Below are 57,298 nucleotides of genomic sequence, written 5' to 3' on the forward strand. Positions count from 1 at the left end.
AAACGGTCCTGCGTCCTGCGTCCTGCGTCCTGCGTCCTGCGTCCTGCGTCCTGCGTCCTGCGTCCTGCGTCCTGCGTCCTGCGTCCTGCGTCCTGCGATCAACGGATCACACGGTCAGTGGTTCCGTGGCCAACCGTTTCCGTAGCCATCGGGTCCCGCGTCTGCGCGGTACGAGCGCTCCGTGCCGCGCACTACGCGGCGAGCGCCATCTCCCGGCGGGCGGCTCCGACGCGGACCGCCGCGGCGAGCGTTGCGCTGCGGACGCTTTCGTCCACTCCGTAAGCGGACTCGGATCCGGAGCCGGCGGCCAGGGCGGTGGTGGAGCGGCGGACGGACGGGGTCTTGCCGTGGGCCTCGGCGCGGATGCGCTGCTTGATGGTGGGCGGGAGCGAACCACCGCGCATCATCGCCCTCCAGGTCCGCCGGGCCATGAAGGCCGGCCGGTTCACCGCGACGGCCGCGGGGGCGGCGGCGGGGGAGGAGGAGAGCGGGGTGGCGGCGGCCTGGGCGACCTTGGCGCCGAAGCCGAAGGAGGCGAGGACGGCCATGAGGGCCGCGAGGACGGTGGTCCAGATCGACGTGATGGTGCTGCGGTGAGCCATGACGGGTCCCTCTTTTCGCGATGTTCCGACGGGCGGATCTGAATACATTCGTGATGATGCGGGCGCAACCGGAACACCTCCACGACGCGCGCCGATCTTCCGACAAACACCACTCAAAGGGGCTAATCGCATAATCCCCGCCCCTTGGATCCACCCACGGATCCCCCGCAGATCCCGCGTGGACCCACCCCTGGAAGCTCCAGCGGACCCGGGCCGGACTCCTACCGGAAGTACGCCATCTCCCCGTCCACGGACGGATGTTGACATCTACTCAGCCCGCCCAGCATGCTCCATCGACGGCGCGGCGGATCTTCTTCTCATGGTCGGGGGACCAGGTTTCCATGCAGAACCGAGACGTACTGATTTCCGGTGCAGGCATCGCGGGCACCGCCTTGGCCCACTGGCTGCGCCACCACGGCTTCCGGCCCACCGTGGTCGAGCGCGCCTCCGCCCTCCGGGAGGGCGGCTACAAGATCGACATCCGGGGTGCCGCGCTCGACGTGGTCTCCCGTGCCGGGGTCCTCGACACGGTTCGCGCCCAGCGGACCGACGTCCAGGGCGGCTCCATCGTCAACGCGGCGGGCAAGCGGGTGGCGACGCTCGACGGGGACACCTTCGGTGGCCGCGCGGGCCACGACGCGGAGATCCTGCGCGGTGACCTCAACCGGATCCTCTACGACCTCACCGTCGACGGAGCCGACGGCGTCGAGTACCTCTTCGGCGACTCCATCGCCTCCGCCACGGAGACCGCCGAGGGCATCGAGGTGGCGTTCGACAGCGGCGCGCGCCGCGTCTTCGACCTGGTCATCGGCGCCGACGGGCTGCACTCCCACACCCGATCCCTGGTCTTCGGCCCGGAGGAACGGTTCATCCGGGACCTCGGCTACTACGTCTCGATCTACAGCGTCCCCAACCACCTCGACCTCGACCGCTGGGAGCTGACCTACGTCTCCCCCCTGCGCACGGCCCTGACATACAGCACGGCCAAGGACACGGGCGCGAAGGCGATGTTCTTCTTCGCCTCGGAGCCGCTGGAGTACGACCACCACGACGTCACCCAGCAGAAGAAGCTGCTCGCGGAGGCGTACGCGGGGGAGTCCTGGGAGGTGCCCCGGCTCCTCGCGGCGCTGGACGGGGCTCAGGACTTCTACTTCGACTCCCTCAGCCAGGCCCACCTGGACCACTGGTCGAAGGGCCGCACCGCCCTGATCGGCGACGCCGCGTACTGCGCCTCGCCCGCTTCCGGGCAGGGCGCGAGCCTGGCCCTGGTCGGCGCCTACGTCCTGGCGGGCGAGCTCGCCGCGGCCGACGGCGACCACACGACCGGCTTCGCGGCGTACGAGCGCGAGATGCGCGGCTTCGCGGAGGAGAACCAGAAGCTCGGCCCCTCGAACATCAAGCACATGGTGATGCGGACCAAGCGCCAGATCTCCGTCCAGCTGACCCTCCTCTCCCTCCTGGGCCGCCTGCCGGGCAAGGAGCGGATGATGAACAAGGTCATGGAGCCCATCCAGAAGGCCGCGAACTCCATCACCCTCAAGGACTACTGACCGGGCCGTCCGGTGGGTGCCCGGCCGGGCACCCACCCTTGCCGGCGGCCGGGACGCCGCAAATCCGCTCGCTCGTCCCTGCCCCGCCGCGCAGAATGCCGGGCATGGGAACCGACATCTACGGCTTCATCGAATGCCGCTGGGATCGCTGGCTGGACGAGGACGACCGCAGCTGGAGCAAGGCCGCCGACATAGCGGACCTCTACAACGGTCGTTCCTACGTCGCCTTCGGGTCGCTGTTCGGCGTGCGCGAGCCCACCGTGTTCCGTCCCCTCGCCGACCAGCGCGGCCTCCCCGAGGACGCGTCCCAGGAGACCCGCACCGCCTTCGAGTCGTGGGGAGCGGACTCGAGGGGCTCGTCCTGGATCACCTGGGCGGAGCTGGCAGCCGCGGACTGGGACGGGCTCTCGAACGAGGTCGACGACTGCGTCCACGAGTACCGGCGCGACCCCGGTGGAGCCTGGGAGCTTTACGGCAGGAACACCGGCCTCACCCGCTTCGCCGAGCTGTCCGGCATCACCGATCCCCAAGCCCTCCACCACGCCGGCCGCACCCATCCGGAGGGCACGGAGTGGCCCGACGGCGACCGCCTCTTCCGCGTCGGCCGGCTGCGCCGCCGGGACGCCGTGCCCGACAGCGACTGGGGCGCCGTCTGGTCCGTCATGCGCACCCTGGCGGGCCTACACGGGGACGTGGGCGTCCGCCTGGTCGTCTGGTTCGGCTGACTCCGCGGCTCACCGGTGAGGCGGAACCATTACGCTCGTGCTCCACATCGACTTGGGGGAGTTCGGGATGCAAAGTGCCGTTGTCACAGCGGACGGTGACCGGATCCGCTGGGTGGAACTGCCCGGGGCCGGACCGGCTCGGATCTACCTGCACGGGCTGGGATCCACCTCGCCCGCGTACTTCGCGGCGAGCGCCGTGCATCCGCTGCTCGCGGGGCGGCGCTCCCTGCTGATCGACCTGCTGGGGCACGGGCACAGTGACCGGCCCGAGGACTTCTCGTACACGCTGGAGGCCCACGCCGACGCTCTCGCCGCCGCGCTGGAGCAGGCCGGCACCGGCGCCGCCGAGCTGATCGCGCACAGCATGGGCGGCGCGGTCGCCATCGTGCTGGCCGACCGGCACCCCCACCTCGTGTCCCGGCTGGTGCTGGTCGACGCCAACTTGGACCCCACCCCGCCCAACCCCGCCGTCGCGGGCAGCAGCGGGCTCGCCACCTACACCGAGAAGGAGTTCCTGGCCGGCGGCTGGGCCGAGGTGCGCGACCGGGTCGGCGCCCACTGGTGGTCCACGATGCGACTGGCGGGCCGCGTCGCCCTGCACCGCAGCGCCGTGCACCTGGCGGCGGGCACCACGCCGACGATGCGGGAGCTGCTGTTGGAGCTGAAGATCCCGCGCAGCTACCTCCTCCCGGCCAAGGACGGCGCCCTCCCCGGGACCGAGGCCCTGGAGGCGGCCGGAGTGGCCGTCGTCCCCATCCCGGACTGCGGGCACAACATCATGCTCGACAACCCCGAGGGCTTCGCCCTGGCCACCGCGAACGCCCTGGCCGAGGACTGAGACCCAAACGCAGAGGGCGGGCACCAGATTCGGGTACCCGCCCTCTGAGCTGCTACTTCTCTGACCTGGCGGTGGGTGTGGGATTTGAACCCACGGTGACTCGCGCCACGACGGTTTTCAAGACCGTTCCCTTAGGCCGCTCGGGCAACCCACCTGGCGGGTACAGAGTACCGGGCGGTGGGGGTGGGCGGCGCTGGGGATGAGGGGGCGGGCGATCTTCGTGAGGGTGCGCTGACGTCAGATGGTGAGGAGGACGCCCGCGTACGAGGCTCCGGCCACGACCACCCAGGCCGCGAGGCCCAGGAGGGCCGCCCGGCCGCCGGTACGGGACAGGGTGGGCAAGTGGACCGCGCTGCCCAGGCCGAACAGGGCGGCGGCCAGCAGGAGTTCCTGGGCGGTGTGCGCCCCTTCCAGCGCCGCCTCCGGCAGGATGCCGGTGGCGCGCAGCGCGGCCGCCGCGAGGAACCCGGCCACGAACAGGGGCACCGGAGCCGGTCGGCGTCCCGAGGACGTGCGTGCTCCGCGCCGGCGGGCCCGTACCGAGAAGGCCACCGCCGCGACCAGCGGAGCCAGCAGCGCCACGCGCATCAGCTTGATCAGCACCGCTTCCCCGAGGGCGCCCGGGCCGGCCGTCTGGGCGGTCGCCACCACCTGGCCGACGTCGTGGACGCTCGCGCCCACCCAGCGGCCGAAGTCCGGGTCGGACAGGCCGAGGGGGGACTGGAGGAGCGGGAGGACGGCGATGGCGAGGGTCCCGCACAGGGTGACCAGGGCCACCGAGGAGGCCACGTCCTCCTCGTCGCTGCCCGACACCTGGCTGACCGCCCCGATGGCCGAGGCTCCGCAGATCGAGTACCCGGTGGCGATCAGCAACGGCTGGTCCCCGGGGAGTCCGAGTCGCCGGCCGAGCCAGAGGGTGCCGAGGAAGGTCGCCGCCACCACCCCGGCGACCATCGCCACGGTGGCCCAGCCCAGCCCGAGCACCTCGTCCAGCCCCAGCGCCAGGCCCAGCAGGACGATGCCGATCCGCATCAGGCGACGCCCGGCCAGGGAGAGTCCCGGGCGCGCGGGGCCCCGTACGAAGCCCCGTAGGCCGGGCAGATGAGCCGCGGTGATGCCGAGCACCACCGACACCGTCAGCATCGGAGCCCAGGGCACCAGCCGGTGCACCGACCAGGCGATCAGGACTCCGGCCGCCGCGAGGGCCAACCCGGGCCACGGTGACGTTGTTTCACGTGAAACAACGACCGGAACCGGGGATCCCGCCCCGCGCACCGGGCGGTTGAGGATGGCCATCAGTCGGTCGGCAGCGTGTAGACGCGGCGGACACTGCTGCCGAGGCGTATGACGTCCGCCCCGTAGACGTGCAGGGATATCGCCTTCGTGCGACAGGAGTTGCGGACCTTGTGGATGTCGCCGGGCGGGGCGAACCCGCAGACGTCGCCGGGGCCGTTGACCACGTGCTCGGTCGCCACCAGCCGGGCTCCGGCGGTGGCCGTGGCGGGGGCGAGGCGGTAGCGGAGCTCACTCTCCTCGCCCTCGTGCACCCCGGCCACGCACCACGAGACGTGGTCGTGGATGGCGGTCTCCTGACCCGGCAGCCAGACCAGGGCCACCACGGAGAAGCTCCCGTCCGGCTCCGCGTGCAGGACGTGCTGCCGGTAGCGGTCGGGGTGCCCCTCGCGCTGCCCGGCGGTGAGCAGACCGGGCGTTCCCAGATGCGGGGCGAGGCGTTCGCCGACCAGGTAGGCGGTCAGGTCGGGGGCCAGCCCCCGCTCCACGACCGTACGGATCTCACTGACGAGGGCGGCCGTCCTCGCGGTCGTGCGGGCCGGCGTGGTGGTGGTCATAGGGGGAGCGTCGAGGAACCCACCCATCACGTCCAACGACAGTTATGAGCTGAAATCCCAAGCCCGGCTTATGGATTGGGGGAGGAGGGGGAGCCTCCGGCGGACCGGTTCAGCAGCCGACGCGGTTCGAGGCCGCCTGCCTCAGGGCCTCCAGCACCACCGCAGTCGCCGGGACCCGCAGATGGTCGCGGTACACGTGGGCGGCGATGTGACGGCGGGCGGCCGGCAGCAGGGCCCGCCCGCACACCTTGCTCAGCGAGAGCGAGGGCAGCACCAGCGCGGGCATCATGGCCACGCCCAGGCCCTGTGCGACCAGGCTCTGGACCACCAGGTTGTCATCGGTGGCGAAGCGGATGTCGGGGACGAAGCCGAGCCCCGCGCATTCGTGCAGAAGGTTCGCCCGGCAGCGCGGGCAGCCGGCGATCCACCGCTCCTCGGAGAGGTCCGCGAGGTGCACGGCCCGCCGCCGGGCCAGCGGGTGCCCGGTCGGCAGCAGCACCGTCAGCTGGTCCTCCATGAGCCTGACCTCGGCGACCTCCTCCGGGACCTCCTCGTGCAGGCCGGGATAGGTGAAGGCCAGGGTGATGTCGCACTCGCCCCGCTCCAGCCTGCGCAAGGAGTCCGGGGGCTCCCCCTCCAGCAGCTCGACCTGGATGCCCGGATGCTCTTTGGCCAGGCTGCTCAGGGCTTCGGGGACCAGCGTGACGTTGGCGCTGGGGAAGCCGCACAGCCGAACGCGGCCGGTGCGCAGCCGGGCGTACGCCTTCAGCTGGGCCTCGGCGGCGGAGAGGCTGCCGAGGATGGCCTCCGCGTGCCGGGCCATCGATTCCCCGGCCTCGGTGAGCTGCATGCGGCGTCCCACGCGGGTGAACAGCGGGGTGCCGACGGCGCGTTCGAGGGCCTTCATCTGCTGGGTGATCGCGGGCTGGGTGTACCCGAGGACCCGGGCGGCGGCCGAGTAGGACCCCGAGGCGACCACCTGGTGGAACGTCCGTATGTGCCGCGAATCGAACACGGTCGAAGCATAAGCGGACGTTGGGAGGGGCCGCAGGCACAATCGCGCCTACGGCCCCTCGCCATCAAGCCAGTTGGTCCCGCTGCTACTTGTCGCCGACCCGCGAGCCGAGCGTGATGTCCACGGTGGTCGGCTTGCCGCCGCGCAGGTAGGTCAGCTTCACCGTGTCGCCCGGCTTGTACGTCCAGATCTCGCTGATCAGGGTCGGGCCGCTGTCGATCGGCTTGCCGCCGAACTCGGTGATGACGTCGCCGGGCTTGAGACCCGCCTTGCCCGCCGGGCCGCTCGGGTCGACGAGCTCGCCGGCCGAGGCGCCCGTCTCGGAGATCTTCGCGCCGTCGGTCTTGGCGGCGAGGTCCACGGAGACCGAGATCACCGGGTAGACGGGCTTGCCCGTCTTGATCAGCGATTCGGCGACGTTCTTCGCCTGGTTGACCGGGATGGCGAAACCGAGGCCGATGGAACCGGCCTGACCGCCGCCGAAGCCGCCGTTGCCGGCGGACTGGATCGCGGAGTTGATGCCGATGACCGCGCCGCGGCTGTCGAGCAGCGGACCGCCGGAGTTGCCCGGGTTGATCGAGGCGTCCGTCTGGAGGGCGCTCATGTACGAGTTCTTCCCGCCGGAGCCGTCACCGGAGGCGACCGGGCGGTTCTTGGCGCTGACGATTCCGGTGGTGACCGTGTTGGACAGGCCGAACGGAGCACCGATCGCGATGGTCGAGTCGCCGACGGCGACCTTGTCCGAGTCGCCGAGGGGCAGCGGCTTGAGCCCGGACGGCGGGTTCTTCAGCTTGATGACGGCGACGTCGTACCCCTGGGCCCGGCCGACGACCTCGGCCTCGTACTTCTTGCCGTCGGAGAAGGTCGCGCTGAGCTTGCCGCCGTTGGCCGCGGAGGCGACCACGTGGTTGTTCGTGAGGATGTGGCCCTGCTGGTCGTAGACGAACCCGGTGCCGGTGCCACCCTCGCCGTCGCCGGCCGAGGCCTCGATGGTGACGACGCTGGGCAGCGCGCCGGCGGCCAGGCCCGCGACGGAGCCGGCATCGCGCTTGAGGTCCTTGGGGGTGTTGCCGGCGCTGACCGTGGTCGAGCCGGAGCCGTTGGCACTGCGGTCGGCGGCCCAGTAGCCGACTCCGCCGCCGACGCCGCCCGCGATGAGGGCCGCCGCGAGCACGCCCGCGACCAGGCCGCCCTTGCCCTTCCGCTTGGGCTGCGGGGCGCCGTCGGTGGCCAGGGGCACGCCCCAGCCGCCACCGCCCTGGCCGTCACCGGCCCCGTACGCGGGAGCCGCGGGGGGCGGGGGCGGCCAGCCCTCGGCGCCCATCGCCTGCGGCGCGGGAGCGGGGGCCTCGGCGTAGGCCGGGGTGACCGGCGGGACCGGGTTCTCGGCGTACGCGGGAGCCGGGTACGGCGCCTGCGCGGGAGCCGGGTACGACGCGGGAGCCGGGGGCTGGACGGCCGCGGCGGGCTGGACCGGCGCGGGCTGGGCCGCCGGAGTCCGGGGGAGCTGCTGGGTCGGTTCGGCTCCGGGCGCGGCCGTCGGCGGCAGCTGCTGCGTCACCGGCTCCGCGGACGTCGGCGCGGGGGGCGCGGCCGGCGCGGCGTCGACGGGCGCGGCCACCGGGCGTACGGGCGGAGCCGCGGGGGGCGTCGGGGCCGCGGTGCCCTCGTTCTCGGTGCTCACAGCGCTCTCTCCTCGTCACACACGGCTTCAGAAATACGGGCGATATCGGTCCGACTGAACGTTCGACGTGCCGTACAAGTTCCTGGGCAAAGCCTTTCCCATGCCCCGTCAGAGCACTGTAAGCCGGACCTGTGAGTCTCCCCCATCCTTTATCTCCGACATTTCTGGCGCATCCCCAGAAGCACCCGCCGAGCCCTCCGCGACACCCGGGCCCCTCTCGGTGGCACCATTGAGCCGGTGACCCACGCAACGCCGCGCCCCATCCAGGTCGTCGCCCACCGCGGCGCCTCGGAGGATGCCCCCGAACACACGCTGGCCGCCTACCGCAAGGCGATCGAGGACGGGGCCGACGCCCTCGAATGCGATGTCCGGCTCACGGCCGACGGCCACCTGGTCCTGGTCCACGACCGGCGGGTGAACCGCACCTCCAACGGCCGCGGCGCCGTCTCGGCCCTGGAGCTGGCCGATCTGGCCGCCCTCGATTTCGGCTCGTGGAAGGACCGGGAGGAGTCTCCCGACTGGGACGCGGACCCCGAGCGGACCTCCGTGCTCACCCTGGAGCGCCTGCTGGAGCTGGTCGCGGACGCCGGGCGGCCGGTACAGCTGGCGATCGAGACGAAGCACCCGACCCGCTGGGCCGGACAGGTGGAGGAGCGCCTGCTCTTCCTCCTCAAGCGCTTCGCGCTGGACGCCCCGCCCGCCGAGGGGCCGCATCCGGTCCGGGTGATGAGCTTCTCCGCGCGCTCCCTGCACCGGATGCGGGCGGCCGCGCCGACGGTCCCGACCGTGTACCTGATGCAGTTCATCTCGCCCCGGATGCGGGACGGGCGGCTGCCCGCCGGAGTACGGATCGCCGGGCCCGGGATGCGGATCGTGCGCAACCACCCGGGCTTCATCCGCAAACTTCAGGCCGCGGGGCACTCCGTTCACGTATGGACCGTGAACGATCCGGAAGACGTTCAGCTCTGCGCTGATCTGGGCGTGGAAGCGATCATCACGAACCGACCTCGACAGGTTTTGTCACAGCTGGGCCGCTGACATCCCGTTTTGCGCTTCCGTCCCACGCGAACCACCCGTTACAGGGTGTGCACCGGCGCATCCACTCCGCGTTCGGTCGCCGTGAATGCGTCAGAGGGCGCCGGTCCGTCGGTTTCCGGTCCAGGCCATTGGGGCATCCAGACCATGCGTGGGGCTAAGGAGGTTCCGGGGGTGGCGTTGATGGTGGCACAAGAAGTGCCCACGTCGTCGTGCATGGACGTGTCCCATGGTCCTGCGGGCGTGGGCGAGGCGAGGCACCGGATGCGCGAGCAGCTGCGCATCGGCGGGGTGTCCGAATCGATCGTGGATGACGCCGTACTGATCCTTTCCGAACTGCTCAGCAACGCCTGCCGGCACGGCAGACCACTGGGCACACGGGAGATTGGTGACGGCGGGATACGCGCGTCGTGGCACGTCGACAAGGCGGGGCGGCTGACGGTCGAGGTCACGGACGGAGGCGGGCCCACCCGCCCCATCCCGGCCAAGCCTTCGGTCACCGCACGGGGCGGGCGGGGGCTGAACATCATCAGCGCCCTGGCCCAGGACTGGGGTGTCCGGGACGGAGCGGCGGGCGAGGTCACCGTATGGGCGACCGTTGCCTGTGGGACCCGGCACGAGGATTTCGCTACGCGCGTTGCGTCCCCGGCGATCGATTTCAGTACGGCCTTCGGCGATCTGGATCCCTGATCCGACCGATCCCCGACCGCGGGTGGACCGATGGCGGCCGTCCGGGAGCGCACGCCGACCGTGCTCCCGGCCGCACACCACCGGTTGTGGCGGTACGAACGGCTAGGCTCGCGCCCAGACCGACGCCGTACCGCCGCAACCGGGAGACACCCACGATGGCCAAGAAGCGCCCCGCCGCGAAGTCCGCAAAGCCGCAGCTCAACAACGGGGAGATCCCGGTGGTGGGCGCTCGCGAGCCCTGCCCCTGCGGATCCGGGCGCCGTTACAAGGCCTGCCACGGCGCGGCCGCCGCGCACGCCGTCACCGAGCACGTGGCCCGCCCGTTCGAGGGCCTGCCCGGCGAGTGCGACTGGGTGGCGCTGCGCGAGCTCGTCCCCGCCGCCACCGTGCCGCTCACCCTCAAGGACGGGCTGCCCGAGGGCGTCCCCTCCGTCACGCTGGTGACCGTGCTCCCGCTGGCCTCGCCGGCGCTGCGCCGCGAGGACGGCTCCGTCCTGCTCGGCCTGCAGAACGACTCGACCAGCGGCGACCTCGCCCGGGACATGGCCGACACCCTGGAGCGCGCCCTCGTGGCCGAGCCCGGCACCGTCGTCGCCGCCCGCCGGGTTCCGGCCGAGGGTCCGCGACTTCAGGATCTCCTGTCCGTGGACGGCGGTTTCGAGCCGGTTGTCCACAGCGGGTTCGAATTCTGGATTCCGGAAGCGGAGGACGTCCAGAACGCCTCCCCGGAGGTCGCCGCCTCCCTGGAGCGCGCCAACGCGGCCGCCATCCCGACCGTCAAGCTGACCGGCGTGGATGCCGCCTACTGGTGCGAGACCCCGGACAAGAACCACCTGCGCTGGGTCATGCCGCACCCCGAGGAGAAGCTGCTCGACGCGCTCGCGCGCCTGTCCGCCGCGGGAACGTCCTCGCTCGGCGAGGGCACCAAGCTGGTCGGCTCCTTCCGCGCCCACGGCCTGATGGTCCCCGTCTGGGACCTCCCGACCGGAGTCTCGGCCGAGGACGTGGAGAAGCCCGCGGCCGAGCTCGCGGAGCGGCTCGCCGCGGCTCTCGCCACGGACGCGCCGCTGACCACGGAGGAGCGCCGGGCGCGCGGCGGACTCACCAACCGCCAGGTCACGCTCAGCTGACCGGACGGCCGGCCCGTTCGCGGGCCGGCCACCGGTGATCGGAGTCACAACTCCCGCTAATCGCCTGCAAATCGGTGTCCGAATATTAGAGATCGAATTTGCGAACAGGCGATCTCTTGTTACCGTTCTTGTAGCCCGGTCGCTGGTGCATCCCCCGTCGCCAGCGACCGGGCCCTTGATTTTCCGGTGACGCTCAACCGTCGCCCCGGACCGGTGAGTTGCTCCCGGACCGCAGGAGCAGGGCTCCTTCATCATCCGGAACTGCAAACTCCGCTACGGCCGAGTAGTCCGCCGGAACCCCGGCCGACTCCTCCCCCGGCGTCTCGCACAGCCCCGGTTCGTCAGCCGCGCCGACCGCACAGCGGATCTGCACCGTGCGCCCCGCCGGACCCATCACCGTGAGCACCGCGTCGAGCGCACGGCCGCTGGTGTTCCGGTAGTAGCTGCGCCCCCACGTCCGGCCCTCGCCCGACAGGACGCAGGTCTGCGCCTCCACCCCTTGCGGGGAGGACAGTTCGGGTCCGCAGCGGGCGTCCGTACGCGGCTGCTCGGCCGGGCCCGGGCCGGCCGGCGCCGCGGCGGGGGCCTGCGTACGGGACCGGCCGGGGGCGGAACTCGCGCCCGAGCCCGCCGAATCGGCGAGATCCCCGGAACCGGATCTTCCCGGAGCGTCCTCGGACGCGCGCCCGAGGCCGAAGGTGGAGAGCAACCCGCCACCCTTTCCATCGCTCTGACCGGCGAAATCCGGCCCGGCGATCGCTCCCGCCAACGGGAGCGACAAGATGATCAACACACCGGCGCCGATACCGATCAGGCGGAGATTCATTCGCCGAAGATAGCGATGCGGGAATGGGGCGGAGAGATCCCCGCGCCCAATTCCCTTGGAAACTCGTCTCGCTGGCACCCGTACGAGTGATCCGCCAGCCCACGAGCTCAGTACGCGAGTCGGCTCCCGCCGCCCGGCGCCCCGCTGCTCGCCTCCACCAGCGCGTCCACGACCGCCTCCACTTCCGGCAGCCAGATCTCCCCGGACCCCGCGGGCTCGCGTTCCCACCGCACCTGACCGCCGCCCACCGCGGGGGAGGGCGGGAGCAGCAAGTAGCCGCCCTCGCCGTGGAAACGCAGCGAGGAGGGCACGTGGTCCTTGGCGTAGAGGATCTCGCCGAGCCGCTCCAGCGAGTACGGCGCCACGAGCAGCGACCACCGCGTGGGCGTGGCCACGATCGGCCCGAGCCGCATCCCCTCGGCGTCCAGTCGTACGACGGCACGCGCGGCCGCCGCCGCGGGCAGGCTCACCGCGCAGGGCGCGCTCCCGCCGGTGGCCAGCAGGATCGGGGCGGCCGCCCGGTTGGCCCACCACCAGGCCACCATTCGGGGGTCGGTGGTGGCCGCGAGCAGCCCGGGATCGAAGGGGTGCGCGCCGGGTACGACGCAGTCGGGGTCGGGGCAGGCGCACCGCGCGCTGTCGGCGCCGGAGCGTCCGACGCCCGGCAGCACGGGCCAGTGCCAGGTGACGGCGCAGGTCAGCGCCGCGTCGAGGAGGGCCGGCGCATCACCCTGCGGCGGGGCTGGGCGCAGGGATTGCAAGCGATTGCGGAGCCGCTGGAGACGCCTTCCGAGGATCTCGCGCATGAGCGCTCGTTCCTTTCCGTTGAACGCCGAGGGCCACATCACACCATGTAAGCGGTGGTTCACCACACGTACACGTTTCGCGTCACTGTCCGCCTGAAGCAGGTTCACACGGTTCGTGCAGTTTTCTTACGGGTCCATGAAACGTCCGTCGGGGGCGGTGCGCGACCCGGGACCGTGCGGGGGACGGCTGTCGTCGATGGGGACGACGGGCCGCGCCCGTCGGTTCCCGGCGGGCGCCGGGATGCGCCAACTCTCCCCGGGTGCAACGGATTACGTACCCGGACCGGCCGACGGACTCGCCCAGTCGACCGCAAAAACCGTCCGCGTCCCGCTTTTTCCGGCCAAGTTCTAGCCCTGACCGGACAGTGAGTTGCCGTCTCACGGACACCAGGATTCCCACCTGGGCAATGCTGGACATCGCTCCTTGTGTGCGTGTAGATGTGGATTCATTGATAGCGGCGCAGCATGATCTGGGGGTTTGCGATGCTATATGGCGAATCGCACCAGCTGGAAAGGCGGACGCCATGAGCGCCCCGCATCTGCCGAAAGTGGCTGGAATCGATCCAGCTGTCACAGCGTCCCCGCACACTGTGGCGCCCACACCGGCGCCCACGGCCGTGTCCACCTCGACGAGCCCGCGATCGGCCCACACGCCGGCGCAGAACCCCGCCGCGAGCTCGGTCATTCAGGACCGTCTCGCCGGGATGGTCTCCGACCTCACCACCCTCCACGAGCTCACCGAACGGCTCGCCCGCGCCGGTGACCTCACCTCTTCCCTCCAGGAGTTCCTACGGGCGGGCGCGGCCCTCGTCGGCGCCCGGCGCGGCCTGATCGTCCTGGAGCCCTCCGACGGACTCGGCCCCACCAGCACCATCGGCCTCGGCCTCGGCCACGCCGACCTCGGGCACATCGAGACCGTGCCGCGCAGCGCCACCTCCTACGGCCGCATCCTCGACGGCCTGCCCGACGCCCACGGCGGCTCGGAGTTCCTGCCCGAGCCCGGCACGGTCCCCGGACCCAGTGCCGGCGGCTACGCCACCCCCGTCGACCCGCGCCACCGCGAGGTCGCCGCCCGCCTCGGCTACGCCGCCAGCTACGCGCTGCCGCTGACCGCCGAAGCCACCGGCCGGCTCGGAGCGGCCGTCTGGCTCTACGACGAACAGGCCGAGCCCAACGACCGCCAGCGCGACCTGGCCGGGCTGTACGTCCGGCACGCCGCCGAGCACCTGGCCCGGATGCTGGAGGTGGAGCGCGCCCGCTCCAGCCTGGCCACCGTCGCCGAGGAACTGCTGCCCAGCCGGCTCCCCCGGATCTCCGGGGTCCAGCTCGCCGCCCGGCACCACACCGGCCCGCACGGCGGAGGCGACTGGTACGACGCGCTGCCGCTGCCGGAGGGCGCCCTCGGCCTGGCCGTGGGCTCCGTCACCGGCTCGGGACCGAGCGCCGTCGCCGCGATGGGCCGGCTGCGCGCCTCGCTGCGGGCGTACGCCGTCATGGAGGGCGAGGACCCCGTCGCCGTCCTCTCCGACCTGGAACTGCTGCTGCGCCTGACCGAGCCCGCGCGCTCGGCGACCGCGCTCTTCGCCTACTGCGAGCCCGCCGGGGGCCCGAACTCGAACGGCCCGGGGAGGAAGCTCATCCTCGCCGGGGCCGGTCACACCCCGCCGCTGCTGATCGGCGAGCGGCGCACCGAGTACGTGGAGACCACCCTCTCCGCGCCCCTCGGAATGCTGTCCTGCTGGGAGGCGCCGAGCGTGGAGATCGAGCCCGCGCCCGGAGAAACGGTGCTGCTCTACACGGACGGACTGCTCCGGCGCACCGGGGACCCGATGGACCGGGCGTACGCGCGGCTGCACGCCGCCGCCGCGGGGATCCCCCGTAGCGCCCGCGAGGACCCGGGCGCCATCTGCGACCACATCCTGCGCACGGTGCTCCCGGACGGCGAAGGGGACGGGCCCGCCGCACCGGCGGACTCCTCCGAGGACATCGTGCTGCTGGCGGCACGGTTCGAGTGACACGGACGGAGCGACGCGGGCACGGGGACGGGACGCGGCGTGTGGCGGTGTGACAGGGTTTAGCTGATTTGTCACACGACCTCTCGGGGGGCGTCCGCTCACCCATACGATGGATGAGGTCCATACCCGGTCCGTGTCCGTCGTACTGAGGAGAAGACGTGGCTGACGAGCTCACCCCGGAGACCCCGGAAGAAGAGCAGCCCAAGAAGAAGCACAAGCAGCGCAAGAACGGGCTGTACCCGGGTGTCAGCGAGGAGCTCGCCGCGAGCATGCGCACGGGCTGGGCAGACACCGAGCTGCGCGGGCTGGAGCCGATCGCTCAGGCCGCACACACCGCCGCCCGCCGCTCCGCGCTGTCCCGGCGCTTCCCCGGTGAGCGCCTCGTCGTCCCCGCCGGGCGGCTGAAGACGCGCTCGAACGACACCGAGTACCCCTTCCGCGCCTCGACCGAGTACGCGTACCTCACCGGCGACCAGACCGAGAACGGCGTCCTGGTCATGGAGCCCGCGGGGGAGACCGGCCACCAGGCCACCATCTACCTGCTGCCCCGCTCCGACCGCGAGAACGGCGAGTTCTGGCTCTCCGGCAGCGGCGAGCTGTGGGTCGGCCGCCGCCACTCCCTCACCGAGGCCGAGCAGCTCCTGGGCATCCCGGCCAAGGACGTGCGCAAGCTCGCCGAGGAGCTGGCCGAGTCCGAGGGCCCGGTCCGCGCCGTGCGCGGTCACGACTCCGTCATCGAGACCGCGCTGACCGACAAGGTCACCAAGGAGCACGACGACGAGCTGCGCGTCTACCTCTCCGAGGCCCGCGCCGTGAAGGACGCCTTCGAGATCGGCGAGCTGCAGAAGGCCGTCGACTCCACCGTCCGCGGCTTCGAGGACGTCGTGAAGGTCCTCGACAAGGCAGAGGCCACCTCCGAGCGCTACATCGAGGGCACCTTCTTCCTGCGCGCCCGTGTCGAGGGCAACGACGTCGGCTACGGCTCCATCTGCGCCGCCGGCCCGCACGCCTGCACCCTGCACTGGGTCCGCAACGACGGTGACGTCCGCTCCGGCGACCTGCTGCTGCTCGACGCCGGTGTGGAGACCCACTCCCTCTACACCGCCGACGTCACGCGCACGCTGCCGATCAACGGCACGTACACCGACATCCAGCGCAAGATCTACGACGCGGTGTACGCCTCCCAGGAAGCCGGCATCGCCGCCGTGAAGCCGGGTGCGAAGTTCCGCGACTTCCACGACGCCTCGCAGCACGTGCTCGCCGAGAAGCTCGTCGAGTGGGGCCTGCTGGAGGGACCGGTCGAGCGCGTCCTGGAGCTCGGTCTGCAGCGCCGCTGGAGCCTGCACGGCACCGGTCACATGCTCGGCATGGACGTCCACGACTGCGCCGCGGCGCGCACCGAGGCGTACGTGGACGGCACGCTGGAGCCCGGAATGTGCCTGACGGTCGAGCCCGGTCTGTACTTCCAGGCCGACGACCTGACCGTGCCCGAGGAGTACCGCGGCATCGGCGTCCGGATCGAGGACGACATCCTCGTCACCGAGGACGGCAACCGGAACCTGTCGGCCGGTCTGCCCCGCACCTCGGACGAGGTCGAGGCCTGGATGGCGCGGCTCAAGGGCTGACGCCACCGCTCGTACGCGCCGATGGGCGGGACCCTCCACGGGTCCCGCCCATCGGCGCGTCCACGACACCTACGACTTCTCTTCTACGACACCTTCAGCAGGGAGTCGTCCCGCCACTTCAGCATCTTGTCGAAGCTGACCACGGCGCCCCGGCCCGGCCGGTTGCGGAAGCGGACGTGGTCGGCCAGTTCCTCGATCAGGTGCAGGCCCCGGCCGTGCTCGGCCAGGGCCGGTCTGCGGCGGGCCACCGTCGCGGCCGGGAACCCCGGCCCCGAGTCGCTGACCTCGATGCGGCAGCGGTCCCCGTCCAGATAGGCCGTGACGTGGTACGCCCCGGTCCCGTCCGGGGATCCGCCGCCCGAGGGCGCGTCGTCGGTGAGGCCCGGGCACGGGACGGCTTCGCGGCCGCCGTGCTCCACGGCGTTCGCGCACGCCTCGCTCAGCGCCACCGACAGGTCGAAGGAGATGTCCGGGTCGACCCCCGCCGTCTCCATCGTCCCCAACAGCAGTCGCCTCGCCAGGGGCACACTCGCTGCTTCGCGCCTCAAGTGGAGAGACCACCAGATGCTCATACGGTTACCTATTGCCGCCAGGGGCCGGGGCTAAGCCCCCCAAGGCCGACAGAGCCCTCGTTCGGCCGATGCGGCGCTCCCGGGCGGCGGTGTATACGGACGCACGCCGGGCATCCGTGCGCGGGAACGCAAACCGGCTGTCGCACCTGCCGTATGCGTCGCCTAAGCCCAGTGCGATGATGGCCCGGCCATGACTGCCCCCCACGCGACGCAGGCCGGACCCGGCCTCAGGCTGATCCGGGCCGCGGTGTTCACCGCGGTCTGTGTCGTGCTGTCCGCGGCCGGGCACGCACTGGCCTCCTGCGCGACGGTGCCCTGGTGGTCCCTCTGCGCCGGCTTCCTCGCCGTCTTCGCAGGTGCGGCCGCGCTCGCCGGACGGCGTCGCTCGCTGCCCGGCATCGCCGCCGCACTGGCGGGCGGACAGCTCGCACTGCACACGCTGTTCGGCCTCGGCCAGCACAACTCGTCGGCGGGCGGCGGCACCTCCTCGGAGACCTCGCTCGCGGCGCTGGCCGCCCAACTGGTGTGCGGGGGCAACTCCGTCCCGATCCACCCGGCGGATGCCCGGCGGATCGTCGAGAGCGCCGGGCTGGACCCGGATGCCGTGGCCGCGCAGGCCGGGGCGCCGGGACACATGGCCCACGCCCACATGGGGCAGGGCCTGGTGGAACCGGCCGGCGGACTGGTGGGGCTGCTCAGCCCGGCCATGCTGATCGGGCACCTGCTGGCCGCACTCGCCGCCGGCTGGCTGCTCGGACGCGGCGACGCCGCGCTGTTCCGCCTACTCGAACTGTCCAGGCTCTCCGCCGGAGCCGGGCCGGTGCGCCCGCTGCGTGCCGCACTGGCCTACGTACGAGCCCTCGGCGCGGGCCTTCACGACCGGCCTGCCATCACCCCCCGGGCAGCGGGCGACGGTACCGGTCCCGCCCTTTCCACGGGCCGGGACGCACTCCAGCACACGGTGATCAGGCGCGGGCCGCCCACGGCATTCGCCCTCGCAGCCTGAAGCGGCACCTCTCCTCCCCGGGACTCACGACGGGAGCACCGGTGCCGCGAACTCCGTGCGCGCCGCGCGCGGAGCCACCGTCACCACAGCTTCCGTGGAGTGTTTCTGCCGTGAAGACCTCTCGTTTTTCCTTCGCCGCCGCCCTCGCCGCCGGTTCCGTCCTCCTCCTCTCCGGTACCGCCTTCGCCCACGTCGGCGTGCAGCCGGTCGGGGAGGCCGCCAAGGGCGGTTACGCGACGCTCAACTTCAAGGTCCCCAACGAGCGCGACAACGCCGCGACCACGCAGCTCGAGGTCAACTTCCCCGTGGACCAGCCGCTGACGTCCGTCATGCCGCAGGACATCCCCGGCTGGACGTCCACCGTCGAGAAGACCAAGCTCGACAAGCCGCTGACCGTGCACGGCAAGCAGGTCAACGAGGTCGTCACCAAGGTGACCTGGTCCGGCGGCAAGATCGAGACGGGCAAGTTCCAGCAGTTCCCGGTCTCCGTCGGCAAGCTCCCCGAGAACGCCGACCAGATGGTCTTCAAGGCGATCCAGACCTACGACAACGGCGAGGTCGTCCGCTGGATCGAAGAGCCCAAGGAAGGCGCCGCCGAACCGCAGAACCCGGCGCCCGTCCTGAAGCTGACCGCCGCCGGCGCCGACCACCACGACGCCGCCACGAAGCCCGCGGACGAGGCGAAGAACTCCGACGCCGACCACAAGGACGTCCACGAGGCCGCCGCCAAGAGCGGATCCGACACGACCGCGCGGGCCCTCGGCGTCGCCGGCATCGTCATCGGGCTCGGCGGCGTGGCCTTCGGCGTCGCCTCGCGCCGCCGCACCTCCTGACCCGCCCGACCTCCTGAACCGACGATCCCGCGCAGCCGGTCGGCCAACCGGGTCGGCCGGGCTCGTGGATCCACTCGTACCACCCCCGATCTCAGGGACTTTCCCATGCGCACCACACGTGTGACGCTCGCCGCCCTCGTGGCGGCGGCCGCCCTCACCCTCACCGCCTGCGGTGGCGAACCGGCCACGACCGGCCAGGTCACCCAGATCAGCGAGAACCAGGCGAAAGCCGGGTCCGCCACCGTGCTCGACCGCCCCTTCGACAAGCCGGACGTCGTCCTCACGGACACCACCGGCAAGCCGTGGAACCTGCGCGAGCAGACCAAGGGCAAGCCGACGCTCATCTACTTCGGCTACACCCACTGCCCCGACGTGTGCCCCCTGACGATGAGCAACATCGCCGTCGCCAAGAAGGCACTCCCCAAGGCCGACCAGGACAAGCTCCAGGTCGTCTTCATCACCACCGACCCGGAACGGGACAATCCCGAGTCCCTCGGCTCGTGGCTCAAGGGCCTGGACCCGGCGTTCACCGGGCTGACCGGGGACTTCGCCACCATCCAGACGGCCGCACGCACGCTCGGCATCGGTATCGAGGCGGCCAAGAAGGACGCCGCCGGCAACGTCGTCTCCATGCACGGCGCGCAGGTCATCGCCTTCTCGCCCAAGACCGACGAGGGGTACCTCCTCTACGGCGAGAGCACGACCGTCGATGACTACACCAAGGACCTGCCGAAGGTCGTCAAGGGAGAGAACCCGTGAACGCCCGCACCACCCGCACCCTCGCCGCCGTCCTCTCCCTGACGGCCGCGCTCGCCATATCCGGCTGTTCCTCGGACTCCGACTCGGCTTCGGGCGACGCTCCGAAGCTGACGGTCAGCGGGGGCTACATGCCGGAGCCCGTGAACGACCAGATGGCCGGCGCGTTCATGGTCATCAAGAACGACTCCAAGACGGCCGACAAGCTGACCGGTGCCACGAGCCCGCTCTCCGACGATCTCCAGGTCCACGAGACCAAGGATCAGAAGATGCAGCAGGTGCACTCCATGGACGTGCCCGCGAACGGCGAGCTGAAGCTGGCGCGCGGCGGGAACCACATCATGTTCATGGGGCTCAAGAACACCCCCAAGGTCGGCGACAAGGTCACCGTCGAACTGCGCTTCGAGAAGTCCGGCCCGGTCAAGGTCGAGCTGGACGTCAAGGAGCGGACGTACAAGGCTCCGACATCCACCGATGGCACCGCCCACTGACGGACCGAGGGACTGACACGCCATGACGGCCACCGCCCCGACCCCATCCACGGCCCGCGTCCGTGCCACGGCACTCCTGCCGCGGCTCACGCTGGTCCTCGCCGCACTGCTGGCAGCCTTCTTCGCCGCTGCCGCGCCGGCCTCGGCACACGCCGCGCTGACCGCGAGCGACCCCACGGACGGGGCGGTGGTCGCCACGGCGCCCGCCCAGATCACCCTCTCCTTCTCGGAGGGGGTCGCCATGAACGGCGACTCCATCCGCGTCCTGGACCCCCGGGGCAAGCGCGTCGACACCGGTGAACTGCGCGACCTCTGCAGCGGGAACCTCATCCGCTACGGCACGGCCCTGCGTCCCGGACTGCCGGACGGCACCTACACCGTCGCCTGGCAGGCCATATCCGCGGACAGCCACCCGGTCTCCGGCGCCTTCACCTTCTCCATCGGAGCCCCCTCCGAGACCGACGTCTCACTGCCCTCGCGAACGGCGGGCGACGGTCCCGTCGCCGTCGCCTACGGCATCGCGCGCTACGTGGCCTACGCCGGGTTCGCCGTGCTCGTCGGCGCCGCCGCCTTCATCCTCCTGTGCTGGCGCCGGGGCGCCGCGCAGCGGCCCATGCAGAGGCTGGTCGTACGCGCCTGGGTCGCGCTCACCGTGGCCACCTTGGTGATGCTGCTGCTCCGCAACCCGTACACCGGGTCGGGGAACTTCGCCGACGCCTTCGACCTCTCCGGGCTGAAGGCCGTGCTGGAGACGAAGTCCGGGGCCTCGCTCGTCTCGCGGCTGCTGCTCCTCGGCGCCGCCGCACTGTTCATCACCGTGCTCTTCGGCTCCTATGCCCGGCGTCACACGTCGGCGGGCACGGACGGGACGGACGACAAGGGCGGCACGGACGGCACGGACGGCACGGATGCTTCCGTCGCCTCCGAAGAGGACGCCAAGGGGGAGAGCGACCTCGTCTTCGGCCTCGGCATCGGCGGGACCGTCGTCGCCGGCGGCATCGCCGCCACCTGGGCGCTGTCCGAGCACGCCTCGACCGGCATCCAGCCCGCACTCGCCATGCCCGTCGACATCCTGCACCTGCTGGCCGTCGCCGTGTGGCTCGGTGGACTCACCGCGCTGCTCGTCGCGCTGCACAAGGTCCCCGGGATCGAGCGCACGGCCATCCGGCGCTTCTCCACCGTCGCCTTCACCAGCGTTGTCGTCCTGGCCTGCACCGGCGCCTACCAGTCCTGGCGGCAGGTCGGCAGTTGGTCCGCGCTGACCGGGACCGATTACGGCCGGCTACTGCTCGTCAAGATCGGCCTCGTCGGCCTCGTCGTCGCCATCGCCTACACCTCCCGGAAGTGGACCGCGCGGCTGGCCGGGGGCCCGGGCGAGAGCGAAGGGGAGGGGGAGGGGAAGGACGCCTCCGATGTTTCACGTGAAACATCGCCCGTGACGGTCACCCCGGCCACCACCGCCGGGTCCGGTGCCGGAATCTCCGACAGCGGCGCCTCCGGCACCCTCGCTTCCGACCCCCGGCGCGCCGCGCAGCTCGCACGCCAGAGCGCCGCCCGGCGCACCGCGCGGGAGAAGCAGGTCCGTGACGCCGACCCGGACCGCGCCGGCCTGCGCCGGTCCGTCCTCGCCGAGGCGGGTGTCGCCGTGGTCCTGCTGGCCGTCACCACCATCCTCACCAGCACCGAGCCCGGCCGTGCGGCGGAGCTGGAGGCCGGGCGCGGCTCCACCGCCACCGCCGTTCCCGACCGCGCGGTCAAGGTCACGCTGCCCTTCGACACCGGTGGCCAGAACGGCAAGGGTTCGGTCCGGCTCCAGCTCGACCCGGGCCGCGTCGGTGCGAACACGCTCCACGTGTGGGCCGAGACCCCCGACGGCAAGCCGCTCGATCTGCCCGAGCTGAGGGTGTCCTTCACCTTGGAGGCCAAGGAGATCGGCCCTCTTCCGGTCCTCCCCGAGCGCGCCGCTCCCGGTCACTGGACCGCATCGGGCGTCCAGCTGCCGCTGACCGGCGACTGGCGGATCGACGTGACGGTCCGTACCTCCGACATCGACCAGACGACCGTCCAGAAGAACGTGAAGATCGGCTGACCAGCGTGACCCAGAACAGCGAGACGACCGAGAGCACCAAGAACACCAAGACCGGCGAGAGCGTCGAAAGCACCGGGAGCGGCACGGAACTCCCCGGCATCGAGATCTCCCGGCGCCGTCTACTGGGCACGGTCGGCGCTGCGGGCGCCGCCGGGCTCGCCCTCGGCGCCGCCGGCGGAGCCCTCGTCCAGTCCGGGGTCAAGGGGTCCGGTACGGCCGGCTCCGGCGCCTCTTCCGGCAGCCTCGGTGCGACCCGGGTCGCCTTCGACGGGGATCACCAGGCCGGCATCACCACACCCCTCCAGGCCAAGGGACACGTACTCGCCTTCGATCTGGCGCCCGGTGCCGGGCGCACCGAGGCCGCCGCGCTGATGCGGCGCTGGTCCGATACCGCGCGGCGGCTGACGGCGGGCGAGACCGCACCGGTCGCCGACACCGGCATCGCGCTCGGCTCCGGCCCCTCCTCCCTCACGGTGACCTTCGGCTTCGGGCACTCCTTCTTCGAGCGCACCGGCCTCGCCGCGCGCCGTCCGGCCGCCCTCGACCCGCTGCCGGACTTCTCCGCCGACCGGCTCGACCCGCAGCGCAGCAACGGCGATCTCTGGGTCCAGATCGGCTCCGACGACGCGCTGGTCGCCTTCCACGCGCTGCGCGCGCTGCAGAAGGACGCCGGAGAGGCCGCCCGGCCGCGCTGGCAGATGAACGGCTTCAACCGTTCTCCCGGTGCCACGGCCTCGCCCATGACCGCCCGCAACCTCATGGGCCAGGTCGACGGCACCAACAATCCGAAGCCCACCGAGGCCGACTTCGACCGGCGGGTCTTCGTCCAGGGCGCCGTGCCCGCGGAGCACGCCTGGATGGTCGGGGGCTCGTACGCCGTCGTACGCCGCATCCGTATGCTCCTCGACCACTGGGACCAGCGGTCGCTCGCCCAGCAGGAACAGGTCATCGGCCGTACGAAGGCCACCGGCGCCCCACTGACCGGCGGCGATGAGACCACCGCCCCGGCCTTCGACAAGATCGGCGCCGACGGGAAGCCGGTGATCCCCTCCAACGCGCATGCCCGGATCTCCGCTCCCGCTCAGAACGGCGGAGCGGCCATGCTCCGGCGTCCCTTCTCCTTCCACGACGGGATCGCCGCCGACGGAACCCCGGACGCGGGGCTGCTCTTCATCTGCTGGCAGGCCGATCCGTCCCGCGGTTTCGTCCCCGTCCAGCGCAAGCTCGACCGCGGCGACGCCCTGTCGGAATTCATCCGGCACGAGTCGAGCGGCCTGTACGCGGTGCCGCCGGGCGCGGGCGCCGGGGAGTACGTGGGGCAGCGGCTGCTCGAAGGGTGAACAGGCCAGGTGGCGTCCGGGCCCCGGCATTAGGCTGATCGCATGTCGGCCACCCGCTTCACCTATCTCGGTCCCGAAGGCACGTTCACCGAAGCCGCCCTTCGCACCCTGCCCGAAGCCGCGACCCGGGAGCTCGTCCCGATGGTTTCGGTCCCGGCCGCTCTGGACGCCGTGCGCAACGGCGAGGCCGCGGCGGCCCTCGTCCCGATCGAGAACTCGGTGGAGGGCGGGGTCACCTCGACCCTGGACGAGCTGGCCGCCGGCGTACCGCTGATGATCTACCGCGAGGTGCTGCTCCCCATCGCGTTCGCGCTCCTGGTGCGTCCCGGGACCAAGCTGTCGGACGTCAAGACCGTCACCGGGCACCCGGTCGCCCAGCCGCAGGTGCGCAACTGGCTGCGGTCCAATCTGCCCGACGCCCTGTGGGAGTCGGCGGCGTCCAATGCCGACGGTGCCCGGCTGGTCCAGGAGGGCCGCTTCGACGCCGCCTTCGCGGGCGAGTTCGCGGCCGCCACCTACGGACTGGTCCCGTTGGTCACCGAGATCCACGACGCGCAGAACGCCGAGACCCGCTTCGTGCTCGTCGGGCGTCCTGCCCGTCCGGCCGCGCCGACCGGCGCCGACAAGACCTCCGTCGTGCTGTGGATGGGCGACGACCGGCCCGGCGCGCTGCTGGAGCTGCTCCAGGAGTTCGCCGTCCGCGGGGTCAACCTGATGCTGATCCAGTCCCGTCCGACGGGTGCGGGCATCGGCAACTACTGCTTCGCCGTCGACGCCGAGGGGCACATCTCCGACCGCCGGGTCGGCGAGGCGCTCATGGGCCTCAAGCGCACCTGCCCCCAGATCCGGTTCCTCGGCTCCTACCCGCGCGCCGGTGTCGCTCAGGGTGACGTCCAGGCCGCCCGGGCCGGCACCTCCGACAGCGAGTTCACCGCGGCCTCGGACTGGCTGACGCGTTGCCTCGACGGGCGCCCCTGACGCTCTGTCCACTGTCCACAGAGTTATCCACAGGTATCGGTGGGGACCTGGGGACAAGTCGACAGAGCAACACGACAAGGTCGACAAATCGGTCGGGTGGCGCAGGTTTCGCGCTGACGAGCGGGAGGTGAACGGCGTCACCCCTGTATCACCGATCAACTCTTTGGGGCGAGTCATTCCCACCCGAATGAGTGTGTGAGGGTGGTTTGAACCCTGATTGGGCCCGCTCGCTCCACAGCCGGGATTGATCTATTCCTGTGTCCACAGATCCCGCACACAGCCTGTGGATAAGCCGGTCGCCTGGGGAATTCCTGTGGACAAGGAAGACCCTTCCACCCTGCTCAGAGGCTGCCCGATCGCTGCCGGGGCGCCCCATTTCGGGGAATGGGGCCGGTTTTATCGGGCTCCGCGGAAGGGGTGCTTCCACTCTCCCGCCCGAAGTTTTCCATTCGCGGCAATTAGGACAAAGCGACACGCAGCGTGATATCGGTGCGATCCCCCGAAGCCCGGCCCGGTAGCCTGGAGGGGTGATTGACCTCCGGCTGCTCCGTGAAGACCCTGACCGTGTCCGCGCCTCGCAGCGCGCCCGTGGAGAGGACGTCGCCCTCGTCGACGCACTGCTCTCCGCCGACGAGCGCCGCAGGTCCTCCGGCATGCGATTCGACGAACTCCGCAACGAGCAGAAGTCGCTCGGCAAGCTCATCCCCAAGGCCTCTCCGGAGGAGCGGGCCGAGCTGCTGAAGAAGGCCGATCAGCTCAAGCAGGACGTCAAGGCCGCCGAGGCCGAGCAGAACGAGGCGGACGAAGCCGCCAAGCAGCTGCTCCTGCGCCTCGGCAACGTCGTCCACACGGACGTGCCCGTCGGCGGTGAGGAGGACTTCGTCGTCCTCGAGACGCACGGCACCATCCGCGACTTCGGCGCCGAGGGCTTCGAGCCCAAGGACCACCTCGAGCTCGGTGAGTCCCTGGGCGCCATCGACGTCGAGCGCGGCGCCAAGGTCTCCGGCTCGCGCTTCTACTACCTCACCGGTATCGGCGCCCTGCTGGAGCTCGCCCTCGTCAACGCGGCCATCGCCCAGGCCACCGAGGCCGGCTTCACCCCGATGCTCACTCCCGCGCTGGTCCGCCCGCGCGCCATGGAGGGCACCGGCTTCCTCGGCCAGGCCGCGGAGAACGTGTACCACCTGGAGGGCGACGACCTCTACCTGGTCGGCACCTCCGAGGTCCCGCTCGCCGCGTACCACATGGACGAGATCATCGACGCGGACAAGCTGCCGCTGCGCTACGCCGGCTTCTCCCCGTGCTTCCGCCGCGAGGCCGGCACGTACGGCAAGGACACTCGCGGCATCTTCCGCGTCCACCAGTTCGACAAGGTCGAGATGTTCTCGTACGTCGCGCCGGAGGACGCCGAGGCCGAGCACCAGCGCCTCCTGGACTGGGAGAAGCAGTGGCTGACCAGCCTGGAGCTGCCGTTCCAGGTCATCGACGTCGCCACCGGCGACCTGGGCGCCTCCGCCTCGCGCAAGTTCGACTGCGAGGCGTGGATCCCCACCCAGGGCAAGTACCGCGAGCTGACCTCCGCCTCGAACTGTGACGGCTTCCAGGCGCGCCGCCTGTCGATCCGCTACCGCGACGGCAAGAAGACCGCTCCGCTGTCCACCCTGAACGGAACCCTGTGCGCGGTCCCGCGCACGATCGTCGCCATCCTGGAGAACCACCAGCAGGCCGACGGCACGGTCCACGTTCCCCCGGTGCTCCGGCCCTACCTGGGCGGTCGGGAAATCCTGGAGCCGATCGCCAAGTGAGCACGGCCCCGTTCCCGTACAAGCTCGTCGCGACCGACCTCGACGGGACGCTGCTGCGCGGCGACGACACCGTCTCGGAGCGCACCCGTGAGGCCCTCCTCGCGGCCACCGCGGCGGGCGCAGCGCACATCATCGTCACCGGCCGCGCCGTGCCGTGGACCCGGCACGTCCTCGACGACCTCGGCTACAAGGGCATCGCCGTCTGCGGTCAGGGCGCGCAGGTCTACGACGCGGGCGCACACCGGCTGCTGACCTCGGTGACGCTCGACCGGAAGCTGGCCGCGCTGGCTCTGGAGAAGATCGAGGCCGAGGTGGGTCCGCTGGCGATCGCCGCCAGCCGGGACGGAGTCGAGGGCGAGGTGCTCATCGGCCCCGGCTACCAGGTCCAGGAGGGCCTCCCCGCGATCTACCTGGAGGACACCGCCGAGGTCTGGTCGGCTCCGCTGAACAAGCTGTACATCCAGCACCCCGAGCTGGACGAGGACGCCCTCGTCCGGGTGGCCCGGGAGACCGTGGGCAGCCTGGTCGGCATCGTCATGGCCGGTCCGGGTGTCGTGGAGATCCTGCCGCTGGGGCTGAGCAAGGCCACCGGCCTCTCGCTGGCCGCGCGCCGGCTGGGCGTGAAGGCGGCGGAGACGATCGCCTTCGGCGACATGCCCAACGACATACCGATGTTCGGCTGGGCCGCTCACGGAGTGGCGATGGCCAACGCGCACGCGGAGCTCAAGGCGGTGGCGGACGAGGTCACCACCTCCAACCAGGAGGACGGTATCGCCGTGGTCCTGGAGCGTCTGCTGGGCGCCGCCTAACCGGGTGTGAGACGAACGGAAGGTCCGGAACGGCCCGCGCCGCGAGGCGCGCTCGAAGTGGCTGTTCCGGACCTTCTTGTTGCTCCCCGCACGGCTCACTCTGCCTCTGCCGCACGCCTCGTACCAGTGAATTTCCCTGCGTCAGCGGGGGTCGCGGTGCGGGTTCGGGTAGCGGGTCAGCGGCCAGGCGAGGAGACCGACGGCGAGCGCGATGGCGTGGCCGAAGTCGGTGAAGGTGCCGCCGCTGACGAGCGGGAGCCCGAAGAACGCCACGGACCCGGCCAGGTAGAGCCAGCGCCAGGGGCCGGGCAGGCGGTACGTGAGCACTCCGACGGCGGTCGCGAGTCCGTAGCTGACGCCGATGTCGACGACGTGGACCATGCTGCGCGGGGCGCGGTGGTCCTGGATGGCCATCAGGACCAGCTTCTGGCTGATCAGCGTGGCCGTGATGTGTCCGGTCGCGATGATGAAGAGCCAGCGCAGGGTGCCGAGCCAGCGTTCGACGTTGGCCTGGAAGACCTCGAAGAGGACGAAGTAGAGCGGGAGCGAGGCCGGGTCCTCGATCCAGAACGCGCTGCTGAGCAGGGCCCGCACGGGGTGCCGGGCGAGCTCGTGGATATTGCTGCTGTTGCGGTGGAGCAGGACGTGTTCGAGGTGGTCGGGCACGATGACGACCACGATGCTGGTGACCGCGATGATCAGCAGCCATATGTGGGTACCGGGCGCGGAACGTATCCAGGACCGTACCGGCCTGGACGCTTCGGGCTCGGTGTACTCGATCATGCACCGATGATCTCGCGCAAAGCTGTGCCCCGCCTGGCCGGTGGGCCGGGCGGGGCACTGTTTCACGTGAAACATCCGGGGCCGGAGCCGCCGGGGACGCCGGTGCGGACGTTCTACTCCTCGCCCGCCAGGGTCAGGCGGCGGAGCCTCTGTCCGGCGTAGAAGGTGGCGCCGACGGTGACCGCCACGAGCAGGATCACCGCGGTGGGCAGCCCGACGGTGGCGTCCACGTACCCCTCACCGGCGACCTTCTGCGCGAGGGTCAGCGACCACTGCTGGACGCTGAGGGTCTTGGCTCCGTCGACCAGGCTGCCGAAGAGCGACTCCCAGATCAGGGCGTAGACCAGGCCGAAGACCACGGCGTGCCGGCTGACGGTGCCCAGCAGCAGGAACAGGGCGCTGTAGGCGACCGAGGCGACGAGGGCGGCGACGGTGTAGGCGACGGCGATCTGCTGGCCGTTGCCGTTGAGGATGTAGCCGGCGATCAGGGTCGGGATCGCGGAGAACACCATGGTGACGGCGATCGCGACGGTCAGCTTCGTCATGATGATCGTCGGGCGCTTCACCGGCTTCGAGAGCAGGTAGACGATCGAGCCGTCGTCGATCTCCGGGCCGATGGCTCCGGTACCGGCGATGACGCCGATCAGCGGGACCATCGTGGCCAGGGCGAACCCGCCGAGGAGATCGGCGGCGACCTTGTCGTCGAGGCCCGTGAAGGCGCGCACGGCGATGGAGATGGCGATCAGCAGGACGGGCAGCGCACAGAGGATCAGTGCGCGGCGGCGGCCGAGCAGGGCCCGGTAGGTGAGCCGGGCAACGGTGGGGTTGTACATGGGTGCCAGCTCCTTCAGGCCGAGACGAGGTAGGAGAAGACCGACTCGAGGGACTCGTCGGAAGGCGAGACCGTCAGCAGCCGGATGTCGTGCTCGCGGGCGACCCGCGGCAGCAGCTCGGTGAAGCGCCCGAAGTCGACGGCCTGGATGCGCAGGGCGCCTTCCTTGAGGTCCACCTCGATCCCGGCGGTGGACGGGTCGGCGATCAGGGCCGCGGCGAGGGCACGGTCGTCGGAGGAGCGGACGAGGTAGCGGTGCGGGCGGTCCGTCATCAGGCGGCGGATCTTGCGGAAGTCGCCGGAGGCGGCGTGCCGGCCGGCGACGACCACCTCGATGTGGGAGGCGAGCTGTTCGACCTCTTCCAGGATGTGCGAGGAGAACAGCACGGTGCGGCCGTCGTCGCCCATCCGCCGCAGCAGCTCCATGAGCTGCATGCGCTGGCGCGGGTCCATGCCGTTGAACGGCTCGTCGAGCAGGAGCACGGAGGGGTCGTGGACCAGGGCGGAGGCCATCTTCACGCGCTGGCGCATGCCCTTGGAGTACGTGGAGATCTTGCGGTCCTGCGCGTACTCCATCTCGACCGTGGCCAGGGCCCGCTGGGCGGCCGCCTCTTCGAGACCGTGGAGTTCGGCGTTGGCGACGACGAACTCCTTGCCGGTGAGGAAGTCGTACATGGCCTCGCGCTCGGGCACGACACCGATCTGCTTGTAGACCTGCTCGTTCTGCCAGATCGCGGTGCCGTCGAGGGTGACGGTGCCCGTGGAGGGCGCGAGGAAGCCGCCCATCATGTTGATGAGGGTGGACTTGCCGGCGCCGTTGGGGCCGAGCAGGCCGGTGACGCCGGGACCGATGCGCATGGTCACGTCGTTGACGGCGACGACGTTCCCGAACCAGCGGGAGGTGTGGTCGATGTCGATGATGCTCACAGCCCGGCCTTCCGGTAGCGGGCCATCAGGGCGGCGTAGGAGCCGGCGATGAGGCCGAGGATGACGAGCAGGTAGACGAAGCCGGCGGCGCCCGAGGGACCCGCGCCGCCGGGGAAGCCGGAGTCGGCGCCGAGGAAGGCGGTCTGCAGGCCGTCGAGGAGGCTCATCGGGGAGAACAGGCCCAGCCACTCGATGGCCCCGGTCGAGCCCGTCTCGTGGGCGATGGCCTGGACGACCGACACGGCGCCGTAGGGGATCAGGAGCACGGCGATGATGGCGGCGACGCCGAAGCCGCGGCGCGGGGTGAGCGCGGCCATGACCAGGCCGAGGCCGGAGAAGAGCAGTGACAGCAGCAGTACCGACACCAGTGCCTGCCCGAATCCCTTGGTCTGGTCGCCGAAGTCGAACTTCGCCAGGAGCGCGCCGATCCACATGATCAGCAGCGGGGTGGCGGTGAGGATGAACAGGGCCGAGGCCATGGCAGCGAACTTGGCCACGACGTAGTCGACGCGCTCGATGGGCCGCGAGAAGTAGAGCGGCACCGTCTTGAAGCGCAGGTCCCGGGAGACGGACTGCGGGGCCTGGGAGGCCAGGTAGAGGTAGACGATCACCTGGGTGGTGACCGCGTACGTCGTGTACTTGATCGGCAGCGAGGTGGAGCCGGGTACCGCGATGGCCACCGCGACCATGATCAGCGCGGGAACGCACATCACCGCGAAGAGCAGCATCGGCAGCACCTTGGACTTGGCCGAGCGGCCGAGTCCGTAGGCGCCGCGCAGCGACTGCGCGAAGAGCGACTTGCGGGCGTAGGAGCGGCCGAGCCGGGGGCCGTCGTAGGACCGGTAGCCGATGTTGTGGATCTGGGTCGAGGTGTCAGGCGCCATCGGAACCGGCTCCCTTCTGCTGGGTGGCGGCCCAGGCGGCGGCCTGGGCGGACTGGGCTGCGAACTGTTCGGCCCGGGCGGCCGCCGCGTCGCTGTCGCGGAAGACCTCCGCGATGTGGTGGCGGCGCTGTTCCATGCGGACCAGCCCGATGCCGAGATCGGCCACCGTGTCGCGGACGGTGTCGTACGTGGCTTCTCCGGTGGCTTCCACCAGGAGGATGTGGCCGGCTCCGGGCAGGCCCGCCTCCTCGCCCGCGTGCAGGGTCACTCCCGCTTCGGTGAGCGCCTTGCGCAGGGCGGCGGTGCCGTCCGGGTGGGCGTCGGAGTCGGTGACCTCGACCGCGAGGGTGGTGGTGATCTGGGTGAAGTCGCTGGTGGAGCTGGAGCGCAGCAGCTTGCCGCCGTCCACGACCACGACGTGGTCGCAGGTCCGCTCCAGCTCGCCGAGCAGGTGGGAGGTGACCAGGACCGAGATGCCGAAGTCGGTGTAGACGCGGCGGATCAGGCCCAGCATCTCGTCGCGGCCGACCGGGTCGAGGCCGTTGGTGGGCTCGTCGAGGAGGACCAGCTGCGGGTCGTGGACCAGCGCCTGGGCGAGCTTGACGCGCTGCTTCATGCCGGTGGAGTAGCCGCCGATGGGGCGGTACCGCTCCTCGTACAGCCCCACGTGGCGCAGGGTGTCCGCGGTGCGCTCGCGGGCGGCGGTCGGCGGGAGCCCCGACATGCGCGCCATGTGCACGACGAACTCGGTGGCCGAGACGTCGGGGGGCAGGCAGTCGTGTTCGGGCATGTAGCCGACGCGCTCGCGGATCGCGCTGCCATGGGTGGCTACGTCGAGTCCGAGCACGGCGGCGGTGCCCTCGGTGGCGGGGGACAGTCCCAGCAGAATCTTGATCAGCGTGGACTTGCCGGCTCCGTTGGCACCCACGAGCCCGGTAACTCCGGGTCCGATGTCCAGGGAGAGCCGGTCGAGGGCGGTCACTCGGGGGTACCGCTTGCTCAGGCTTTCGGTCGCGATGACAGTCACGTGAACGACGTTAGTGGCGTACCGGGCCCGGATCGTCAGACCTGGAGCTGGATCCCTTCTCCGCCTTCAGGACTACGGACCCCGACATAAGGCTGACGTAGGGCTGATGCGTACCGGACAAGTTTGTCCACAGGTCCGTGCACGGGCCTTGACGTGATCTCCAGTCATTGTCACATTCATCAGTGTCAAGTTACGGGCGCGTACGGCTACATGGACGGACGGCTGGCATGACTGGGGACACCAGGCAACGCACGAAGCGACGCACCACGGAACTCTCCGCCGAGCTGCGCGGGTTCAAGGAGGTGCAGCGGCTCTCCTACGAGTGCGCGGAGGCCGTCGCGGGGCAGCTGCGCCCCGGCGTGACCGAGCGCGAGGCCGCGCGGATGCAGCGCGACTGGCTGCGCGAGCGCGGGGTGCGGGACTGGTTCCACATGCCGTTCGCGTGGTTCGGGGACCGGACCGCCTTCACCAACTTCAAGATCCCCCTGCAGTTCTTCCCGACGAACCGGGCCCTGGAGCCGGGGATGCCGTTCATCCTCGACATGGCCCCGGTCTACAAGGGCCACACCGCGGACATCGGGTACTCGGGCAGCCTCGGCCTCAACCCGGTGCAGGACCGGCTCATGTCCGATCTGCAGGCGCACCGCGTGCTCATCCTCGACCAGGTCCGCGAGCGCCGCTCCCTGCGCGACATCTACGAGGAGGTGGAGCGGCTGATGATCGCCCAGGGGTACACGAACCGGCACCGGGCCTACCCCTTCGGCGTCATCGCGCACAAGATAGACCGGGTCAAGGAGCGGAGCTGGGCCCCGACCGCGTTCGGATTCGGCACCCAGGCCCTGAAGGGGCTGGCCTCCGACGCCCTGCGCGGACACCGCGAGGGCTGGTCCCCGCTGTGGAGCCCGTACCGCTTCTCCGACCACCCGCCGCAACCCGGCCTGTGGGCGGTGGAGCCGCACCTGGGCTTCCGGGGCACCGGCGCGAAGTTCGAGGAGATCCTGGTCGTCACCGACTCCCGGGACCCCGAGGAGAGCGCGTACTGGCTGGACGACGATCTGCCGCACGTGCGGCGCTGGGCTGAGGAGAAGGCGGCATGAGCGCAATGACGGACGCGGGCCTGGCGGGCGGGCGCGAGCGCCGGGTGAGCACCGGCGGGGTCGAGCTGTGCGTCGTCGAACTCGGCGACGCGAACCGGCCGACCGTGGTCTTGGTGCACGGGTACCCGGACAGCAAGGAGGTCTGGTCGCAGGTCGCCGAGCGGCTGGCCTCCCGTTTCCACGTCGTGCTCTACGACGTACGGGGACACGGACGCTCCACCGCGCCGCAGCCGCTGCGCGGCGGGTTCACCCTGGAGAAGCTGACCGACGACTTCCTGGCGGTCATCGACGCCGTCAGCCCGGACCGCCCGGTGCACCTGGTCGGCCACGACTGGGGCTCCGTACAGGGCTGGGAGTTCGCGACGGTCGCCCGGACCGAGGGCCGGATCGCCTCCTTCACCTCGATGTCGGGGCCCTCCCTGGACCACTTCGGACACTGGATCAAGAAGCGGATGGCCCGGCCCACCCCGCGCCGGGCGGCCCAGCTGCTGAACCAGGGCGCCAAGTCCTGGTACGTGTACATGCTGCACACGCCCGTACTGCCGGAGCTCGCCTGGCGCGGTCCGCTCGGCAAGCGCTGGCCGAAGATGCTGGAGCGGCTGGAGAAGGTCCCGGCCGGGGACTACCCCACGGCCTCCCTGCCCTCCGACGCCGCACACGGTGCCTGGCTCTACCGGGACAACGTCCGGCCCCGGTTGCGCCGGCCGCGCGCCGACGCGTACGCCCACGTACCGGTGCAGCTGATCACCCCCACCGGGGACGCCTTCCTCTCCGAGCGGCTCTACGACGATCTTGAGCTGTGGGCCCCGGACCTGGTGCGCCGCACCCTGCCGGCCAAGCACTGGGTGCCGCGGACCCGGCCCGACCAGCTGGCCGCGTGGATCACCGAGTTCGTCACCTCCCGGGAGGAGCCCGCCACGCGGGCACCGGAGCAGAAGGCCCCGGGCCGGTACGCGGACCGCTTCGGCGGCCAGCTGGTCCTGGTCACCGGAGCCGCCAGCGGCATCGGACGGGCCACCGCCTTCGCGTTCGCCGAGGCCGGCGCCCGTGTGGTGTGCGTGGACCGGGACGCCGACGGAGCCGCCCGTACCGCCGACATGGCGCGCCTGGTCGGCTCCCCGCAGGCCTGGGGCGAGTGCGTCGACGTCAGCGACGAACAGGCCATGGAGAAGCTCGCCGAGAAGGTCGCCTCCGAGTACGGGATCGTGGACGTCCTGGTCAACAACGCCGGGATCGGCCTCTCGGGACCGTTCCTGGACACGACCGCCGAGGACTGGAAGAAGGTCCTCGACGTCAACCTGTGGGGCGTCATTCACGGCTGCCGGCTCTTCGGCAACCAGATGGCCGAGCGCGGCCAGGGCGGGCACATCGTCAACACCGCCTCCGCCGCCGCCTACCTGCCGTCCAAGACGCTGCCCGCGTACAGCACCTCCAAGGCGGCGGTGCTGATGCTCAGCGAGTGCCTGCGGGCCGAGCTGGCCTCGAAGTCGATCGGGGTGTCGGCGATCTGCCCCGGCATCGTCAACACCAACATCACCGCCACCTCCCGCTTCGCCGGAGTGGACGAGGCCGAGGAGAAGCGGCGCCAGCAGAAGTCCTCGCGCCTCTACGGGCTGCGCAACTTCCCGCCGGAGAAGGTCGCGGACGCGATCCTGCTCGCCGTCGTGAAGAACCAGGCCGTGGTCCCGGTGACCCCCGAGTCCAAGGGCGCCCTGTGGATGTCCCGGTTCGCGCCGGGGACCCTGCGGCGGTTCGCGAAACTGGAGCCCAAGCTGTGAGCGGGGCGGCCCTGGGCAGGGCTGCCCAGGGCCCGATCGCACCGCGCCGGGTGGCCTTCGACTGGAAGACCACCCCGCTGCACTGGATACCGGACGAGCCCACCGCCACCCACGTCATCAACGTGCTGCACCTGCTGCTGCCGGCCGGTGAGCGGTGGTTCGTGAAGGTCTTCAAGGAGGCCCTGCCCCTGGTCACGGACCCGCGGCTGCGCGGCGACGTGAAGGGGTTCATGGGCCAGGAGGCCACGCACAGCGTGCAGCACTCCTACGTCCTGGACCACCTCGCCGAACAGCGGCTGCCCACCGAGGCGTACACGAAGTACGTGGACTTCCTCTTCGAGAAGCTGCTGGGGGAGACCCCGCCGTTCGGTGCCCCGATCACCGCGCAGGAGTGGCTGCGCTTCCGGCTCGCGCTGGTCGCCGCGATCGAGCAGTTCACGGCGGTCCTCGGAGACTGGGTGCTCGACGCCGAGGGGCTGGACGCGGCCGGAGCGGACGAGGTCATGCTCGACCTGCTGCGCTGGCACGGCGCGGAGGAGGTGGAGCACCGCTCGGTCGCCTTCGACATGTACCAGCACTGCGGCGGAGCGGGCCTGCCCCGCTACGCCCGCCGGGTCGGGGGCATGGCCGTGGTCGCGCCGGTCATGGGCTGGCTGTGGATCGCGGGGGCCTCGTACCTCCTGCGCAACGACCCCGAACTGCGCGGACGGACCCGCTATGCGCTGCGCGAGCACAACCGGTCCGTGGCCAAGGGTCTGCTGCCCACTTGGAGAGAGCTCGGCACGGCCATACCCCGCTACCTGCGGCGGTCGTACCATCCCTCGCAGGAGGGCTCGCTGCGCAGGGCGGTCGAGTACCTCGCGGCTTCACCTGCCGCCCGGTCAGCTGCGGGCGCGGTCGGCCGAGCCGCCATGTCGTAGGGAGCCGGGATTGTCCGAGCAGGCAGTAGCCGAGTACCGGATCGAGGATCTGGCGCACCACAGCGGTGCGACCGTCCGCACGATCCGGGCGTACCAGGACCGCGGTCTGCTGCCGAAGCCGGAGCGGCGAGGCCGTTCCAACGTCTACCGGGACACGCATCTGGCGCGGCTGCGCCAGATCGCCGACCTGCTGGACCGCGGGTACACCCTGGCCTCGATCAAGGAACTGCTGGAGGCCTGGGACGCGGGCCGCGGCCTCGGCGGGGTCCTCGGGCTGGTGGCCGAGGTGCACGGGCCGTGGACGGACGAGGAAGCGGCCCGGATAAGCCGCGACGAGCTGAACGAACGGTTCGGCGGCATGCCCGACGACGAGGCGGTCGGCGAGGCGTGCGAACTGGGCGTGCTGGAGCGGATCCCGGGTCGCCCGGACCAGTTCCTCGTACCGTCTCCGCAGGAGCTGTCCGTGGCGGCCGAGCTGTACGCCGCGGGGGTTCCGCTGCCTGCGATCACCGGTCATCTGCGGGAGCTGCGCGGCCAGGTGGAGCTCATCGCCTCGCGCTTCCTGGAGTTCACCACGGAGCACGTCTTCGCCCGGTACCTGGGGGCCGTACCCCCCACGGACTCCGACGCGGCCGAGGCGGCGACGATGGTACGCAGACTGCGGCCGCTGGCGCAGCAGACGGTGGACGCGGAACTGGCCCGGGCGATGCGCCTCTTCGCGACTCGGCACCTGCAGCGCCACCTCGGGGCCGTCGGAACCCAGCAGCCGTCCGGTCCGGCTCCGGTGGCCCTGCCTGCGGAGACCGTACGGGCGGTGCAGGAACTGGTGGGGCCCGACCATGTGGCGGAGTTCGTCCGGGCCGCCACGGAGCGGGAGTTGCAGGCCCGGACCATGAACGATCTGGCCAGCCGCGGCGGCCGGTAGTGCTCGCTCAGTAGTCCACAGCCCGGATCACGCTTTTGTCGGTGAAACCGACACAAAGGGCTGTGGACAAGTCCGCCCGACCTGTGGGGAACCCGTCCCGGGGCGTCAGACGACGGCCTGGAACGCCGGTCCGGGCGTGCTGGTTTCGGCCACCGGAATGCTGGTGCTGACGGTATCGATGGTGCTGCTGGTGCCGGCGGTGCTGCTGGTGTTGGCAGTGCCCGTGGCGCCAGCCGCGGCGGAGCCCGCGCCCGCGCCCGCCCGTCCGGTGGTCCCGTAGAGCACTGCCGCGAGGACCAGGCCGAGGATCCCGCCGACGAGCTGGGCGGCGACGAACCCCGGCAGCGACTGCGGGGCGATGCCGGTGAAGGAATCGCTGAAGCTGCGCCCGATGGTGCCGGCCGGGTTCGCGAAGGACCCGGAGGAGGTGAACCAGATCGCGGCGGCGATGTAGGCGGCGACCGCGGCCGGGATCAGCTTCGGCCGGCCGATGCGACCGAGGCCCTGGATCACCAGGACCAGCCCGGCGGTGGCCACGACCTCTCCGACGAGCAGGTGTCCGCCGTCGCGGACCTGGGTGGAGAAGGCTCCGGGAACGCGGCCGAACATCGCTTCCGCGAGGACCGCGCCGGCTATGGCCCCGGCGGTCTGGGCGGCCACGTAGACCAGGGCCTCCCGACCTCCGGCTCCTTCGCCACCGCTGCGCCGCCCCCACCAGGCCGTGAGGGTGACCACCGGGTTGAGGTGGGCGCCCGAGAGCGGCCCGAAGAGCGTGATGATCAGCCCGAGCCCGATGGCCGAGGCGAGCGAGTTGGCGACCAGGGCGACGCCCGTATCGGAGGTGAGGGCCGCGGCCTGGATTCCCGATCCGATGACGACCACGAGGAGGGCGGCGGTGCCGACGAGCTCGGCGGTGGCCCGCCGAGACAGAGACAGAGACGCACTATTTGTCATACTTTTCTTCCCCTTGAGTGGCAGTTCAGCGGAAAATGTATTCCGTATCTTGGAAACGCGATAGAGGGAGTCCAGGTTCGGAAGAAGGGCGAAAAATCGCTGCGCCGGACCCGGCCGAGCCGTCACGCTGGGCGAATGGATGACAAGCGCACCGTCAAGGTGTCCAAATACGTCTCGAAACACCTCCGCCATCAGCCGGAACGCATCGGACTGGTGCTCGACCCGCAGGGCTGGGTGGAGATCGACGAGCTTCTGAACGCCACCGCCGCCCACGGCTTCCCCATCAGCCGGGCCGAGCTCGACCACGTGGTCGCCGCCAACGACAAGCAGCGCTTCGCCGTCGACGGCAGCCGAATCCGCGCCAGCCAGGGGCACACCGTCCCCGTGGACCTGGGCCTGCCGGAGGCCGAACCGCCCGCGTACCTGTACCACGGCACCGTCGCCGCCGCCCTGGACGCGATCCGCGCCGAGGGGCTGCGCCCGATGGCCCGCCACCACGTCCACCTCTCCCCGGACCGGGAGACCGCGACCCGCGTCGGCGCCCGGCGCGGCCGGCCGATCGTCCTCGCCGTGGACGCGGGAGCGATGCGCGCCGCGGGGCACGTCTTTCGGGTCAGCGCCAATGGGGTGTGGCTGGCGGACTCGGTGCCGCCGCAATTCCTTCGGTTCCAATAAGCGTAATGATCTTCGGAGAGGCTCCGGCGGGCTCCGGAGAAGCCCCGAAGGCGCCGGAATTCACGGAGGGATTGTCAGATCATCCCCCTACCCTGTTCCTCACTCCGGGATCTGTGAGGGGGGTACCTCGCGGTCGCCGAACAACCCGTACCAGCACGCGAGGTGACACCCCATGACGTCCGAAGAGCCCCATCCGAACACCTTCCAGGTCGACCTGCGCGGCCTGGTCGACCTGCTCTCCCATCACCTCTACTCCAGCCCCCGCGTGTACGTCCGCGAGCTCCTCCAGAACGCCGTCGACGCCGTCACCGCCCGCCACGCCCTGGACCCCGGCGCCGAGATCCGCATCCGGCTGTCGGCGACCGGAAACCGGGTGACCATCGAGGACAGCGGCATCGGCCTGACCGCCGACGAGGCCCACTCCCTCCTCGCGACCATCGGCCGCAGCTCCAAGCGCGGAGGCCCGCACGGCCTGGAGACCACCCGTCAGGAGTTCCTCGGGCAGTTCGGCATCGGACTGCTCGCCTGTTTCGTCGTCGCCCGCGAGATCCGCGTGGTCACCCGCTCCGCCCGCGATCCGCTGGCCGCGCCCGTCGAATGGCTGGCCACGGACGACGGCTCCTACACCGTCCGCGAACTCCCCTCCGACGCCCGCCCGGAGCCCGGCACCACCGTCGTCCTGGAAGCCCGCCCCGGCGCCGAGGAGTGGACCGTCCCGGCCAAGGTCGAGCAGCTGGCCCGCGACTACGGCTCCCTGCTGCCCTACGACATCACCTTCGACGACGGCTCCGCCGCCGGGCCCCGCCCGGTCACCGACCGGCCCGCCGTCTGGGACCGGCCCTTCCCGACCCCCGCGGCCCGCCGCGTCGCGCTCGCCGGGCACTGCGCGCAGCTCTTCGGTTTCACCCCCCTCGACAGCATCGACCTCGACCTTCCCGTGGCGGGAGTGCGCGGAGTCGCGTACGTCCTGCCCGAGCCGACCAGCCCCGCCCACCGGTCCGGACACCGCGTCCACCTCAAGGGCATGCTGCTGACCGACAAGGCCGACAACCTGCTGCCCGACTGGGCGTTCTTCGTCCGCGCCGTCCTCGACACCGACACCCTGCGGCCCACCGCCTCCCGCGAGAACCTGTACGACGACGAAACCCTGGCCGCCGTCCGCGAGGCCCTCGGTGCCCGCGTCCGCGCCTGGCTCGCCGAGCTGGCCACGAGCGAACCCGAGCGGCTGGCCGCCTTCCTCGCCGTCCACCACCTCGGGGTGAAGTCGCTGGCCCGGCACGACGCCGAGCTGCTCGGCCTGATGCTGCCCTGGCTGCCGTTCGAGACCAGCGACGGTTCGATGAGCCTGGAGCAGTTCGCCGCCGCGCACACCGAGATCCACTTCACCCGGACCGTGGAGGAGTTCCGCCAGATCGCCCCGATCGCGGCGGCCCACGGTCTCGGAGTCATCAACGCCGGCTACACCTACGACGCCGACCTGCTGGCGCTGCTGCCCGCCGTCCGGCCCGAGCTCAAGGTCACCGAGCTCGACGCGGGAGCCGTCACCGAGCGGCTCGATCCGGTACCGACCTCCGCCGAACTGGCCCTGGCCCCCTTCCTGGCCACCGCCCGGACCCGCCTGGAACCGCAGAGCTGCGACGTCGTCCTGCGCGCCTTCCAGCCCGCCTCCGTCCCCGCGCTCTACCTCGACGACCGCCAGGCCCGTCAGGAGCGCGACCGCACCGCCGCCCTCGAAAGCGCCGACTCGCTGTGGAGCGGCATCCTCGGTTCGCTGCGCGGCTCCGCCCCGCGCGCCCGCCTCGTGCTCAACCACAACAACCCGCTCATCCGCCGGATCGCCGCCCTCCCCGACGAGGCCCTGACCGGCACCGCCGTCGAATCGCTGTACGGCCAAGCCCTGCTGAGGTCGCAGCGGCCCCTGCGCGCGGCCGACACCACCCTGCTCAACCGGGCCTTCCTCGGACTCCTGGAATGGGCGACACATCCCGTCAGCAGCCCGGACGGCACCGGCACCGGCACCCAGGAGGAGCAGAAGTGAGCACGATGACCCGCGAGGAGATCGAGCGCGCACTGGCCGAGAACCGCCAGGCTCCGGGCGGGACCGCGCGCAACGCGCACGCCGAGGCCCTGTGCACCGCCGCCGAGGCGACCGGGGACCGTCCGCTGTTCCGTGCGGCTCTGGACAACCTGATCAACGCCTACCTGTACAGCTCCGAGTCGCCGAAGATGCTCGTCCCCTTCGCCCGGCTGCTCCAGGAGTACGACAAGGACCCCGGCGCCTTCGACGAGTGGGACACCCATTCGCTGTTCTGGCAGTTCAAGTGGATCGCCGGCGCCATCGCCAACTCGCCGGAGATCTCGCTCGAGTCGGCCACCGGCTGGCTGGACGAGATGGAGCGCCGCTACCGGATCGCCGGCTACAGCGAGCGTCCCGTGCGCGAGTCCGAGCTGTGGCTCGCCGACTCCACCGGCGACGACGCGCGGGCCGGACGCGCGTACGCCCGCTGGCAGGCCGCCGAGCGCGACGACATGAGCGACTGCCACGCCTGCGAACTCAACGGCCAGGGCCAGTACGCCGCACTGCGCGGCGACGATGCCGAGGCCCTGGAAGTCTGGCATCCGGTGCTGTCCGGCGAGCAGTCCTGCGCCGAGGAACCCCACCGGGTCCTGGCCGCCTCGCTGCTGCCGCTGCTGCGGCTCGGCCGGTTCGACGAGGCCCGCTCGGCGCATCTGCGCGGATACCGCCTGGCCCGGGACAAGGAGAGCCTGCTGCCCTCGGTGGGGCGGCACATCGAGTTCTGCGCCCTCACCGGGAACGAGTCCCGGGGCCTGGAGATCCTGGCCGAGCACGCGGGGCACGTGGCCCCGCTCGCCAACCTCTCCGACCAGCTGGCCTTCCACGGGGGAATTCTCGTCCTGCTGCGCCGGCTGACGGAGCTGGGCCACGGGCAGAGCCCCACCGTCCCCTTCGACGGCAGCCCGTGCACCGTGTCCGAGCTGTACGAGGCGCTGCACGGAGGCTCGCTCGACATCGCCATGTGGTTCGACGCGCGCAACGGCTCCACCCGGGTCTCCGAGCGGTTCCTCGCGCGGATCGGCGCGGCCCCGGTGACCGCGGTCCTGCCGCTGGGCGTACGAAGCTCCGCGCTCGCGGCGCTCCCGCAGCCGGTCCCGGTTCCGGCCCCCGAGGCGGCCCCGGCCGAGGGATTCGCGGAACTCGTGGAACGGGCCAGGGCCGCACGCGACATCGGGCACCCCGGCGCGGACGCCCTCTGGGCGAGGGTCGCCCTGCGCCCCGAGGCGACGGACGGGTCCGATCCGCTGGCCACCGCCGATGTGGCGGACCACCAGGCCCTGACGGCCGCTCGGGCCGGCGCCGCGAACGCGCCGGAACTGCTGGCCGCCGTACGCGAGCGCTACCGGGAGCTGGGGCTCGCGCAGCGCGCCGCGCTGGCCGAGCTGCGGCTGGCGACCGTGGCCGCGCAGTCGGGCGCCGGGGCGGGGGAGCTGCGCGAGTTGCTGGCCGTCGCCCTGCGCGCCGCCGAGGCGCTGGACCCGGACGAGCCGCTGCGGACCCGGCGGATCGCCCTGGCGGAGCTGACCGGGATCCGAGTGGAGTCGTACCTGCGCTCGGTCGAGGCCACCGAGGACCCCGGACACGGGCACGGCGGCGGCCACGGCCACGGCCACGACACCGAGCACGGGCATGGTGAGCTGGCCGCCGAACTGGCCGCCTTCGCCGATACCTACGGCGCGGTCCTGCCCGACCTGGCGGGTGAGGCCGAGGAGATGCTGGGCCGGCTCGCCCTCTCGCAGGGCGACCCGGAACGTGCCGTGACGCTGCTCGCCGACTCCGCCGAGCGGTCGGTGGCCCTGGCCCGGCCGTGGCTCGCCGTGGACCCCCTCGTGCTGCGGGCCGGCGTACTGATGTCGCTGGACCGTGCGGCCGAGGCCGAGGAGTCCGCCCGCGCCGGGCTGACGCATGCCGCCGAGGTGACCGACCCCGAGGCGCAGGGCGTCGTACGGCTCACCCTCGCCGACATCCTGCTGGGACGCGGCGAGGCCGACGCGGAGGCCGCGCGGCACGCTCTGGAGGCGGCGCACTGGTTCGACCGGGCCGGGCTCACCGCCGACGGCGGCGCCCAGGCGCGGCTGCTGCTCGCCCGGTGCCACGCCCGTGAGGGCCGTACCGCCGAAGCGGCCGAGGTACTGCAGTCGACGCTGCCGGACCTGCTGGAGCACGGCGCGGGCCAGGCCGTCTCGGTACGGGAGTTCCTGGGCGAACTGCTGCGCGAACTGCACGACCCCCGGGGCGCGGCCGAGCAGTACCTGCTGGCGGCGGAGCTCGCCGAGGACTGGGAGGACCCTCGTCCGCAGGCGAGCTTCGCCCAGACCGCCGCCGATCAGCTCTCCGAGGCAGGGCTGGTGCCGGAGGCCGTCGCCGCGTACGAGCGTGCCCTGGAACTGCGCAGGCGGTCGAAGGACGCACCGGTCGCCGAGGTACGGATCCTGCGGTCGCTGGCCTGGCTGGGGCTGCGCGAAGAGGTCACCGACGCGGCGGTCGCCGGGGCCCGGGCCCGGATGGACGAGGCGGCCGGGGTGCTGACCGCCGCGCTCGCGCAGGACCCCGACGGCCCCGGGGCCCCCGAGGCACGGGCCGAACTCGCCGAGACCTGGAACCAGCTCGCCCAGGTGCTCGACCGCCGGGTGCGCGCCGACGAGGAGGCGCGGGAGGAGAACGGGGAAGCGGAGGACGGAAAAGCAGAGGACGGGCGAGCAGAGGACAGCGAAGCGGAGGACGGAGAAGCGGAGAACCGCGGCTCGGGGTCCGCCGAACCGCTGGGCGCGGCGGAGCTGGAGGCGCTGCGGCTGGAGGAGATCCTCCTCTGGGAGCGGGCCGCCGCCCTCCATGCGGAACTCGGCCCGGAGCACCTGCAGGCCCGGTTCCAGTGCGTGAACAACGCCGCCTGGACCGAGCACGAGCTGGGCCGGCCCGAGGCCGGCGCCGCCCGGGTCTCGGTCCTGGCGGCCGAGGTCCGCGCGCTGCCCGAAGGCGTGGCACCTGAGTGGCTCCTCGAGAGCGCCGAACGCACCGCGGAACACCTGCTGCGCACCTCTTCCTAGGTGGCCCGCCGCCGTCGTCCCGGGGCCCGGGACGACGGCGGCAGCAGCGGCTCCGGCGGGCGACGCGGGCCGTCGGTCATGCGAGGACCCTGCCCGACAGTCGTAGGCTCGCGGGTATGACCTTGCGCCTGAGCACCGTGATCCTTCCCGTCAGCCGCTGGCACGAGGGCGGCCGTGACCGCTGGCAGCGGGCCGAGCAGCTGGGCTTCCACACCGCGTACACCTACGACCACCTGTCCTGGCGAACCTTCCGGGACGGTCCGTGGTTCGGCGCGCTGCCCACGCTCACGGCCGCCGCGACGGCCACGGAGCGCCTGCGCCTGGGCACGCTCGTCACCTCGCCGAACTTCCGTCACCCCGTGACGCTCGCCAAGGAGCTGATGTCCCTGGACGACATCTCGGCCGGCCGGATCACACTCGGCATCGGGGCCGGCGGCAACGGCTTCGACGCCACCGCCCTCGGCCAGGAGGCGTGGACCCCGCGCGAGCGCGCCGACCGCTTCGGAGAGTTCGTGCCCCTGCTGGACCGCCTCCTCACCGAGGACGCCGTAACGCACCGGGGCACGCACTACTCCGCCGACGAGGCCCGCAACATCCCCGGCTGTGTCCAGCGCCCCCGGCTGCCCTTCGCGGTGGCCGGCACCGGGCCGCGCGGCATGAAGCTCGCCGCCCGGCACGGCCAGGCATGGGTGACCACCGGCGACCCGAAGCTGTTCGAGGCGGGCACTCAGGAGGAGTCGGTGGAGGCCATCCGCGGCCAGATCCAGCGGCTCGGCAAGGCCTGCGCGGACATCGGCCGGGAGGTGGACGAGCTGGACAAGATCCTCCTCACCGGCTTCACGCCGGAGCCGGGCCGCCCCCTGGAATCCCTCGACGCCTTCGTGGACTTCGCAGGCATCCACCGGGACCTGGGCATCACCGAGATCGTCGTCCACTGGCCGATCCCCGACTCGGACTTCGCCACCGACCCCGGCGTCTTCGAGGAGATCGCCACCGAGGCGCTCGCCCAGCTGGGCTGACCACCAGGAGGCCGGGGACGCGACGGCGATCCCCGGCACATCCGGGTGTCACGGTGTGGGAGAGAGACCCGGCTGGTCGAACGTGTCCGGCACGGGCAGGGTCGTCCAGCGGTCGACCGGCCAGGCGAGCACCACGGCACGGCCCACCACGTCCGTCAGGGGCACCATGCCCCCGCGGGGATCAAGCTGGTGGTAGCGGGAGTCCTGCGAACTCTGCCGGTGATCGCCCATCACCCAGATGTGGCCGCTGGGCACCGTCACCTTGAACTGACCGCCCGCGTCCGTGCTGCAAGCGGTGTTCCCGGCGAAGACGTACGGCTCGACGAGCGGCTTGGCGTTCACCTTCAGTGGTCCCGTGCCCTCGCATTCGACCGTGTCGCCGGCGACGCCGATGACTCGCTTGATCAGGTGCTGCTCCCCGGCCGCGGGCATCAGCCCGACAGAGCTCAGGAACTTCTGCGCCACGTTGGGCTTCTCCACCGGATGCCCGGCGAGCCAATCGCCCGGATCACGGAAGACCACGACCTCGCCCCTGGCAGGCTTCGCGCCGAACCACGGGGTGAGCTTGTCGACCAGGACGCGATCGTCCTTCTGCAGGGTGTTCTGCATGGAGCCCGACGGGATCAGGAACGCCTGGAGCAGGAACGTCTTGATCAGAAAGGCCAGCACCAGCGCGACGCAGACGAGGAGGGGCAGCTCCGTCCAGAAGGGGCGGCGCCGTTTCGACCCGCGACCGGAACCAGGTGCGTCCTCTCGCGGGGGACCGCCCTCGCCCTGCGGACCCTCCTGGTCGGATCGTGCATCGATGACCAGACCTCCCATGCAAACTCCCGGCGTCGTCACGTTCCTTCGATGTGCACGGACCCTACGCCCGATGCTGTCGCTACGGCGTGAAGAGCAGCACGCGCAGGACCTCGCCCACCAGGACCGGTTCCCGCTCCGGGTGGTGGGCGCCCTCCCGGTCGCACACCGAACACAGGGCCATCGTCAGGCTCGGGACCCACTTGGCGTGCGGGCCGCCACAGGCGTCGCAGTCCCGCGTACGGGCTGAAGGGATGAGCACGTCGCCCCCGAGTGAGGTCGTCGGAACCGGCACCGAGCCGGCGGCGCGAACAGCGGCGGAACCGGCGAGGAGATCCTTCCACCGCCCACTGACAACCATGTGGCGATGTTTCACGTGAAACATCGCCGACCGCCGGCATGGGCGAAGATGGAGCCGTGACCTCGGCTCCCCAGCGCCCGGACGGGCCAACCCCCGCGACCCGGCTCATCGCCACCGACCTCGACGGCACCCTGCTGCGCGACGACAAATCCGTCTCGGAGCGCACCGTCGCCGCACTCGCCGCCGCCGAGGAGGCCGGCATCGCGGTGTTCTTCGTGACCGGACGCCCGGCCCGGTGGATGGGTGTGGTCAGCGACCACGTTCAGGGCCACGGCCTGGCCATCTGCGCGAACGGCGCCGCCGTCGTCGACCTGCACGCCATGGACCGGCACGCCGCCGACGGACACAGCGCCGACCGGCACACCTCCGACCGGCAACCTGCGGGCCGGGAGTTCGTCCAGGTCAGGCCGCTGCCCCGGATCACCGCGCTCAAGGTGGTGGAGGCCCTGCGGGCCGCCGCCCCCGGCACCTCCTTCGCCGTCGAGCTGACCACCGGCATCAACTACGAGCCCCAGTACCCGCCGTTCTTCCAGGACCCCGGCGCCAATGTCGCCACCGCCGAAGAGCTGCTCCACGAGGCCACGGACGATGACGCGGCGCCCGTGCTCAAGGTGCTCGCGCACCACTCCGAGCTGGCTCCGGACGCGTTCCTGACGCTGGCGCGCTCCGTCGCCGGCGCGTACGCCTCGATCACCCGCTCCAGCCCGACCTCCCTGCTGGAGATCAGCGGCCCGGGCGTCTCCAAGGCGAGCACCCTTGCCCTGTGCTGTGAGGAGCGCGGCATCTCGCCCTCCGAGGTGGTCGCCTTCGGCGACATGCCGAACGACGTGGAGATGCTCGGCTGGGCCGGCACCTCGTACGCGATGGGCAACGCCCATCCCGATGTGATCGCGGCCGCGTCGGGCCGTACGGTCGCCAACAACGAGGACGGCGTCGCCTTGGTCATCGAGCGCATCCTGGCCGACCGCACGTCCCGCACCGAGGCATAGCCCACTGCCGTGGCCACAGCGGTGGCCGCGGCAGTGGCTACAGCGGTGGCTACAGCGGTTGCTACAGCGGGGCCTCCCAGACCAGGGTGGTCCCGCCGCCCTCCTCGCCCAGGCCGGGGCCGTACGAGCTGGAGCCGCCGAGCGATTCGGCCCGCCGGCGCAGGTTCCGCAGCCCGCTGCGCCGCCCGCCCTCCGGGATGCCGACTCCGTCGTCGGCCACCTCCAGCCGGACCCCGGGCCGCCCGTCGGCCAGGCTGACGGTGGAGTCGAGCACCACCTCGATCCGGGACGCCTCCGCGTGCCGGAACGCGTTCGACAGGGCCTCGCGCAGGGCGGCGATCAGGTTCTTGCCGACGAGCTCGCCGACGACCGCGTCGATCGGCCCGAGGAAGCGGTGCGCGGGCTTGAAGCCCAGCGGCACGGCGGCCATGTTGATCTCCCGCAGCACCCGGGTGCGCAGGCCCGAGGGGGCCTCGGCCGGTCCCTGCTGGAGCGCGAAGATCGCGGTGCGGATCTCCTGGATCGTCACGTCGAGCTCGTCCACGGCCTTGCCGACACCGTCGCGGACCTCCGGGACGACGGACCGGCGCTGGGCGCCCTCCAGCATCATCCCGGTGGCGAACAGCCGCTGGATGACGAGGTCGTGGAGGTCTCGGGCGATCCGGTCACGGTCCTCGAACACCGCGAGGCGCTCCCGGTCCCGCTGGGCCTCCGCCATCATCAGCGCCAGGGCCGCCTGCGAGGCGAACTGGGTGGCCAAGGTCCGCTCCGCCTCGGTGAAGGGCCGCTTTCCGCGCGCCCGCGGCGTGACGAGGGCCCCCAGCACCCGTCCCCCGCTCTGCAGCGGAAGCATCATGCAGGCCCCGTACTGGCTGGTCAGGCGGCTGATCATGCGCGGGTCGGAGGCGGCGTCGTCCACGAAGACCGGCTCGCCCTCCAGCAGCCTGGCCACCACCGGGCTCTCGGCCGGGATGACGATCCCCAGCGAGGTCGCCGGGTTCTCGGCGGAGACCGCGACGATCTCCATCCCGCCCTCCTCGGCCGGCAGCATCACGATCCCGGCGGCCGAATCGGCGAGCCTGCGTGCCTGTTCGGCGACGACCGCGAGCGCGTCGTCCGCGTCCCCGCCCGACAGCAGGGCCGTGGTGACGGCGACCGAACCGTCGATCCAGCGCTCCCGCTGGGTGGCGGCCTCGTAGAGCCGGGCGTTGCCGATGGCGATGCCCGCCTCGGTGGCCAGCACCCGGACCATGTGGACGTCGTAGTCGTTGAACTCGCCGCCGCCGTTCTTCTCCGCGAGGTAGAGGTTCCCGAAGATCTCGCCCTGGACCCGGATCGGCACGCCGAGGAAGGTCTTCATCGGCGGGTGATGGGCGGGGAAGCCCGACGAGCGCGGATCCTTGGTCAGGTCGGCGAGGTGCACGGGGTCCGGGTTCGAGATCAGCGCACCCAGCAGGCCGCGCTTCCCGTCCGGCCGGTGCCCGATCTTCCTGGCCAGCGCGTCGCTGATCCCGAAGGTGACGAAGTCCGAGAGCCCCCGGCCCTCGGTGTCGACCACGCCGATGGCCGCGTAGCGGGCGTCCGCGAGTTCGGCGGCCGTCTCGCAGATCCGGTCCAGCGTGGAGTGCAGTTCGAGGCCCGTACCGACCGACCGCATGGCCTCCAGCAGCTGCGGCACCCGGGCCGTCAGCTCGGTGGACAGCCCCTGGAGGCTCCGGGTGGCCGCCGTGGCGGCCTCCATCGGGTCGGGCGATTCCGCCGAGTGCTCCGGCGGGTACTCGGGCGATTCCTGGGACTCCTGCGCTGACATGCCCTTGAGCCTAGTTAGTCCCGTTTGGCGAGGAAAGTCGAGCCTGCACGGAGCCGCCCGTCTCGTCCGCTTCCCGCTCCCGCTCCAGCAGCGCCCGCAGCGGGCCGGGGGCCGCCGCCAGCTCCGCGTACGCACCGCGCTGGACCACCGCACCGGAGTCCAGGACGAGCACCTCGTCGACCTCTTCCAGACCGACCAGCCGGTGCGTGATCAGCACGGTGGTACGGCCCTCGGTCGCGGCCAGCAGGTCCGCGGTCAGCGCGTCGGCGGTGGCCAGGTCCAGGTGCTCGGCGGGCTCGTCCAGGACGAGGACCGGGAAGTCGGCGAGCAACGCCCGCGCCAGGGCGAGGCGCTGGCGCTGTCCCCCGGAGATCCGCTCGCCGTGCTCGCCGACCAGCGTGTCCAGCCCGTCCGGGAGCCCGTCGGCCCACTCCAGCAGCCGGGCCGCGGCGAGGGCCTCGCGCAGCCGTGCCTCGCTCGCCCCCGGGGAGGCCAGGCGCAGGTTCTCCCGTACGGAGCTGTCGAAGATGTGGGCGTCCTGGGCACACAGGCCCACCACCCGGCGCACGTCGTCCCCGTCGAGGGCGCGCGCGTCGGTCCCGCCCAGGGTGTACGAGCCTTCGTGCTGGTCCAGGAAGCGCAGCAGGACCTGTGCCAGCGTGGTTTTGCCGGCCCCCGAAGGCCCGACGACCGCGATCCGGCGGCCCGCCTCCAGGGTCAGGTCGAGCCCGCTCAGCGCCTCCTTCTCCTGCCCGGGGTGACGGGCGGAGAGCCCCGTCAGCCGCAGCGGGAAGGGGGAGGCGGGCAGGGCTTCGGGCCGCTCCGGCTCGGTGACCGGGACGGGTGCGTCGATGACTTCGTAGACCCGCTCGGCGCTGCGCCGGACCCGCTGGCGGTACTGAACGGCCTGCGGGAGCCCGCTGACGGCCTCGAAGGCGGCCAACGGGGTCAGCACGACCACGGCCATGGCCACCCCGGAGAGCCGGCCCCCGGCGACGGCGTCCGCCCCCACGGCAGCCGCGCACACCACGGTCACTCCGGTCACCAGTGCCGACAGCCCGCTCCCGAGCCCGGTGACGGCGGCCGCGCGGGCCGCGATCCCGGTCAGCGTCCGGTCGCTCTCCTTGGCGGCGGCCCGGCGCCCGCCGAGCGCTCCGGCGACGGTGAGCTCCGCGGTTCCGGTGAGCAGATCCGCCACACGGGTGGCGAGTTCTCCCCGGGCGGGCGCGAGGCGGCGTTCGGTGCGGCGTGCGCAGACCGCGCTGACCAGCGGTACACCGACGCCGGCGGCCAGCAGCCCGACGGCGAGCACCACGCCGGCCCCGGGCAGCAGCCAGGCGGTGAAGGCCACCGAGCCGGTGCCCACGAGCACCGCGGTGCCGACGGGCAGCAGCCAGCGCAGCCAGTAGTCCTGGAGGGCGTCGGCGTCGGCCACCAGCCGGGTCAGCAGATCCCCGCGCCGGTGGGTGCGCAGCCCGCCGGGCGCGATGCGCTCCAGCCGCTGGAACACCGAGACGCGCAGGTCGGCGAGCATCCGCAGGACCGCGTCGTGGGACACGAGGCGCTCCGCGTAGCGGAAGACGGCCCGGCCCATGCCGAAGGCACGCGTCGCGGTGACGGCCACCATCAGGTACAGCACGGGCGGCTGTTCGGAGGCGCGCGAGATCAGCCATCCGGAGACGGCCATCAGCCCCACGCTGCACCCGACGGCCAGCGCCCCGAGGAACAGCCCGAGCCGGAACCGTCCCTGCCAGGCCTTGGCCACACCCCGTACCCGCTTCAGCGGATCACCGCCGCCGGCGTCGCCGCCGCCCGGGCCGCCCGCCCGCTCCGGGGCGTCTCCGAGGATCCATTCACCGGGATCGCGCGGCGCCGGTCCCGGCGCCGGCTGCCCCGCCCGCGCGGCGGGAAGGGGGGCGGCGGGGGAGGGCCCGGCGGGGCCGGCCCCGACCCGTACGACCCGGTCGGCCAGTGCCAGCAGGGCCGGCCGGTGCACCACGAGCAGGACGGTCCGCCCGACCGCGAGGCGGCGTACCGCCTCGACCACGGCCGCCTCGGTCTCGCCGTCCAGTGCCGCCGTCGGCTCGTCGAGCAGGAGCACCGGCCGGTCGGCCAGGAACGCCCGCGCCAGCGCGAGGCGCTGGCGCTGCCCGGCGGACAGTCCGACCCCGCCCTCACCGAGCGGGGTGTCCGCCCCGCGCGGCAGGGCCCGTACGAACTCCCAGGCCCCGGCGTCCACCAGCGCGGCGGTCACCTCGGCGTCATCGGCGCCGGGCCGCGCCAGCCGTACGTTCTCCGCGATCGTTCCCGCGAACAGGTGCGGCCGCTGCGGCACCCACGCGATCCGCTCCCGCCACTGCTCGGGCACCAGACCGGCCAGGTCGGCGCCCCCGATCCGGACGTGCCCCTCGCTCGGCGTCACGAAGCCCAGCAGCACCTGGAGCAGCGTGGACTTGCCCGCGCCGCTCGGCCCGGTGAGGGCCACGCATTCACCCGGCTCCACCGTCAGCGAGACGGGTCCCGGGGAGTCCTCGCCCCGGCCCTCGTACCGGACGGCCACTGCGTCGAGCTCGATCCGCAGATCGGATGCCGGAACGGCGGCCGTCCCCCGCGATGCGGTGACCGGGGTTTCCAGCACCTCGAAGATCTCTTCCGCGGCGGCCAGTCCCTCCGCCGCCGCGTGGTACTGCGCCCCGACCTGACGCAGGGGCAGGTACGCCTCGGGCGCCAGGACCAGGATGACCAGCCCGGTGTAGAGGTCCAGCTCCCCGTGGACGAGCCGCATGCCGATGGTCACCGCGACCAGCGCCACCGACAGGGTCGCCAGCAGTTCGAGGGCGAACGAGGACAGGAAGGCGATGCGCAGCGTGCGCATCGTGGCCTGCCGGTAGTCATCGGTGATCTTGCGGATGGACTCCGCCTGGGCCTTCGCGCGGCCGAAGACCTTCAAGGTCGGCAGGCCCGCCACCACGTCCAGGAAGTGCCCCGAGAGCCGGGACAGCAGCCGCCACTGGCGGTCCATCCGGGACTGGGTGGCCATGCCGATCAGGATCATGAACAGGGGGATCAGCGGGAGCGTGACCACGATGATCGCCGCCGAGACCCAGTCCTCGGTGACGATCCGCGCGAGCACCGCCACGGGGACGACGATCGCGAGCCCCAGCTGGGGCAGGTACCGCGAGAAGTAGTCGTCGAGCGCGTCCACTCCCCGGGTCGCCAGGGCCACCAAAGAGCCGGTCCGCTGTCCGCTCAGCCAGCCGGGCCCGAGGTCGGCGGCCCGCTCCAGCAGTCGGCCCCGCAGTTCCGACTTGACCGCCGCGCTCGCACGGTGCGCGGCCAGCTCGGTCAGCCAGGCGACCAGGCCCCGGCCGAGTGCCACCGCCGCGAGCAGCAGCAGGGGAGTCCGCAGGGCCCCGCCGTCCAGTCCGTCCTCGAAGGCACCGACGACGATCTCGGCGATCAGCATGGCCTGGCCGACGACCAGCCCCGCCCCGGCGAGCCCGAGGGCCACCACCGCTCCCAGGAAGAGTCGGGTGGACCGGGCGTACCGAAGCAGGCGCGGGTCGATCGGTTTCACGTGAAACATCCCCCAGGCAGGAGCAGGCGGAGCGGAGCGGGTGAGGCGGGCGGGGCCGGACTCAGTGCGCGTCGACGATGTGCTGCGTGCCGATGCGCTTGCGGAACACCCAGTACGTCCACCCCTGGTAGAGCAGGACGAGCGGGGTCGCCACCGCCGCGCACCAGGTCATGATCTTCAGGGTGTACGCGCTGGACGAGGCATTGGTGACCGTGAGGTTCCAGGCGTCGTTCAGCGAGGACGGCATGACGTTCGGGAACAGCGTCAGGAAGAGCATCGCGACGGCCGCCGCGATGGTGACGCCCGACAGGCCGAAGGCCCATCCCTCCCGGCCGGCGAAGTTGAAGCCGAGGGCTCCGACCAGGGCCAGTACCGCCACGATCATGGCGATCAGGCTCCAGCCGTCACCGCGCGAGACCTGGGTCCAGATCAGGAAGGCGAGCGCCAGGACGGCGGTCACCACCCCGAGCCGCATGGCCAGCTTGCGCGAGCGGTCCCGGATGTCACCGACCGTCTTCAGCGAGGTGAACACCGCGCCGTGGAAGGTGAACAGGGTCAGGGTGACCAGGCCGCCGAGGATCGAGTAGACGTTGAGCAGGTCGAAGAAGTTTCCGACGTACTCCATGTCCTGGTCGATCTTCACTCCGCGCACGATGTTGGCGAAGGCCACGCCCCACAGGAACGCGGGGATCAGCGAGGTCCAGAAGATCGCGTGTTCCCAGTTGGTCTGCCACTTGTCCTCGGGCCGCTTGTGCCGGTACTCGAAGGCGACCCCGCGGATGATGAGGCAGATCAGGATCAGCAGGAGCGGCAGGTAGAAGCCGGAGAAGAGGGTGGCGTACCACTCGGGGAAGGCGGCGAACGTCGCACCGCCGGCCGTGAGCAGCCAGACCTCGTTGCCGTCCCACACGGGCCCGATCGTGTTGATCAGGACCCGCTTCTCCGTACGGTCGCGGGCCAGCAGCTTGGTCAGGACGCCGACTCCGAAGTCGAAGCCCTCCAGGAAGAAGTAGCCGATCCACAGAACGGCGATGAGCACGAACCAGACGTCGTGGAGTTGCATGGTGTGGTCTCCTCAGCCTCAGTACGAGAAGGCCATCGGCCGGTCGGGGTTCTTGTCGTCCCCGCCGATCTTGGTCGGCGGGTTGAGGTCGGCCTCGGTGAGCTCGGGCGGGCCGACCTTGACGTACTTCACGAGGAGCTTGACCTCGATCACGGCGAGCACGGCGTAGAGCGTCGTGAAGCCGATCATCGAGGTGAGCACCTCGCCCTGGGAGACGTTCGGCGAGACCGCGTCCCGGGTGCGCAGGACCCCGTAGACCACCCAGGGCTGGCGGCCCATCTCGGTGAAGATCCAGCCCCAGGAGTTGGCGATCAGCGGGAAGCCCATGGTCCAGAGCGCGATGATCCAGTACCAGTTCGTGAACTTGGGGCTCAGCGCCTTCTTGAAGAGGACCAGGTGGGGCACCTCTTCCTCACCGGTGCGCAGCCCCGGCGGCAGCATGAACTTCTTGCGGGTCAGCCAGAGCCCCAGCATGCCGACGCCGAGCGAGGCCATGCCGAAGCCGATCATCCAGCGGAAGCCCCAGTAGGCGACGGGGATGTTGGGCCGGTAGTCACCGGGCCCGAACTTCTCCTGCTCGGACTTGTTGACGTCGTTGATGCCCGGGACGAAGGAGCTGAAGTCGTCGTTGGCCAGGAAGGACAGCAGGCCCGGGATCTCTATGGCGACCTTGTTGTGACCCTTTTCCACGTCGCCGTAGGCGAAGACGGAGAAGGGCGCCGGCGCCTCGCCGTCCCAGAGGGCCTCGGCGGCGGCCATCTTCATCGGCTGCTGCTTGAACATGACCTTGCCGAGCAGGTCTCCGCTGATGGCGGTGCCCAGACCGGCGATGATCATGACGACGAGGCCGAGTCGCAGCGAGGTCCGCATGACCGGGATGTGCCTCTTGCGGGCGAGGTGGAAGGCCGCGATGCCCACCATGAACGCGCCGCCGACCAGGAAGGCCGCCGTCATGGTGTGGAAGAACTGGGTCAGCGCGGTGTTCTGCGTGAGCACCAGCCAGAAGTCCGTGAGCTCGGCCCGGCCGCGCTCGGGGTTCATCCGGTAGCCGACCGGGTGCTGCATCCAGGAGTTCGCCGCGAGGATGAAGTACGCGGAGAGGATGGTGCCGATCGAGACCATCCAGATGCAGGCCAGGTGGATCTTCTTCGGCAGCTTGTCCCAGCCGAAGATCCACAGGCCGATGAAGGTCGACTCGAAGAAGAAGGCGATGAGCGCCTCGAAGGCCAGCGGGGCTCCGAAGATGTCACCGACGAACCGCGAGTAGTCGGACCAGTTCATGCCGAACTGGAACTCCTGGACGATGCCCGTGACGACACCCATCGCGATGTTGATCAGGAAGAGCTTGCCCCAGAACTTGGTGGCCTTGAGGTACTTCTCCTTTTCCGAACGCACCCAGGCGGTCTGCAAGATCGCGACGAGCGCGGCCAGAGAGATCGTCAAGGGAACGAAGAGGAAGTGATAGACGGTGGTAATACCGAACTGCCATCGCGCCAGGGTCTCTGGCGCCAAAGCTAGGTCCACGTCGTCGTCTCCTTCGTTTCGCCGTGGTCACAGCCGCAGTTTGCCTCTCGTATCCCACTCAATCCGGGAGGAAGCAGGACACGCTTGTGAACGCGTTCACATTCACAAGCATTATGTCGTACCACTGTCGGCATCTTTCAGGGGGGTCCCCCCTAGCGAATAAATTCAACAGATTGTTGAATGCGACCCATGAAGATTCGATTCCTGTGGCCCGCCGGCCAGCTCACCGCAACGCTCGACGAGACCCCGACCGCCAAGGCCCTGGCCGACGCGCTCCCCCTTTCCGCTTCCGCGAACACCTGGGGCGAGGAGGTCTACTTCGATACCGGCGTCTCCGTGGCCCTGGAGCACGACGCCCGGCAGGTCGTCGAGCCCGGCACGGTCGCGTTCTGGACCGAGGGCGACGCGCTCGCGCTCCCCTACGGCCCCACCCCGATCTCCCGCGGGGGCGAGAGTCGCCTGGCGAGCCCGTGCAACGTCCTCGGCTCGTTCGACGGCGACCCCCGCCTGCTGGCCACCGTCCGTGACGGCGACCCCATCCGCGTGGAACTGGCCTGACCGCACACGGTCCGGCCGGTTCCCGGGAGCCCTAGAGCTCCTTGAAGAACGCCTCCGCCGTGTGCAGGAAGAGGTCGTTCGCCTCGGGCTCGCCGATCGTGACCCGCAGGCCCTCGCCGGCGAAGGGCCGGACCACCACGCCGGCCTTCTCGCAGGCCGCCGCGAAGTCGGCGGTGCGCTCCGCGAGCCGCATCCACACGAAGTTGGCCTGCGTCTCCGGCACCACGGTCCAGCCCTGGGCCAGCAGCGTCCCGTAGACCCGGGCGCGCTCGCTCACCAGCGACCCGACCCGGCCCATCAGCTCGTCCTCGGCCCGCAGCGAGGCGACCGCCGCGTCCTGGGCGAGCTGGCTGACACCGAAGGGCACCGCGGTCTTGCGCAGCGCCGCGGCCACCGGCTCGTGCGCCACCGCGAAGCCGACGCGCAGGCCGGCGAGGCCGTACGCCTTGGAGAACGTGCGCAGCACGGCGACGTTGGGGCGGCCGCGGTAGAGCTCGATGCCGTCCGGAACCTCGACGTCGCGGACGAATTCCTTGTAGGCCTCGTCGAGGACGACGAGGATGTCGGAGGGCACCCGGTCCAGGAAGCGCTCCAGCTCGGCACGGCGCACCGCGGTGCCGGTGGGGTTGTTGGGGTTGCAGACGAAGATCAGGCGGGTCCGCTCCGTGATCGCGTCGAACATCGCGTCCAGGTCGTGCACGTCACCGTCGGTCAGCGGGACCTGGACCGAGGTCGCACCCGAGATCTGCACGATGATCGGATAAGCCTCGAAAGACCGCCAGGCGTAGATGACCTCGTCGCCCGGACCCGCCGTCGACTGAATCAGCGACTGCGCGACCCCGACCGAGCCGGTGCCGGTGGCGATGTGCTCGACCGGGACCCCGAACCGCTCGGCGAGCTCGTTCACCAGACCCGTGCACGCCATGTCCGGGTACCGGTTGAAGTGGCCCGCCGCGGCGACCGCGCTCTCCAGCACCCCAGGCAGGGGCGGGTACGGGTTCTCGTTCGAGGACAGCTTGAACGCGACCGGGCCGCCCGCTGCCGCGGGCTTCCCGGGCTTGTAGGTGGGGATGCCGTCCAGCTCGGCGCGCAGCTTCGGGCTCTTCTCGCTCACCGCAGGTCCTCCTCGACCGTCCCGTACGACGTCGCCGTCGACTCAATACTCCTCACCTTATGAGGATTCCGTCCATCGGAGAACGGCAGGCGCCTGGAATGCGGGAGAGCGCACGCATATATGCGTGCGCCGGTGGCCTGCGCCGTGGCGCGCGTCCCTCGTACAGGTGAGTTGAGCCGAGCACGAGAGCGCCCCGTTTTGGCATGCACGGTCCCGTCGACAAGGGCACCAGACACCCTTCGTGACCAAACGCCTTCATTTCCAAGGTCATTGGGGGTGGCGAACCGTGCAGAATCGTGCCTGTCAACGCGTGCATATGCATCCGGACCGCCCTGCCCACCGAGCCCTACTATCGGCTCGCCATGACAGCAGCAGGGAAGCATCAGGTGAGCCGGACCGAGACCACCCGGCGGGCCGCCGGCCGACAAGGCCGGGCGGGCATCAGGGACGTGGCCGCCGCGGCGGGCGTCTCGATCACGACCGTCTCCGACGCCCTCAACGGGAAGGGACGGCTGCCCGACGCCACCCGCCGCCACGTCCGCGAGGTCGCGGACCGACTGGGCTACCGCCCCTCCGCGGCGGCCCGCACCCTCCGTACCGGCAAGTCGGGCCTCATCGGCCTGACCGTGACCACGTACGGGGATGAACCTTTCACCTTCACCGAATTCGCGTACTTCGCCGAGATGGCCAGGGCCGCCACCTCCGCCGCACTCGCTCGCGGCTACGCCCTCGTCATCCTCCCCGCCACCTCCCGACACGACGTCTGGTCCAACGTGGCCCTCGACGGCACCGTCGTCATCGACCCCTCCGACCACGATCCCGTCGTCACCGAACTGGTCCGCCAGGGTCTGCCCGTCGTCTCCGACGGACGCCCCGCCGGCTCACTCCCCGTCACCGCCTGGGTCGACAACGACCACGAGGCCGCCGTCCTCGGACTCCTCGACCACCTCGCCGCCGCCGGAGCCCGCCGCATCGGGCTCCTGACCGGCACCACCACCGACACCTACACCCGCCTCTCCACGACGGCCTACCTGCGCTGGTGCGAGCGCGTGGGCCAGGACCCCGTCTACGAGTCCTACCCCGCCCACGATCCGTGCGCCGGCGCCGTCGCCGCCGACCGGCTCCTGGCCCGGCCCGACCGGCCCGACGCCGTCTACGGCCTGTTCGACCCCAACGGCACCGACCTGCTCGCCGCCGCCCGGCGCTACGGCCTGCGCGTTCCCGAGGATCTGCTGCTCGTGTGCTGCAGCGAATCCACCGTGTACGCCAACACGGAGCCGCCCATCACCACCCTGTCTCTCAAACCGCGCCGCATCGGCACCGCCGTCGTCCAGCTCCTCATCGACGCCATCGAGGGCGTCGACACGGGCGGACCCGTCGAACAGGTCATCCCGACCGAGCTGATCATTCGTACCTCGTCCCAGCGCAGGCAGCCCCGTACGACCGTCAGCCCGCCCCGATCCCCGGCCCAGGACTGACCCCGGAC

Annotated in this window: 49 protein-coding genes and 1 tRNA gene; 28 read left to right on the forward strand and 22 right to left on the reverse strand. The window is 71.4% G+C overall.

The annotated features are described in order from the left end of the window. Window positions 1-191: 191 nt before the first annotated feature. Window positions 192-602, reverse strand: a complete 411-nt coding sequence (locus ACFYYB_RS28645) for a DUF6344 domain-containing protein (RefSeq protein WP_389438598.1) — start codon at window positions 600-602, stop codon at window positions 192-194. 341 nt (window positions 603-943) lie between these two features. Between ACFYYB_RS28645 and ACFYYB_RS28650 the strand changes: the two genes are divergently transcribed. From ACFYYB_RS28650 to ACFYYB_RS28660, 3 genes are all read left to right on the forward strand, one after another. Then, the gene (locus ACFYYB_RS28650; RefSeq protein ID WP_389438599.1) at window positions 944-2,152 is read left to right on the forward strand and encodes an FAD-dependent monooxygenase; all 1,209 of its coding nucleotides are present in this window, start codon (window positions 944-946) and stop codon (window positions 2,150-2,152) included. A 104-nt stretch (window positions 2,153-2,256) separates the two neighbouring features. Continuing rightward, window positions 2,257-2,877: a hypothetical protein gene (locus ACFYYB_RS28655; protein WP_389438600.1), complete on the forward strand. Its 621-nt coding sequence runs from the start codon at window positions 2,257-2,259 to the stop codon at window positions 2,875-2,877. A gap of 67 nt (window positions 2,878-2,944) precedes the next feature. After that, entirely contained in the window at window positions 2,945-3,715 is a 771-nt protein-coding gene (locus tag ACFYYB_RS28660; protein ID WP_389438601.1) for an alpha/beta fold hydrolase, read from the forward strand. Window positions 3,716-3,781: 66 nt separating this feature from the next. Here the strand turns inward: ACFYYB_RS28660 and ACFYYB_RS28665 are convergent. From ACFYYB_RS28665 to ACFYYB_RS28685, 5 genes are all read right to left on the reverse strand, one after another. Next, window positions 3,782-3,869, reverse strand: a tRNA-Ser gene (locus ACFYYB_RS28665). An 83-nt stretch (window positions 3,870-3,952) separates the two neighbouring features. Further along, on the reverse strand, window positions 3,953-5,011 hold the full coding sequence (locus ACFYYB_RS28670; protein WP_389438602.1) for a YeiH family protein: 1,059 nt from the start codon (window positions 5,009-5,011) through the stop codon (window positions 3,953-3,955). Then, a complete protein-coding gene (locus tag ACFYYB_RS28675; RefSeq protein WP_389438603.1) occupies window positions 5,011-5,565 on the reverse strand; it encodes a cysteine dioxygenase in 555 nt (184 codons plus the stop codon). The genes ACFYYB_RS28670 and ACFYYB_RS28675 overlap by 1 nt, the downstream gene beginning before the upstream one ends. Before the next feature lie 109 nt (window positions 5,566-5,674). Next, window positions 5,675-6,580, reverse strand: a complete 906-nt coding sequence (locus ACFYYB_RS28680) for a LysR substrate-binding domain-containing protein (protein ID WP_389438605.1) — start codon at window positions 6,578-6,580, stop codon at window positions 5,675-5,677. Between the two features lie 85 nt (window positions 6,581-6,665). After that, window positions 6,666-8,264 carry a S1C family serine protease gene (locus ACFYYB_RS28685; RefSeq protein WP_389438607.1) on the reverse strand — a complete coding sequence of 533 codons (1,599 nt, stop codon included), beginning with the start codon at window positions 8,262-8,264 and terminating at the stop codon, window positions 6,666-6,668. A gap of 237 nt (window positions 8,265-8,501) precedes the next feature. On the opposite strand from ACFYYB_RS28685, the gene ACFYYB_RS28690 reads away from it, so the two are divergent. From ACFYYB_RS28690 to ACFYYB_RS28700, 3 genes are all read left to right on the forward strand, one after another. Then, complete coding sequence (locus tag ACFYYB_RS28690; protein WP_389438609.1) at window positions 8,502-9,302, forward strand: glycerophosphodiester phosphodiesterase; 801 nt, start codon at window positions 8,502-8,504, stop codon at window positions 9,300-9,302. A 180-nt stretch (window positions 9,303-9,482) separates the two neighbouring features. After that, window positions 9,483-9,989 carry an ATP-binding protein gene (locus ACFYYB_RS28695; RefSeq protein ID WP_389439019.1) on the forward strand — a complete coding sequence of 169 codons (507 nt, stop codon included), beginning with the start codon at window positions 9,483-9,485 and terminating at the stop codon, window positions 9,987-9,989. Between the two features lie 155 nt (window positions 9,990-10,144). After that, window positions 10,145-11,119, forward strand: coding sequence for a DUF5926 family protein (locus ACFYYB_RS28700; RefSeq protein WP_389438611.1), 975 nt, complete (start codon window positions 10,145-10,147; stop codon window positions 11,117-11,119). A 193-nt stretch (window positions 11,120-11,312) separates the two neighbouring features. Here the strand turns inward: ACFYYB_RS28700 and ACFYYB_RS28705 are convergent, their stop codons facing one another. Beyond that, a complete protein-coding gene (locus tag ACFYYB_RS28705; RefSeq protein WP_389438613.1) occupies window positions 11,313-11,945 on the reverse strand; it encodes a hypothetical protein in 633 nt (210 codons plus the stop codon). A gap of 107 nt (window positions 11,946-12,052) precedes the next feature. After that, window positions 12,053-12,751 (reverse strand): bifunctional DNA primase/polymerase, encoded by a 699-nt coding sequence (locus tag ACFYYB_RS28710; protein WP_389438615.1) that lies wholly within the window; start codon window positions 12,749-12,751, stop codon window positions 12,053-12,055. A gap of 407 nt (window positions 12,752-13,158) precedes the next feature. Here ACFYYB_RS28710 and ACFYYB_RS28715 point away from each other — a divergent pair, with 407 nt between their 5' ends. Both ACFYYB_RS28715 and ACFYYB_RS28720 read left to right on the forward strand, forming a co-directional pair. After that, a complete protein-coding gene (locus ACFYYB_RS28715) occupies window positions 13,159-14,766 on the forward strand; it encodes a SpoIIE family protein phosphatase (RefSeq protein WP_389438617.1) in 1,608 nt (535 codons plus the stop codon). 158 nt (window positions 14,767-14,924) lie between these two features. Further along, a complete protein-coding gene (locus ACFYYB_RS28720) occupies window positions 14,925-16,391 on the forward strand; it encodes an aminopeptidase P family protein (protein WP_389438619.1) in 1,467 nt (488 codons plus the stop codon). A gap of 83 nt (window positions 16,392-16,474) precedes the next feature. On the opposite strand, the gene ACFYYB_RS28725 is transcribed toward ACFYYB_RS28720, so the two are convergent. Beyond that, complete coding sequence (locus ACFYYB_RS28725; RefSeq protein WP_389438621.1) at window positions 16,475-16,963, reverse strand: ATP-binding protein; 489 nt, start codon at window positions 16,961-16,963, stop codon at window positions 16,475-16,477. A gap of 190 nt (window positions 16,964-17,153) precedes the next feature. On the opposite strand from ACFYYB_RS28725, the gene ACFYYB_RS28730 reads away from it, so the two are divergent. The 9 genes from ACFYYB_RS28730 (at window position 17,154) to ACFYYB_RS28770 (ending at window position 27,070) form a co-directional block, all read left to right on the forward strand. Continuing rightward, the gene (locus tag ACFYYB_RS28730) at window positions 17,154-17,969 is read left to right on the forward strand and encodes a hypothetical protein (protein WP_389438623.1); all 816 of its coding nucleotides are present in this window, start codon (window positions 17,154-17,156) and stop codon (window positions 17,967-17,969) included. A gap of 110 nt (window positions 17,970-18,079) precedes the next feature. Then, a complete protein-coding gene (locus ACFYYB_RS28735; RefSeq protein WP_389438624.1) occupies window positions 18,080-18,802 on the forward strand; it encodes a YcnI family protein in 723 nt (240 codons plus the stop codon). A gap of 105 nt (window positions 18,803-18,907) precedes the next feature. Further along, window positions 18,908-19,561 carry an SCO family protein gene (locus ACFYYB_RS28740; RefSeq protein WP_389438626.1) on the forward strand — a complete coding sequence of 218 codons (654 nt, stop codon included), beginning with the start codon at window positions 18,908-18,910 and terminating at the stop codon, window positions 19,559-19,561. Continuing rightward, window positions 19,558-20,049 carry a copper chaperone PCu(A)C gene (locus ACFYYB_RS28745; protein WP_389438628.1) on the forward strand — a complete coding sequence of 164 codons (492 nt, stop codon included), beginning with the start codon at window positions 19,558-19,560 and terminating at the stop codon, window positions 20,047-20,049. The genes ACFYYB_RS28740 and ACFYYB_RS28745 overlap by 4 nt, the downstream gene beginning before the upstream one ends. Window positions 20,050-20,071: 22 nt before the next feature. Further along, a complete protein-coding gene (locus tag ACFYYB_RS28750) occupies window positions 20,072-22,138 on the forward strand; it encodes a copper resistance CopC/CopD family protein (protein WP_389438629.1) in 2,067 nt (688 codons plus the stop codon). Between the two features lie 5 nt (window positions 22,139-22,143). Continuing rightward, entirely contained in the window at window positions 22,144-23,478 is a 1,335-nt protein-coding gene (gene efeB / locus ACFYYB_RS28755; protein WP_389438630.1) for an iron uptake transporter deferrochelatase/peroxidase subunit, read from the forward strand. A 42-nt stretch (window positions 23,479-23,520) separates the two neighbouring features. Further along, complete coding sequence (gene pheA, locus ACFYYB_RS28760; protein WP_389438632.1) at window positions 23,521-24,456, forward strand: prephenate dehydratase; 936 nt, start codon at window positions 23,521-23,523, stop codon at window positions 24,454-24,456. 527 nt (window positions 24,457-24,983) lie between these two features. Beyond that, a complete protein-coding gene (gene serS, locus ACFYYB_RS28765; RefSeq protein ID WP_389438633.1) occupies window positions 24,984-26,261 on the forward strand; it encodes a serine--tRNA ligase in 1,278 nt (425 codons plus the stop codon). Continuing rightward, window positions 26,258-27,070: an HAD family hydrolase gene (locus tag ACFYYB_RS28770; protein WP_327305803.1), complete on the forward strand. Its 813-nt coding sequence runs from the start codon at window positions 26,258-26,260 to the stop codon at window positions 27,068-27,070. Before serS ends, ACFYYB_RS28770 begins: the two co-directional genes overlap by 4 nt. Before the next feature lie 141 nt (window positions 27,071-27,211). On the opposite strand, the gene ACFYYB_RS28775 is transcribed toward ACFYYB_RS28770, so the two are convergent. The 5 genes from ACFYYB_RS28775 to ACFYYB_RS28795 all read right to left on the reverse strand — a co-directional run bounded on the left by ACFYYB_RS28775 (window position 27,212) and on the right by ACFYYB_RS28795 (window position 31,523). Continuing rightward, the gene (locus ACFYYB_RS28775; RefSeq protein WP_389438634.1) at window positions 27,212-27,853 is read right to left on the reverse strand and encodes a rhomboid-like protein; all 642 of its coding nucleotides are present in this window, start codon (window positions 27,851-27,853) and stop codon (window positions 27,212-27,214) included. A gap of 113 nt (window positions 27,854-27,966) precedes the next feature. Continuing rightward, window positions 27,967-28,686, reverse strand: coding sequence for an ABC transporter permease (locus ACFYYB_RS28780; protein WP_389438635.1), 720 nt, complete (start codon window positions 28,684-28,686; stop codon window positions 27,967-27,969). Window positions 28,687-28,700: 14 nt separating this feature from the next. Then, window positions 28,701-29,612: an ABC transporter ATP-binding protein gene (locus tag ACFYYB_RS28785; RefSeq protein ID WP_389438636.1), complete on the reverse strand. Its 912-nt coding sequence runs from the start codon at window positions 29,610-29,612 to the stop codon at window positions 28,701-28,703. Beyond that, a complete protein-coding gene (locus ACFYYB_RS28790) occupies window positions 29,609-30,496 on the reverse strand; it encodes an ABC transporter permease subunit (protein ID WP_389438637.1) in 888 nt (295 codons plus the stop codon). Before ACFYYB_RS28790 ends, ACFYYB_RS28785 begins: the two co-directional genes overlap by 4 nt. After that, window positions 30,486-31,523, reverse strand: coding sequence for an ABC transporter ATP-binding protein (locus ACFYYB_RS28795; RefSeq protein WP_389438638.1), 1,038 nt, complete (start codon window positions 31,521-31,523; stop codon window positions 30,486-30,488). The genes ACFYYB_RS28790 and ACFYYB_RS28795 overlap by 11 nt, the downstream gene beginning before the upstream one ends. 227 nt (window positions 31,524-31,750) lie before the next feature. Here ACFYYB_RS28795 and ACFYYB_RS28800 point away from each other — a divergent pair, with 227 nt between their 5' ends. From ACFYYB_RS28800 to ACFYYB_RS28815, 4 genes are read left to right on the forward strand one after another with little or no spacing between them, the layout of a single operon-like run. After that, window positions 31,751-32,620, forward strand: a complete 870-nt coding sequence (locus ACFYYB_RS28800; protein ID WP_389438639.1) for a M24 family metallopeptidase — start codon at window positions 31,751-31,753, stop codon at window positions 32,618-32,620. A gap of 5 nt (window positions 32,621-32,625) precedes the next feature. Continuing rightward, complete coding sequence (locus ACFYYB_RS28805) at window positions 32,626-34,398, forward strand: SDR family oxidoreductase (protein WP_389439021.1); 1,773 nt, start codon at window positions 32,626-32,628, stop codon at window positions 34,396-34,398. After that, window positions 34,395-35,318 (forward strand): metal-dependent hydrolase, encoded by a 924-nt coding sequence (locus tag ACFYYB_RS28810; protein ID WP_389438640.1) that lies wholly within the window; start codon window positions 34,395-34,397, stop codon window positions 35,316-35,318. The genes ACFYYB_RS28805 and ACFYYB_RS28810 overlap by 4 nt, the downstream gene beginning before the upstream one ends. A 10-nt stretch (window positions 35,319-35,328) precedes the next feature. Continuing rightward, window positions 35,329-36,243, forward strand: coding sequence for a MerR family transcriptional regulator (locus ACFYYB_RS28815; RefSeq protein WP_389438642.1), 915 nt, complete (start codon window positions 35,329-35,331; stop codon window positions 36,241-36,243). A gap of 105 nt (window positions 36,244-36,348) precedes the next feature. Here ACFYYB_RS28815 and ACFYYB_RS28820 read toward each other — a convergent pair whose 3' ends face one another. Then, window positions 36,349-37,197: an aquaporin gene (locus tag ACFYYB_RS28820; RefSeq protein WP_389438644.1), complete on the reverse strand. Its 849-nt coding sequence runs from the start codon at window positions 37,195-37,197 to the stop codon at window positions 36,349-36,351. 135 nt (window positions 37,198-37,332) lie between these two features. Between ACFYYB_RS28820 and ACFYYB_RS28825 the strand changes: the two genes are divergently transcribed. The 4 genes from ACFYYB_RS28825 (at window position 37,333) to ACFYYB_RS28840 (ending at window position 44,015) form a co-directional block, all read left to right on the forward strand. After that, window positions 37,333-37,872, forward strand: coding sequence for an RNA 2'-phosphotransferase (locus ACFYYB_RS28825; protein ID WP_389438645.1), 540 nt, complete (start codon window positions 37,333-37,335; stop codon window positions 37,870-37,872). Between the two features lie 172 nt (window positions 37,873-38,044). After that, the gene (locus tag ACFYYB_RS28830) at window positions 38,045-39,910 is read left to right on the forward strand and encodes an HSP90 family protein (RefSeq protein ID WP_389438646.1); all 1,866 of its coding nucleotides are present in this window, start codon (window positions 38,045-38,047) and stop codon (window positions 39,908-39,910) included. Beyond that, window positions 39,907-42,996, forward strand: coding sequence for a tetratricopeptide repeat protein (locus ACFYYB_RS28835; protein WP_389438647.1), 3,090 nt, complete (start codon window positions 39,907-39,909; stop codon window positions 42,994-42,996). Before ACFYYB_RS28830 ends, ACFYYB_RS28835 begins: the two co-directional genes overlap by 4 nt. A 116-nt stretch (window positions 42,997-43,112) precedes the next feature. Continuing rightward, window positions 43,113-44,015, forward strand: a complete 903-nt coding sequence (locus tag ACFYYB_RS28840; RefSeq protein ID WP_389438648.1) for an LLM class flavin-dependent oxidoreductase — start codon at window positions 43,113-43,115, stop codon at window positions 44,013-44,015. Between the two features lie 48 nt (window positions 44,016-44,063). On the opposite strand, the gene lepB is transcribed toward ACFYYB_RS28840, so the two are convergent. After that, complete coding sequence (gene lepB, locus ACFYYB_RS28845) at window positions 44,064-44,837, reverse strand: signal peptidase I (RefSeq protein ID WP_389438650.1); 774 nt, start codon at window positions 44,835-44,837, stop codon at window positions 44,064-44,066. 61 nt (window positions 44,838-44,898) lie between these two features. Then, a complete protein-coding gene (locus ACFYYB_RS28850; RefSeq protein ID WP_389438651.1) occupies window positions 44,899-45,078 on the reverse strand; it encodes a hypothetical protein in 180 nt (59 codons plus the stop codon). A gap of 137 nt (window positions 45,079-45,215) precedes the next feature. On the opposite strand from ACFYYB_RS28850, the gene ACFYYB_RS28855 reads away from it, so the two are divergent. Further along, entirely contained in the window at window positions 45,216-46,166 is a 951-nt protein-coding gene (locus ACFYYB_RS28855) for an HAD hydrolase family protein (protein ID WP_389438653.1), read from the forward strand. A gap of 61 nt (window positions 46,167-46,227) precedes the next feature. Here ACFYYB_RS28855 and ACFYYB_RS28860 read toward each other — a convergent pair whose 3' ends face one another. The 4 genes from ACFYYB_RS28860 to ACFYYB_RS28875 all read right to left on the reverse strand — a co-directional run bounded on the left by ACFYYB_RS28860 (window position 46,228) and on the right by ACFYYB_RS28875 (window position 54,140). After that, entirely contained in the window at window positions 46,228-47,976 is a 1,749-nt protein-coding gene (locus ACFYYB_RS28860) for a GAF domain-containing sensor histidine kinase (protein ID WP_389438655.1), read from the reverse strand. Window positions 47,977-47,986: 10 nt separating this feature from the next. After that, window positions 47,987-51,553: a thiol reductant ABC exporter subunit CydD gene (gene cydD / locus ACFYYB_RS28865; RefSeq protein WP_389438656.1), complete on the reverse strand. Its 3,567-nt coding sequence runs from the start codon at window positions 51,551-51,553 to the stop codon at window positions 47,987-47,989. 61 nt (window positions 51,554-51,614) lie between these two features. Further along, the gene (cydB, locus tag ACFYYB_RS28870) at window positions 51,615-52,616 is read right to left on the reverse strand and encodes a cytochrome d ubiquinol oxidase subunit II (RefSeq protein ID WP_327305786.1); all 1,002 of its coding nucleotides are present in this window, start codon (window positions 52,614-52,616) and stop codon (window positions 51,615-51,617) included. An 18-nt stretch (window positions 52,617-52,634) separates the two neighbouring features. Next, window positions 52,635-54,140 carry a cytochrome ubiquinol oxidase subunit I gene (locus ACFYYB_RS28875; RefSeq protein WP_389438658.1) on the reverse strand — a complete coding sequence of 502 codons (1,506 nt, stop codon included), beginning with the start codon at window positions 54,138-54,140 and terminating at the stop codon, window positions 52,635-52,637. A 189-nt stretch (window positions 54,141-54,329) separates the two neighbouring features. Here ACFYYB_RS28875 and ACFYYB_RS28880 point away from each other — a divergent pair, with 189 nt between their 5' ends. Continuing rightward, entirely contained in the window at window positions 54,330-54,698 is a 369-nt protein-coding gene (locus ACFYYB_RS28880) for a cyclophilin-like fold protein (RefSeq protein ID WP_389438660.1), read from the forward strand. Window positions 54,699-54,729: 31 nt separating this feature from the next. Here ACFYYB_RS28880 and hisC read toward each other — a convergent pair whose 3' ends face one another. Then, a complete protein-coding gene (hisC, locus tag ACFYYB_RS28885) occupies window positions 54,730-55,812 on the reverse strand; it encodes a histidinol-phosphate transaminase (RefSeq protein WP_389438661.1) in 1,083 nt (360 codons plus the stop codon). 362 nt (window positions 55,813-56,174) lie between these two features. On the opposite strand from hisC, the gene ACFYYB_RS28890 reads away from it, so the two are divergent. Then, window positions 56,175-57,290 carry a LacI family DNA-binding transcriptional regulator gene (locus ACFYYB_RS28890; RefSeq protein ID WP_214954921.1) on the forward strand — a complete coding sequence of 372 codons (1,116 nt, stop codon included), beginning with the start codon at window positions 56,175-56,177 and terminating at the stop codon, window positions 57,288-57,290. The last annotated feature ends 8 nt before the right edge of the window (window positions 57,291-57,298 follow it).

Origin of the sequence: Streptomyces sp. NPDC002886 (genome assembly GCF_042888445.1) — a bacterium.
Lineage (GTDB): Bacteria > Actinomycetota > Actinomycetes > Streptomycetales > Streptomycetaceae > Streptomyces.

Bases quoted from the DNA above. Each gene is read 5' to 3' on its own strand.
- ACFYYB_RS28645 (WP_389438598.1), bottom strand. From the start codon at position 602: ATGGCTCACCGCAGCACCATCACGTCGATCTGGACCACCGTCCTCGCG.
- ACFYYB_RS28650 (WP_389438599.1), top strand. From the start codon at position 944: ATGCAGAACCGAGACGTACTGATTTCCGGTGCAGGCATCGCGGGCACC.
- ACFYYB_RS28655 (WP_389438600.1), top strand. From the start codon at position 2,257: ATGGGAACCGACATCTACGGCTTCATCGAATGCCGCTGGGATCGCTGG.
- ACFYYB_RS28660 (WP_389438601.1), top strand. From the start codon at position 2,945: ATGCAAAGTGCCGTTGTCACAGCGGACGGTGACCGGATCCGCTGGGTG.
- ACFYYB_RS28670 (WP_389438602.1), bottom strand. From the start codon at position 5,011: ATGGCCATCCTCAACCGCCCGGTGCGCGGGGCGGGATCCCCGGTTCCG.
- ACFYYB_RS28675 (WP_389438603.1), bottom strand. From the start codon at position 5,565: ATGACCACCACCACGCCGGCCCGCACGACCGCGAGGACGGCCGCCCTC.
- ACFYYB_RS28695 (WP_389439019.1), top strand. From the start codon at position 9,483: ATGGTGGCACAAGAAGTGCCCACGTCGTCGTGCATGGACGTGTCCCAT.
- ACFYYB_RS28700 (WP_389438611.1), top strand. From the start codon at position 10,145: ATGGCCAAGAAGCGCCCCGCCGCGAAGTCCGCAAAGCCGCAGCTCAAC.
- ACFYYB_RS28705 (WP_389438613.1), bottom strand. From the start codon at position 11,945: ATGAATCTCCGCCTGATCGGTATCGGCGCCGGTGTGTTGATCATCTTG.
- ACFYYB_RS28710 (WP_389438615.1), bottom strand. From the start codon at position 12,751: ATGCGCGAGATCCTCGGAAGGCGTCTCCAGCGGCTCCGCAATCGCTTG.
- ACFYYB_RS28715 (WP_389438617.1), top strand. From the start codon at position 13,159: ATGCTGGACATCGCTCCTTGTGTGCGTGTAGATGTGGATTCATTGATA.
- ACFYYB_RS28725 (WP_389438621.1), bottom strand. From the start codon at position 16,963: ATGAGCATCTGGTGGTCTCTCCACTTGAGGCGCGAAGCAGCGAGTGTG.
- ACFYYB_RS28730 (WP_389438623.1), top strand. From the start codon at position 17,154: ATGACTGCCCCCCACGCGACGCAGGCCGGACCCGGCCTCAGGCTGATC.
- ACFYYB_RS28740 (WP_389438626.1), top strand. From the start codon at position 18,908: ATGCGCACCACACGTGTGACGCTCGCCGCCCTCGTGGCGGCGGCCGCC.
- ACFYYB_RS28750 (WP_389438629.1), top strand. From the start codon at position 20,072: ATGACGGCCACCGCCCCGACCCCATCCACGGCCCGCGTCCGTGCCACG.
- pheA (WP_389438632.1), top strand. From the start codon at position 23,521: ATGTCGGCCACCCGCTTCACCTATCTCGGTCCCGAAGGCACGTTCACC.
- ACFYYB_RS28775 (WP_389438634.1), bottom strand. From the start codon at position 27,853: ATGATCGAGTACACCGAGCCCGAAGCGTCCAGGCCGGTACGGTCCTGG.
- ACFYYB_RS28780 (WP_389438635.1), bottom strand. From the start codon at position 28,686: ATGTACAACCCCACCGTTGCCCGGCTCACCTACCGGGCCCTGCTCGGC.
- ACFYYB_RS28790 (WP_389438637.1), bottom strand. From the start codon at position 30,496: ATGGCGCCTGACACCTCGACCCAGATCCACAACATCGGCTACCGGTCC.
- ACFYYB_RS28800 (WP_389438639.1), top strand. From the start codon at position 31,751: ATGACTGGGGACACCAGGCAACGCACGAAGCGACGCACCACGGAACTC.
- ACFYYB_RS28805 (WP_389439021.1), top strand. From the start codon at position 32,626: ATGACGGACGCGGGCCTGGCGGGCGGGCGCGAGCGCCGGGTGAGCACC.
- ACFYYB_RS28820 (WP_389438644.1), bottom strand. From the start codon at position 37,197: ATGACAAATAGTGCGTCTCTGTCTCTGTCTCGGCGGGCCACCGCCGAG.
- ACFYYB_RS28825 (WP_389438645.1), top strand. From the start codon at position 37,333: ATGGATGACAAGCGCACCGTCAAGGTGTCCAAATACGTCTCGAAACAC.
- ACFYYB_RS28830 (WP_389438646.1), top strand. From the start codon at position 38,045: ATGACGTCCGAAGAGCCCCATCCGAACACCTTCCAGGTCGACCTGCGC.
- ACFYYB_RS28840 (WP_389438648.1), top strand. From the start codon at position 43,113: ATGACCTTGCGCCTGAGCACCGTGATCCTTCCCGTCAGCCGCTGGCAC.
- lepB (WP_389438650.1), bottom strand. From the start codon at position 44,837: ATGGGAGGTCTGGTCATCGATGCACGATCCGACCAGGAGGGTCCGCAG.
- ACFYYB_RS28855 (WP_389438653.1), top strand. From the start codon at position 45,216: ATGGGCGAAGATGGAGCCGTGACCTCGGCTCCCCAGCGCCCGGACGGG.
- ACFYYB_RS28860 (WP_389438655.1), bottom strand. From the start codon at position 47,976: ATGTCAGCGCAGGAGTCCCAGGAATCGCCCGAGTACCCGCCGGAGCAC.
- cydB (WP_327305786.1), bottom strand. From the start codon at position 52,616: ATGCAACTCCACGACGTCTGGTTCGTGCTCATCGCCGTTCTGTGGATC.
- ACFYYB_RS28880 (WP_389438660.1), top strand. From the start codon at position 54,330: ATGAAGATTCGATTCCTGTGGCCCGCCGGCCAGCTCACCGCAACGCTC.
- ACFYYB_RS28890 (WP_214954921.1), top strand. From the start codon at position 56,175: ATGACAGCAGCAGGGAAGCATCAGGTGAGCCGGACCGAGACCACCCGG.